Raw genomic sequence first — 57,671 nt, 5'->3', positions numbered from 1 at the left:
AGTCCGATCCGGTTCCAGAATTCCACGACATTCGTATGGAAGGTTGCGCTCTGGTAGCCGTTCTGATCCATAAGGCGAGGGAGGCTTGGCAGCTCTTTGTCGCTGTAGGCCATTGTTGCCGCGCCCCGCGGCGGAATATAGAACGACGTATTCACGACGAATTCAGCATCGGAAGTATTGCCTTGGCCGACCTGCTGATAGAAATTCGGGAAATACATATGTTCGCGAGCCAGCTTGTTCATATTCGGCGTAATTTCTTGTCCGTCGATTTTGAGCCCGATCAAGAAGTTCTGAAGGGATTCCATTTGCAAAATGATGAGGTTTTTACCTGCCGCAACGTTCGCGTACTTAGGAGCTTCGGGCTCGGTAATGCCTTTCGTTTCATCGATCAGCTCACGGGTAATCTCTTTTATCGGTGTTTTCGGCGTATTGTCATCTGCGAAAATCGTGTAGATTTCGTAATTGAGTATACCCATCTCTTCGGCTTTCACAATTTCATTCATGCTGGCGCGATTGGGCAGTATATTGAAGAGGCACAAGGCAAGCGAAATGATGAAGACAAGCGAGATCACGGACCGGCTAAGCGGGATCTGGCTGAATGTTTTCCAGCCTTGAAATTTCGAACGTCTGACTAGCAGAAAAGTAAACACGATAATATCAAGAAAAATAAATAAATAGTAAGGATCCAACAGTGAAAACACGCTGCTCTTCACGGCCGTTACTTGATTGACCTGCTCCAGCGCATGATAGGTCACGATGATCCCGAAATATTTGTAATACATGATGACGGCGAACAAGATCGCGGTAACAAGTAAATTGACCGTCACATAAAGCGCCAGTTTGCGTTTGGTGGCAAACCATTCAATTAAGCAGAACAGGATCCAGAAAAATGGCAGCTCCGTGACGAGCAGCGTCAAGGATGGACCTCCGTCAAAGATAACGAGCCACGCTAATGTTGATTTTATGACTAATATAAGGGTGAAAAAAATAAACGGCCTCATCTGAAACAGCCGTTTAAGGCGCCAAAGCGGCATGTTGAAATCCTCCTAACACAAGCTTGATCTGGTAGTCTCTTAACGATCTCTTAACGTTCATTATGCCCCCATGCAAGATGGTTTGTCAAAATGGAAAATTGACGCCAAAAGACGCAAGGAGTGTTATACTATACTCTGAAAAATGATCGAATATGAAGGGTAACGATAGAATATGAATGCCATAAAATCGCTAGTCTCGACGCTGCGGCTGCAGCTCGGCCCAAGAGCCTGGCATAATTTCTGCTTTGATGCCACGGCTTCGGTGTTGTTTAGTTTCTTTAACGTTGTGTTCAACCAGTTTTACATCCCGATGGCGATTCAGCAAGGAGCATCCAATATACAGGTCGGGCTGCTGTCGGCGGCTCCGGCAATTGGATTGCTGCTATCTCCAATATGGGCAAGCTGGATCGAACGCTCAGGAGACCCGAAGCCGTTTATCGTCATTCCGAACTTTATCGCCAGGGCTCTCATTATTCTGCCGGCATTTTTCGGCGTCCCTTTGATTTATGTCGTCGTTGCGCTTTTCTTCCATATGCTGATGGGGGTGCAAGCGCCGGCTTATGCTTCCATGGTGGTCCGAATGTATCCGCCAGAGCATCGCGGGAAGCTAATGGGCAACACAAGAGTAGCGATGGGGATCATCATGATTCCCACTGCATTCATGATCGGCAAGTGGACGGATGTTGCCGGGCCTTCCGGGCCGCTGTTGTTTGCTTCCATTACCGGCGTGATTTCTATTCTCGTTTTCTCGAAAGTGAAAGCGCGTAAGGAAGCGCCGTCCAAGCTGCAAACCGCGAAGCGAGCATCGCTTAAAGAGCAGCTGCAGCTCATCAAGCAGAATCGCGAGCTGGCGATCTTCTTCCTTGCTTGCACATTTACGGGCTTCGGTAACATTATTGCTCAGCCGCTATATCAAATTATTCAAGTAAACTGGCTGGAGCTCACGAATACGGAAATCGGCTATGCGCGCGCGACTTATTTTACCTGTCTGCTTGTTTCATACTTTGTAGTCGGCAGTGTGATCGATAAGTTATCGGCTAAACAAACGATCGCATACGGTTTGGCCGCGTTCGCGATCGTCCCCATATTGTATGCGATCTTCGGCAATTTGCCGGCTGTTCTGATTGGCAGCGGCATTCAGGGCTTAGGGGACGCGATTTGGGATATCGGCTTCCTGGCTTACGTGTTCCGGCTCGCTCCGGGGCGCGAAGCCGTTGTGTTCGGGCTCCATCTGATGCTGTTCGGCATCCGCGGCAGCATCGGGCCGCTGCTCAGCACATCCTTGTCGGAGACGATGCCGATTTCGTGGCTGCTCTATGCGGCAGGATTGTTCGGACTCATCGGCCTGACGGCGTTCGTTCTCTACCACCGAAGCACAGGCGGAAGAAAGCTGGAATTGGGCAATCTGTAATGCGTTATAATGGATAAGAGAGAAACCTCTGTGGCCACTTATGAAGTGGAAGCAGAGGTTTTTCGTTGCGGATGAACGGACTGCGGAATAACGGTTACGCGATACCGCTTTCGGCGCGCGATTGTTAATTTACAAGACCGATTTATCGCTGTATACTTTGAATTGACATAATTCCGCCTACAGTATACTTATCATCATAATGATGAATTGGAGTGAGCCAGGATGAGAATTACGAATATCGAAACGTTTACAGTTCGATTAGCCCCGCCGCCGACTACACCGGATGATCTTCGCGTAACAAGCGTGGGCCTAACCCGGATTCAAACCGATCAAGGCATCACCGGCTACGGGTTTCGGCTAACGGATGCGAGCAAGCTGGAACAGCAGGTGAAACCGCGCCTGCTCGGCAAGAGCCCGCTCGACATCGAAGCACATCTGCAAAGCGGCGCGCTTGCAGGCTGCCCGTCCGTTGAGCATGCCTTATGGGATATTGCCGGCAAAGCGGCAGGGCTTCCGGTTCGTTCCCTGCTCGGCAGCGCCAGAGAATCCATGCCTTATTATTTGACCTGCGTTTGGCCGGGCGAGTCGGATCAATCGCACGTTGCCATCGAGGACCAGGCGGAGCAGCTCATCCGTTATTATGAAATGGGGCATAAGCGGTTCAAAATCCGCGCATGGCGGCCGGATCCCATGGATGATGTGCGCGTACTGGAGCATGTGCGCAAACGGATCGGGGGCCGGGATAAGGTGGAGCTGATGCTGGATCGCACGGCTCATTTGCCGGGCTGGATCTGGACCTACGAGCAAGCGCTGCAGGTTGCGCGCGGCTTGGAAGCGGTCGACGCGAATTGGCTGGAGGAGCCATTCGCGCGCGATGATTTGGCATCGTACCGGCGGCTTGCAGAAGAAGTTGATCTTCCGATTACGGGCGGGGAATTCGCGCAAGAGCTGCCGATATTCAGAGACTATTTGGTCCATCAAGCCGTCGATATCCTGCAGCCGGATGCGGCAATCAGCGGCGGAGTCTGGCCTTGCCGCAAGGCCGGCATACTCGCCGAAGCGTTCGGCGTGCCATGTATACTCCATGGAACGAGCGGTCTGGACTGGACGACGACCATGCAGGTCGGAGCCTCCATCGCTTCTTGCACGATGCTGGAATATGCGCTCATTTTCCCGCCGCTGACTCCGGAAGAGACGGTTGCGAATATAGATCGCATCCTTAAGACACCGGGCTTATTCACGTTCAAAGACGGCGAAGTGCTGCTGCCGAAAGCGCCCGGACTTGGCATAGAGTTCGATGAAGAAGCCATCGAGGCAATGCGCGAACGATAAGGTATCTTTATTCCTATTTACGCAACTGAAAGAGCCGTACTTAATCATCCATTGATGATAGGTATGGCTCTTTTTTTATACATTAAAAATATAATGTATACGTATTGATAATATAACAATCTCATAATATACTTAACTTATCTTAGGTTGTCAGTTAAAGCAAATTGGACATAGAGGAGATCGGCTATGAAATGGGATGCGAACTGGATATGGCTGGAGCAGCGCGGAGATTGCAAAAACCAATACGTTGATTTCCGAAAAGTATTTCATCTTGAACCATCGGAGCTTGCGCAGCTGCCGGTGCTTCATCTGTCGGCAAGGCAGGAGTACAACCTCTGGATCAACGGACAATGGGTCGGACGCGGACCCTCGCCTTGTACACCGGAGTATCAGTACTATGATTCGTATGAAGTCAGCCGTTATTTGCAAGCAGGCGATAATGTCATTTCGGTGCTTTGCTACCAATTCGGCGAGTCCAACATTATTACGAACCAAATGCAAGGCGAAGCGGGCTTTATCGCCCAGCTTATGATCGAGGATACAACCGCAGCAACCGTTATCTCGGCGACTGACCATTCATGGAAATCCCGTCTGTCTCCCCGCTTTCGCACAACGAATGAACGAATTAGTTTATGGGGCGGCTTCAAAGAAATCTATCTGGCGCATCAAGAGGACGGATGGCAGCAGACTCCCTATGAAGATGCCGCATGGGCGGATTCGCAGGAGCTTGCACAAGCCGCCGATCCGAACAGTCCATGGCCGCGCTTAATCAAACGGGAAATCCCATTCCTTGCAACCGAGGCTTGCCAAGCCTCCGCTATTATACGTACTGAATTGAACCTAGGCAGCGTAACGGAGCCGGAATCACTTCTTGCAGCTGCTTCGGAAGACACGCCGGATGCAACCGAACCGGGCTCAGCCGCCGCCTTCCGAGCAGATGCTTCCAGACCGGGCTCCATGCCTGCAGTCGTATACGATTTCGGCCGCATTGTTGTCGGCAGACCGGTTCTTGAGGTCAACGCTCCGGAAGGCGGGGTCCTCCGAATCGCATACGGAGAATCGCTGGAGCTGCAGGAAGTGGATACCTTCGTGCTCAAACGGGGCTTCCAGCGTCTTCGCCCTTTTGGCAGACGCGTGTTTCATTATTTGAAGCTCACCTTCATGGCGACTCCGGCTCAAGTCACCGTCGCGTCGCTAATCTGCGAGAAAGTCGGTTATCCATTCGCCAGGCAAACGCAGTTCGGCAGCTCGGATGACCTGCTGAACCGGATCCATGAAGTGAGCTTATATACGACGCGAATGAACTCGCACGACCATACGGAAGATTGCCCTTGGCGCGAGAAGGCGCTGTGGGTGGTGGACTCCATGGTTATGGGCAAAATCATCTACGCCAACTTCGCGGACACGGTATTGCTGCGCAAATGTCTGCTGCAAGGCGCTCGCATTCAGCTGGCGGACGGTTCGATTCCCGGCACGGGTCCGGAGCATAACGGGATGCTGCTGCCTGATTTCTGCGCTTATTGGCTGATCGGCTTACATGATTATTGGCGGTATTCCGGCGATTCGTCGCTGCTTGCGGAGCTGCAGCCGGTTGCCGATCGCTTGATCGATTGGTTCAGACAGCAAAGCGACGCTACAGGACTGTTCGCGCGGGCCGATCGGCCCGGCTACTGGTGCTTTATCGATTGGACGGACGATATCGACCGCCGCGACAAGGTTGCCGCAATCTCCTTCCTGCGTTACAAGGCGCTGAAGGTTTACTCCGATATGATGCGCGAGCTTGATCCGACGAATGGCAAGGCAGAGCAGGCCGAAGCCGAAGCACTGAGCCTGGCGGAAGCCATTCGTACGCAGCTGTGGGTAGAGGAGAAAGGGTTGTTCGCGGATTGCTTGGACGGAGAGTCGCTGTCCGGCAACTATTCGCTGCAAACAAACTTCATGGCAGCTTGGTGCGGCATCATGGCGGAAGAGAATACGAACCGTTTCTTGGACGATTATTATTTTACCAAGCAGCTTCCGCCTGTCAGAGGTCCGTTCTTCCAGCATATCGTGCTTGAAGTGCTGCGCAATGTCGGACGCCGAGAACAAGCGCTGTCGCTCATCCGCAGCTATTGGGGCGAGATGCTGAGCCGCGGAGCGACGACCTGGTGGGAAACCTTCGATGCGGAGATGCCTGCCTGCACCATTCCGAGCACCTATCAAGGACATACGCCGACTTATCTGCAAGAAGGCATTCCGGTCAGCGCTTGTCATGGCTGGGGAGCGTCGCCGGCGTACTTGCTCAATGAGCTCGTGATTGGCGTGGATTTAGCTGATTTGGGGAGCGGGGTCATTTACTTGAATTCCCCTTACGAGGGAGTGGATGCCGCAGAAGCGGTTATGCCTCTGCCCGGCGGCCAATCGATCACGATTAAGTGGGAAACCGGCCCGGATGGCGTCACAGGTACCGCCGAAGTGCCTTCGAACTATCGGATCGATGCTGCTGCCAATTATCCGCTTCGCATTATCCCGCAGGAGGAAACCGAACACTCCATGGCATGAATGTGGGTGAGGTAGGGAGGAATGTTTTTGCGCGGGAAAAGAAAACATGTCTATCAGCACATCATCGAGGATCTAAAGCGACAGATTGCAGAAGGCAAAATTCGCCATGATGAGCCGCTGCCGACCCAGATCGAGCTTGCGCGCATGTACAACACCTCCGAGATTACATCGCGCAGAGCGTTGGCAGAACTGGCGAACGAAGGGATTATTAGCCGAACCCGCGGGAAAGGCAGCTTTCTGAAGCAGGAAACGGAACGCACGGCCTTCAACGGCTTGCAGCAGCGGGCGGAGCTTAGTCAAATTTATTTTGTCTATAACAATGAAATTGCCTCCGCCTATCACCACCGATTCTTCTCGGATTTATTGACCGGGATTAAGGAAGAGTGCGAGCTGCACGGCATTCCTTTCTACATTTGGGGGATGGATGATGAATTTCAAATGCCTGAGGGCGACGATATCGGCATCATCCTGCATCCCCACTTGAAGAATGGGAACGAAATGCCGCTTGATCTTCTTCGGCAGTGGAAGGAAGAGGGCAAACGGCTTGTTACCGTTCATTTCTATTACCCTCATTTGCAAATTCCGTATGTGATCGTGGACAACTTCGTAGGCGGATATTTGGCTACGGAGCATCTGCTGTCACTGGGCCATGAGCGCATCGGCATTATTTTGACGGGGAAATCGCCGGTTGAGATGAATCAGGAGTTTGCGCTTCGTCTTCAGGGCTACAAATTGGCGCTAACGCAGCACCGCGTTGCCTTTGACTTGGAATTGGTTTGCGTGCTCGACGGGGAGCGCGAGTCGGAGCAGATGGGGGCGGAAGGGCTGAACAGGCTGATGTCGCTGGAGCAGCGGCCAACGGCTATATTTGCGACAAGCGACAGCAAGGCGATCGGGGCGATTAAGGCAGCTGGCAAAAGAGGGCTGCTCGTGCCGGACGATGTCAGCATTATCGGCTACGATGATATTTTGGTCAGTCAATTCACGATCCCAAGCCTGACGACGATCAATCAGAACACGCTGCTGCTTGGCAAGCGTGCGGCACAAATTCTGCTGTTTGAACGGAAGAGCGAGCAGATGCGGGATGAAATCGTGCCGCAATTGATTATTCGGAGCAGTACGGGAGAAGCGAAGACAGCTTCGCCTGAATATTCGACATAAAAGTATACTTTAATTGTTGAGATAACATATTGTATAATGGAAAAGTATGTTGTAGTATTGGGTATAAGGTGAATGAACTTAAGTATACTTTTGCAAGAGGTGATGCAGTAATAAGCTGACGTAAGCACGTGAAAAGTGAATAGCGCGGCTTCTCGAAAGATGAATGGCAGGGTAAGGTCATGATTTTATTTCGATCAAGGGGGAATTCCTTTGTTTAAACGAAGCGCATTGAAGCCAATTTCTTTTGTAATCGCTTTCACCTTAGTCATGCTTGTCGCAGCCTGTTCTTCCGGCAATAATAACAATAACAACGCTAAGAACGCCGCTGCCAATACGAAAGAGAACACCACGAACACGGCAGCAACCTCGAACGACACCGCAGCAGCCAACAATGAAGCGGACAACGCAGCCGCTGAGCCCGTCCAAGAAGTAGATAAAACGCCTGTTGAGATTACGATCTCCACATGGGTACCGGCAGACAGCCCGGAATGGCATAAAATCTCCGACGCTTTCACGAAGAAATATCCATGGATTACGGTCAAGTGGCTCTTTAACGATCCGGGCCCGAACACGATCAAAGCCGTAACGCAAAGTATCGCAGCCGGCGAACCGATCGATATTTTCTGGAACCCGACGTTCGTCGATGTGGTACAGCAAGGCTTGGCCGAAGATCTGACCCCTTACTTAGAAGATCCGGAGTACAAGGAGTATCAGTTCAGCAAGGGAATCTTGGAGCCGTTCCAATACCAAGGCAAGCAATACGGTCTATCCCGCGGCAACGACACCTTCATCTTCTTCTACAATAAAGACATCCTCGATAAATACGGCATTGACGCTCCTAAGAATGACTGGTCCTGGACGGATCTGGTCGACATGGCGAAGAAAGCTACTCACCCCGAAGACAAAGTATGGGGCATTGCGAACGATGTCATCCTCACTATCTTTGCAGGCGCTAACATTGCAGCCTCAAACGGACATTCCGATCACATCATGGATTTGAACGGTGATCTCCAGAACACGATTACTTATGTCGGCAGCGATCAGAACGTCATGGACGATCATCAATTCATGATGGACTGGGTTTCCAAGGACGGCATCATGCTCAATGACAAACGCGTGAAGGATGCGGGTCTTGAAGGGGATATCTTCGCAACGGGCCATGCAGCGTTCTACTACCACGTATCGCCGACGATTCCGGGCTTTAAATCGCAATGGAAATTCAAATGGGATATTGCGCCGACGCCAAAAGGAACGGCGAAGCAAGTTGGTACTTCCTTCAATAACCCAATGTTCCTGACTAAAGCGGGCAAACACAAGGAGCAAGCGTTCCAATTCATGAAATTCTGGGCCGCGACGGTAGAAGGCCAGAAGATTCTGATGGATATCGGCGGCTCGCTCCCGAACTCCACGGTGCCCGAAATCACCGACCACTTTAAGCAAATGGAAACGTACAAAGGGCTGAACGTGGATGCGCTTCTGTATGCGGCCTCAATCGGTGAAGTCGATCCGACCATCTTTATTCCGGGCGGAGCTGAAGTATCGGCAACGAACAGCGCTTGGGGCACGGATGCCTTCCAGAAAGAAACGTCCGCTTACGACTACTTCCCGACCGTAGCCGATAAAGCCAACAAAGCGATTGCAGATGCGATGGCCAAAATGAAATAGGCAAACGAGTACAAGTCGAAATCGATCGTCTAAGCCGAGGGCAATCGCCTGAGGCTTAGGCGATTATGGTTTGCAGGCTAACTGTTGTGATCAGAGGGGGCTAGTGCGCATGGCACAGGTGTTATTCAACCATATCTCCAAACGGTATCCGGGCGAGGGACGCAAATCGGTGGATGATTTCCATCTGGAGGTTGCCGATGGCGAGTTTTTGGTGCTCGTAGGGCCTTCCGGCTGCGGGAAGTCGACGCTGCTGCGCATGCTTGCGGGTCTTGAAGAAATTACCGAAGGCGAAATGTACATCGGCGACCGGATGATCAATTATGTGTCATCCAAGGATCGCGATATCGCAATGGTATTCCAGAACTACGCGCTATATCCCCATATGACGGTATTCGAGAACATCGCCTTCGGGCTGCGTTTGCGCAAGCTTCCGCATCATGTTATTGAGGAGCGGGTAGCAAGAGCGGCCAAGGTATTGGAAATTGAAGCTCATCTCCATAAACAGCCCAGACAAATGTCGGGCGGTCAGAGACAACGCGTGGCGCTCGGCCGTGCCATGGTTCGCGAACCGGAAGTGTTCTTAATGGATGAACCGCTGTCGAATTTGGATGCGAAGCTTCGTGTTCAGATGCGGGAGGAATTGACGAAGCTGCACCGGCAGCTGAAGAAAACGACGATTTATGTGACGCATGACCAGATAGAAGCGATGACGATGGGAACCCGGATCGTTGTCATGAAGCAAGGCCTCATTCAACAGGTTGCTACCCCCGAAGACATCTACAGCCATCCCGCCAATATGTTCGTAGCCAGCTTTATCGGGACGCCTCCTATGAATTTCATTCACGGTCATATCCGCAAGTGGGATTCCAAAACGTATTTTGATACGAAACGGTATTCGCTCGAAATTCCGGCAGAGAAGGCGGCGCAAATCCGCTCGGAGCATTATGTGGACAAAAAAATCGTCATGGGCGTAAGAGCCGAAACGATGACCGTCCTGCGCGATGGAGCGGATATGGAGTCTTATAAAGGCAGATCCTTGAGCGCTGCCATTGAAATTCGAGAATTACTGGGCTCCGACGCCTATTTACATCTGAATAATGAAGATCACAAGCTCGTCGTTCGCGTGGAACCGCGCAGACGTTTCTCGGAAGGAGACACTTTGACGGTCGCATTCGATATGGAGCAGATTCACTTCTTCGATCCGCAGACGGAGGAAGCGTTATGTTGATCCCAAGCCCGAGTCCGAGTCCGAGCCCAAACCCAAACCAGAGCGCGCAGATTGTCTCTCGCAGTTTACTGTGGAAACGAATGGCCTGTCTGATGATCCTATCCTCATTGCTGCTTTTTGGCGGCGTTCCGCCTTATACCATGGCAGATGGTCCTGCCGGTCCCGCGCCGGTGCTGACAGAGAAGGATTACATTAATGGCAAGCTGCCTACTTATTTGGAGTGGCAGGCGACCAAAGGGAAGTCGTTCGGCGATGCCGCCGCGCTGCAGGCGCGCATTTCAGTGGATGCGACGGCTTATACGGCGGTATCCGACGAGACCCATTTTACGAAGACCGATAACGGATTGCTGTGGAAAGACGGCGAGAGCTGGATTGATTATCAGCTAACGATTCCGGAGGACGGGCTATACAATCTTGGCGTTGTGTACGAGTCGGCCGATGATGCGGTGACGGACATTATACGCGGCGTGTACATCGACGGCGAGCTGCCATTCCTGGAAGCGGACAATATCCGCTTGAAGCATAAGTTCGTGTATCAAGGCTATCCGCTCAAACGAGATGAGTTTGGGAATGATATTTTGCCGCAATCGACGATTGTGAAGGAACAGCAGGATGTTCGGCTGGCGGATTATACAGCCGATATAACACCGCTTAAATGGTATTTCTCGAAAGGCGTGCACACGGTGCGCCTTGTGAATCAACAGAGTGCGATGCTGCTGAAGTCGCTCTACGCGGATTCGCCTCTGCAAATTCCCGCGTACGCCGAGGTGGCAAGGGACTATGGGGCAACGGCACAGAACGGGGATTTCGTGCAGCTGGTCGAGGCAGAGCAGATGAGTGCCAAGTCCAATACGTCGATCCAGCTGCAATCGGTCAGCGATGCGCTCATCTCACCGGACCCGGAAGGGTTAATTCATTACAATGCAATGGGCGGCGAGCAGTTCCGCATCTCCGGCCAATGGGCAGAGTGGGAAATTGAAGTGCCGGAAACGGGCTTGTATGAGCTCGGCTTCAAATTCAAACAGGCGTTTCTGAACAATTCCTACACGAATGAGTCGATCATGATTGACGGTCAAACACCGTTCAAGGAATTGCTGGATGTGCAGTTTGCCTACAGCAAATCATGGGGCTGGGCAGGGAAATCGCTGGCCGATAAACAAGGCAAGCCGTTCCTGATACGACTAACTAAAGGCAAGCACACGGTGCGCATCAGTCCTACAGCGGCGCCGATGAAACCCATCTATGAGGGACTTCTTCGCAACCTGAATCGCATTTCAGCGCTGGAGCAGCGGATCCGTAAGGTGACGGGCAATTACGAGCGATCTTATACGAGCGGCGGCAATGTCGATCTAAACCGCGACTGGCAGCTGGAGAAATATATCCCGGATATCGAGGAACGATTGACGGAGATTGAAACCGATTTGACCGGACTGGCCGATCGGTTGTCGGGGCTGACGATCGGGGAATCGGATGTGGAATCCTCGTTCCGCGCTGCCGCCTACGAATTCAACAATATGAAGAGCCGCATCCGGCAAATTCCGAGCGAGTTGCAGCTGTTTGCGACGACGCAGCAGAAGCTGAGCAGCTGGGCGTTTCGGATGCTGGATCAGCCGCTTATGCTGGATTACTTATGGGTGTCGCAGCCGGGGGCGGATCTGCCTCGGATGGCGCCGAATATGTGGCAGAAGCTGGGGAATACGGCCGTCAATTTCTACCGTTCCTTCTTGATCGACTACAACTTTACGCGAGATGATCCGAAGGCCATCGATGTGTGGGTGAACAGAGGCCGGAACTATGTGCGGCTCATTCAACAGCTCGCCGATGAAACCTTCACGCCGGAGACCGGCATTCATGTCAACGTGAATATCGTGCCTGACCCGAATATGCTCATTCTCGGCAATCTCGCCGGCGATCAGCCCGATGCCGCGCTTGGCGTGGATGGCGGAGTGGTCGGTGATTTCGCCATGCGGGGTGCGCTGGCTGACTTGACGAAGATGCCGGGCTACAACGATGCCATCCAAGCGTTTAACCCGGGCGCGATGCGCGTGTTCCACTACGATGGGGGCAATTACGCGCTGCCGGAAACGCAAAACTTCAAAATCATGATGTACCGCACCGACATCCTGGATCAGCTGGGGCTGAAGCCGCCTCAAACCTGGGAGGATGTGTACACGATGCTGCCTACTTTGCAGCAGAGCGGACATGAATTTTTCTATACGCCGGCGGACTACTTATCCTTCCTCTATCAGAATGGAGCGGAGCTCTATAGTAAGGACGGCTTGGTATCGGGGCTCGATACGGATGAGGCATTTAAAGGGTTCAAGCAGTGGACGCAGCTGTTCACCTTATTCCAGCTGCCGAAGGAAGTGCCGAGCTTCTTCAACCATTTCCGTCTTGGCGATATGCCGATCGGGATTACCGACTTCAACACGTATTTGCTTACGCAGGTGGCTGCGCCGGAAATCGCGGGCAAATGGCAGATTGCGCCTATCCCGGGCAACATGGACGAGAAGAGCGGGACCATTCTTCGCTGGGCCGGTGGTCCGCTGCAGGCGGGCATTATCTATGAGAAGTCGGAGAAACAGGAGCTGGCATGGAAATTCCTCCGGTGGTGGACGTCGGAGAAGACGCAGGTGCGATTCGGCAATGACATCGAAGCCGTCTATGGTCCGGAATATCGCTGGAATTCAGCGAACATGGACGCTTTTTCGAAGCTGCCTTGGCCGCGCTCGCAGCTATCGGCCATTCTGGAACAATGGAAATGGTACAAGGAAGCGCCGAACGTGCCGGGCGGTTATTTTACGGCAAGGCAGCTCGTATTTGCTTGGCAGAATGTAGTGGCGGCGAACGCGGTACCGAGGGAAGAGCTCGATAAAGCGATCATTGCCATCAACCAGGAAATGGCGCGTAAGCAGGTGGAATTCAACATGCGGGATTCTGTAGGGAAGGTTCTTCATCCGATCGATATTCCGGATGTGCCGAGCCCGGGTAAAGGGGAGGAGCCATGAGTTACGAGGTGGAGTTAGCCAGCAAAACAACGCCGCTTGTGGTCCCGGAGAAGAAAACGAGGCGATGGCTGCGCAGGGAGACGGTTGCCGGCTATATCTTCGTTGCACCGTTCATGATTACGTTCATTATCTTCATCGTCGTGCCGATCTTGGCTGCAATCGCGCTTTCCTTCTATACCTTTGATGCCTTCTCCAGGCCGGAGTTTGTAGGCTGGCATAATTTCTTGGCCATTCTGACGCAGGATCGAATCTTCTTCCAATATGCCATTCCGAATACGATTCAATTTGCGCTCATCGTGGGTCCCGGCGGTTATCTCCTCTGTTTCCTGCTGGCTTGGCTCATTAATCAGCTGCCGAAGACGGCTCGCGACCTGCTCGCGCTTGCGATCTATACGCCTTCCATCTTCCAAGGCGTTGCCATGACTGTCGTCTGGACCGTTGTGTTCAGCGGTGACCGGGTTGGTTACTTGAACCAGTTGATGCTCAACTGGGGCTTGTCCGATGTTCCGATTCTATGGCTGCAGAAGCCGGCTTATTTCATGCCGATTATGATTGCCATATCGTTATGGGCCAGTATGGGCGTTGGTTTCTTGGCGATGCTGGCGGGTCTGCAGACCGTCAATCAAGAGATGTACGAAGCGGGCAAAATCGACGGGATCTCCAACCGGCTGCAGGAGATCATCTACATTACGATTCCGGCGATTCGCCCGCAAATGCTCTTCGGCGCCGTTATGGCTGTCGTCGGCACGTTGAAGGCCGGAGCCATCGGAACGCTGCTCGCTACGGCAACCGGTCAATTGATTACGCCAAGCTATTCGGGACATCTCATGACGAACCATATCGACGATTTTGCTTTTGTCCGGTACGAGTTCGGCTACGCTTCGGCGCTGTCCGTCATTTTGCTGCTGCTGATTTACGGCTCTTCGAAGTTTTCGTTCCTGCTCTTCGGCACGAAGGAGGATGAACGATGAACACGCATGCGATTCGCCGCTTCATTCGCCGTACGTTTAAATGGGATCTGTTCCAGACGATTACGACGATATTCCTGACACTGCTTGGCTTGTTCATGCTGCTGCCCGTAGTGTTCGTTTTCAGCCAAGCGTTCAAACCGATCGGGGAGCTGTTCGCGTACCCGCCGAAATTCTATGTCGTCAATCCGACTTTATTCAACTATCAGCAGTTGTTCCAGCAGTCTGTCACGGCTGTCGTCCCGTTCACGCGATACTTGTTCAACAGCATCCTGACAACCGGTGCAACGGTGGCGGGGATCGTCCTTATTAGTACGATGGCTGCCTATGCCTTCTCCAAAATCTCTTTCCCGGGCAGCAAGGCGCTTAATGCGCTCATCATCGTATCGCTCATGTTTGCGCCTGAATCCGTCGGGATTCCGCGCTACTTGGTCATTACGCATATCGGCATTATGAACACTTATTTGGCTCATATTTTGCCCCTGGTCGCGATGCCTGTCGGGGTATTCCTGCTCAAACAGTTCGTCGACCAGGTACCCAACGAGCTGATCGAAGCAACCAAAATTGACGGCGGCCGGGAATATACGATCTTCGTCCGCATCATTATGCCGATGTGTCTGCCTGCTACCGCTACGGTTGCGATTCTGGCGTTTCAAGCTTCCTGGGCACAGACGGAAACGTCGAATTTGTTCGTGACGATCGAGTCGATGAAGACGCTCCCTTATTATGTCACGACGCTGACGAACGGCGCGGCGAATAACGTGGTCGGGCAGGGGATCGCGGCCGCGGCAAGCTTAATTATTTTCGTACCGAACATTATCTTCTTCATGCTCTCGCAGCGCCGCGTGATGGCGACGATGGCACATTCGGGCATCAAATAGAAAAGGGGGACTAGAGTGTGAAAGCCAGGAAACGTTCCATGTACGCCTTACTTCTTGGGTTCTGTCTCTTCCTTCTTGTGCTTCCCGGGGTGGCAAATGCCGCGCTTCCTTACTGGACACTGTCGAGCGATGCGAACGGACGGTGGATTTGGACGCCCGACGCGTTTGTTCCCGTTCAAGCTTGGACCGGCTTTAAAGACCCCGAGGATCTGTTTGTTGCCGAGGATGATGCGATCTTCGTAGCAGATACCGGCAATGACCGGATCGTGGAGTTGTCGCCGACAGGTGAGATGGTACGGACATTCCCCGATGTCTCGAAGTCGGAGGATGGGAAGATAACGAATCCTAAGGAGCAGCTTCGCAAGCCTGAAGGCGTGTTTATCAGCAAGGAGGGCGAAGTATATATTGCCGATACGGGAAGCCGGCGAATTGCGGTATTCGATCGCAATGCGAAGTTTCTGCGTGAGTATGTCGAACCTAAAGACCCTGCGATGTCCAAGTCGTACTCCTTCATACCGGCAAAGCTCGTACTGGATCGGCGGGGGTATATATACGTGGCCAATAAAGGCGGCTATCAAGGGCTGCTGCAATTGACGCCGACCGGTCAGTTTGCGGGCTTCTTCGGCTCGAACAAAGTGCCGATGGACTGGATTCAGACGTTGAAACGCAAGTTCTATACCGATGAGCAGCTGAAGAGCGAACAGCTGCTGCTGCCCGGCGCGATAACCGATATGACGGTGGACGCGAATGGATTTATTTATACGGTCAACCGCGATATGCGAGATGGACAGCTGCGGCAGCTCAATTCCGGCGGCGTCGATTTGCTGGGCAACTTGAACTTTGCGCCGTGGCTGGTGCCGCCGAACAAGTTGTCTTTTACAAGTGTTGCCGTGGATAAGAACGGCATTATTACCGTGCTTGAGGCGGCTCGCGGACGCATCTTCCAATATGATTCCAAGGGCAGGCTGATCTTCCGGTTCGGCAATGCTTCAACCGGCGAAGCCAGGCTTGGTTTGTTCAAGCGAGCAACTGCCGTCGGGCTTCAGTCCAATGGCAATATTCTCGTCGCGGACGGGGAGCTTGGCGATATTCAGGTGTTCAAACGCACCGAATTCGGCTCGAAGGTGCATGAAGCGGTTACGTTATTCGCGGATGGGCAGTATCAGAAAGGCGAGCCGCTCTGGCGGGAAATCCTGCTGCGCAACGCCAATTACGAGCGGTCTTACCAGGGCATCGCGAAGGCCGACTTCTATGACAATGACTATGAAGGCGCGATGAACTATTTCTCCAAGGCATTTGATCAGAAGGGCTATTCGGAAGCGTTCTGGCAAGTGCGGATGAACTGGCTGATGAAATACTTTGCGCTCTGCATGAGTATTTTGGTCGGGCTGCTCATCGTCGTATTTGGCGGAAAGCGGCTGGCGGTGAAGCTCGGTTGGTATACGCCAAAGCGGAAGCAAGCGACCCGTGTGGACCGAACGACTTTGCACGGTTGGCGGGAGTCCGCCCGGCAAGCGTTCCGCATCCTGCGTCATCCCGTGAACGGTATGACGGAGATCGGCGAAGGGATGCGAATTAAGCTGACAGTGGCGTTTATCATCGTCATCTTAAGTTTCGGCTTCACGCTGATCGGGAAAGCGATCGCCAATTTTATTTTCGTCGAAACGCGGTTTCAGGAGCTGAATCTGTGGTCGGAAGCTCAAAATTTCATCCTTCCGTGGTTTATCTGGGTAATCGGGAGTTATCTGACCGGCTCTGTCTTGAAAGGACAGGGGACGTTCCGAAACGTGTTTATCGTCAACAGTTTTGCCTTGATGCCGATCGTGGTCATCAATCTGCCGGCTCAGCTCATCTCCCGTGTGCTGACGCTTCAGGAATCGGTTATTTACAACTTAATCGTGAACGGCATGTATGCGTGGATGTTCATTCTGCTCTTTATCGGCACCATGTGCGTGCATAACTACAACCTGAAGGAAGCGATAAAGATGGCGACGGTTTCGCTCTTCACGATGGCCTGTTTATGGATATTCGGCTTCGTGCTGTTCGGTCTCGTGTACCAGTCGGTCGACTTCTTCCTGACATTGGGAGAGGAGCTGATGGAACGTGTGGCTTAAGAAACCTTGGGTTCGCAAACTAAGAAATCGTCTTATCGTGCTGGCTGTCATCGCGCTCGCGCTGCTCTGGATGTATCGCCATGAGGCACCTGCGGTCACGTCCATCTCTAACTATTCCGGGGCAGATGCGGCGGCGTTTATGTCAAAGCTGTCGATGTCCGGTGATGCGCCAACCACGGAGCAGATGAGCTATGGCGGAGCGACATGGTACAAAATGAGCGAGCAGCGTGCGGGCAGTCTGTGGCTCGATCCGGCTGCAGGTCAAATTGCGGTGAAGACGGCGGTAGGCGAAATGTGGCTGAGCAATCCTTCCAAGGAAGATCAGGAGCAAGATCCGACAAAAGGGCAATGGAAGAAGAATGCGGCTTCGCCGATTCTGGTCAATTACTACAATCTGGACACAAAAGCAGAGGAAACTGCCAATACGATTGACTCCGAGGCTGTCATTACGTGGAAGCCGATTGAGAACGGCGTCGGCGTTCGTTATGAGATGAAGCAGCTTGGAATCTCGGTCTATCTTGAATATGTCATGGCGCAGGATGGATTCGTCGTTCATTTGCCGCAGGAGGGAGTCACCGAAGGCGCGCAGTTCCAGGTGGTCAGCTTGTCCGTTCTTCCGTTCTTCGGTGCGGCGCTTGATGACGGGCAGGGCTACTTATTCGTGCCGGATGGACCGGGAGGCCTCATTACGTTCGGCAAGAAGCGGGCGGCACTGACCTTGCCTTATGACTACCCGGTCTATGGCCGCGATTGGTCGATTCCAGCGGTGGACAATTCCTATTTCAGGGAGAGCATCAACTATCCGGTGTTCGGGATGAAACGCGGCGATCAAGGGTTTATCTCCGTCATCGAGCAAGGGGAAGCAACCGCCAACATTGTCGCCATGCCGTCCCAGCTCAAAACCAGCTTCAACAACGTCTATGCGAAGTTCAAGTACCGCAACCATTATTTTCTGCAAAAAGGGCTCGATCCGAACAATGTAAACAGCGTGTATGAGAAAGCGCTCAATGTGTCCTCGTTCACGATGCGTTATCTGTTCTTGGAGAAGGATGCATCCGATTACGTGGGGATGGCGAAGCGATACCGCACTTACTTGGCGGATACCCGTAAATTGACGGCAGGCAACGCTGCAGGCGCTCCGCCGCTGACGCTGGATTTCATCATGGCGGCAAGCGAGCAGCCGACGCCGCTTGGGGCCAGCGTCGTTGTCGTGAGCACGTTCGACGAAGTCAAGAAGATCGTCGATGACCTGTATGCGGAAGGCATTCACAGCATGCGGGTGAACTTGAGGGGATGGCAGAAGGGCGGCTTTGCCGGCTCCATTCCGGACCGCTTCCCGATTGACGGGAAGCTGGGGGGCCGCTCAGGCTTCCTCGCTTTGCAGAAACATTTGAAGGAGAAGGGCATCCCTCTTGTGCTCAATGACGATCTGAAGATCGGCATCGATTCCTTCGGCAGCGGCTTCTCGCCGAAGAAGGACGGCGTGCGGCAAATCACGGGCAAAGTCGTGAAATTTTATCAGAACGGCGATTTTTATAATCAAGCCCTTTATTATTACACGATTAATCCTTGGAAGGTGTTCGAGGACTATTTGCCCGGTATGATCAAGGATTGGCAGGGGCTATCGGTTGGCGGGGTTGCGTTAATGGATGAATACGGCGACGGCTTATTCAGCGACTATATGCCCGGACGCACCTCAAATCGCTCGGAGACGGCGGCGCTGACGAATCAGACGCTGGATCTGCTGCGAAGCAAGCTGGGATGGGCAGGCACATCGAACCCGTTTGCGTTCTCGATCGGCCACGCGGATATGTTCTATAACTTGCCGCTCGATTATAACTACGATCTGGCGATCGATGAGCGTGTACCCTTCTATCCGATGGCGCTGCACGGTCTCGTTGCCTATACGTCCGGCTCGGGAACGCTGCGAACGGATCCCGGCACGGAGTTTCTGCGTGAGCTGGAATACGGCGCGCTGCCATATTACGTCGTCACAGCAGGCGACATTCGCGATCTTAGCCGCACGACTTATTCCGGTTATGTGAGCGGGCAATATCAGCTGGTGAAGTCACAAATGGTCTCGGAGTATAAAGCTTTTGCCGCAACCGGCGGGGACGTATGGAACTCTTATATGGACGGCCATCGCAAGCTGGCGGATGGGGTGTACGAGACGTCGTATGAGAATGGGACGCGGATCATCGTGAACTACAATGAGCAAGCGTACGCGTCAGTGGATGGGGTAAAAGTCAAAGCGAACAATTATGCGGTTATAAGAGGGGAGGTGGGCAAGTGAACGGTGACGTTTCAAGAGAAGCCGTATTGCCGGTCGAGTCGCTCCATCGCAAGGAGCATGCCCGCCATAACCGTATTCGGAAGCTGAAGCTGGCCATCGAAGGGTACTTGTTTCTGCTGCCGTGGCTGATCGGCACGGCAGTGTTCATGCTTTATCCGCTGGGGAACTCCCTGTATATGAGCTTTACGAAGGTGAGCGTGGCGACGGACGGAAGCGGGCTGCAGTATGATTTTATCGGCTGGGATAATTTCAAGTATGCCTTTATTTATGATAATGAGTTTCCGGTCGATATGTTTCTGTTCGTGCGGGAAATGGTGCTGACCGTTCCCATTACGGTTATCTTCGCCCTTCTGATCGCGATCATGCTCAATCAGCAATTTCGAGGCCGGATGTTCTTTCGGACATTGTTCTTCTTGCCGGTCATCTTCGCAACGGGGCAGGTGCTCACGGCGCTGTTCGATCAAGGGCAGGCAAAGCTTCCCTTCGCCGATCAATATCACATCGCGGATATGCTGTATGAAGTTCTTCCGGTTAATATTGCGGAGGTGTTGGTGGAGCTGATCGGCAAATTCGTTATCATCCTATGGTTTTCGGGCATTCAAATCATATTGTTTCTGGCGGCGTTTCAGACGATTCCGGCTTCGGTCTATGAAGCGGCCCGGATTGACGGTGTAACACCATGGGAATCGTTCTGGAAAATCACCTTCCCCTCCACGGTGCCGTTCGTGTTTCTCAATCTGGTCTACACGCTGGTGGATCAGACGGCAAGTCCATTCAATCCGATTCTGAAGTTTATCTCCACGAATATGGCGGATCCGGAAACCGGCTTCGGGTATGCGAGTGCACTGGGCTGGCTGTACAGCGTCATCATCTTGATCCCGATTATCTTGGTGCTGCTCGCTGCGAAACTTCAGAATAAAGGAAGAAGGTGACGACGAAGATGCCGAATCCGAATAGCGCACCGAACCCCGAAGGTTCTGCGAATGCGAAAAATAGTACGGCCGGACTGGAGAAGCTGCAAGGCCAGCTCTCGGACCTGATCACGCCATGGACCGGACGAGGGATGCGTTACTTGAAGCGCGAGCACAAGCTGGAGAGGCTTCGCGTCTTTATCCTTGGCAGACAATTGACCGACGGGGTTATATTCAAGAGCCTGCTGTACATCATCTTAACGAGCGTCGCGGTCATTTATTTGCAGCCTGTTTTCTACATGATATCGACCTCGCTCAAGACACAGTCGGATCTGCTGGATCCGACAGTGAACTTCTTCCCGCGAGTACTCGATTGGGATAATTATGAGGTCGCTATACGGGGACTCAAATATGTGCAGGCGCTGTGGCAAACCGCGTTAATTGCCATTCTGGCGGCGCTCTTTCAGACCGTATCCTGCGCGCTGACCGGCTATGCGTTTGCCAGACTGTACATTCCGTTTAAGAACTTCTGGTTTGCGATCGTGCTGCTCACTTTCCTCATCCCGATCCAGACGATGTTTATCCCGATCTATGTTCTTTACGCAAAGCTCGGCTGGCTGAACACGCCGCTGCCTTTCTTGATCCCGGCTTTGTTCGGCCAAGGGCTGAAAGGCGCGCTGTTCGTCATGATCTTCCGGCAGTTCTTCGCGACGTTTCCGAAGGAGCTGGAAGAGAGTGCGCGGATGGATGGTTCAGGTGCTTTCCGAACCTTCTACCGCATTATGCTGCCGCTCTCGCGTCCCGCTATGCTCGTTGTCGGTTTGTTCTCCTTCGTGTGGCATTGGAACGATACTTTTGAGCCGTCGATGTACTTGAAGGATGTCAGCTTGATCATGATGGGCAATCAGATGGCGCAAATGCCGACGAACCTGCAGACGATCGCGGGGAATGCGCTGGTGCCGTTCGATCTCATTGAGACGCAGATGATGGCTGCGGCGTTTCTCGTCATCTTACCGCCGCTGCTGCTATATGCCTTTGCACAGCGCTATTATGTCGAAGGTATCGAGCGGACGGGGATTGTAGAGTAAATCGGATGTTGAGGGAGCTGACCTTGCGGGGTCAGCTTTTTTTGTTTGCGAATAATGCTAACACATCGTAGAGGGCGAGCCGAATGCCGGATGGAAGCGTAGCATGCAGAAATCGTTATTCAGGGAATCGCGCAACTTTTCAACATTGAACTCGTCATAGGAGGATAGAAATCATTGTACGTTAGGAAGCGGGAGGCCGAATATGAAACAGTTCGAGCAAATCATACGAAATAAGACGCAGCAGAGGAGAACGGGGAGGCTGTTTGCCGGCTGGCGTGCCGCTATGCTTGGCGCTGCGCTGTTTGGGTTGTTGGCGCTTCCTACGCTTGTGGCTGGAGACGGCGTAGTTCATGCCGAAGCCAGCGCGCAAGCGGAGAAGCCGGGCAGCAACAGCTTGGCAGCGAAGGCCGCTGACTGCAAGCCGCAAACGATAAAGCAAATTTATCCGAGTTTAGGAGATAACAGCTATATCCCTTTGTACGGGGCACGCGATGAGGATCAGAAATCCTTATCCGCAGTCTGCAGCATTTTGCAGCAACTAGCGACTAAGGGGAAAGCCGAAGCGATGCCGGCACCGGAAGGCGGACGTAATTTCCGGAATCAGATGGATATCTATTTTACGGACGGCGCCTATTTAACTGTTTATGAAGCTGGGAGTGGAAAATTGGCCGTCGATCAAGGGAAAGAGCGGCTAGTACTGAATGATGCCAAGGCGTTTGCTGATTTTATCCGTTTGGAAGTGTTACCGGATAATTCCGGAGGTGTACCTCAATCGGTGCATTTCGGGGAACCGCTGCATGTCACCGGCAACAACGTTGCTTTTGAATCGTTCGAGATCCAAATTTTCTGGACGACCACACTGAACAACCGCAGCTCGGTCCTATCAGCCAAAGGCATTCACTTTCCGGCGAAATCGTCCTTGCTGCTCTATTCGGGAGCGCACAAGTTTGGCCGTTACGACTTCACGTTTACGATGCCGGCTTACGGAGAAGCATTCGATGGTTCACTACAGCCGCTTCTTCCGGGGGATGGCGTTATATCGATCGCAGCATCGGTGGGGAGTGGATCGATAAGCGGAGGGGCAACGTCCGGGATCAAATTGCTTCCGGCTAGGAATATTTTTCTTTCAATCAACGGCGTGCCTTCAGCCGATCCGTCGCTTACGCCGCTGCTCGCCGGCGGTCATGCACTCGTGCCCGTACGCGCCATTGCGACGTTATCTAAGGAGAACGTCGAGTGGGACGCGGCAACTAAGAGCGTTCTCATTCGCACGAAGCAGGCGGCGGTCAGCGAATCCTCCGGCGCGCAACTGTGGATCGATGGAATAAAGGCTGCAGCAGACCTGCAGCCGATTATCCATAATGGCAGAGCGTATGTGCCGATTCGCGCGGTAACAGCCGCATTCGGCTTGCCGGTCGTATGGGATGCCGGTACGCGGAGTATCCACGTATCCGTGGCAGCTGCACAGAAGAGCTCAAGTTAAACTAGACTTTTAAAAGTCGCTCATTTCATGTAATTGTTACTTTGACGTTTATTCTGCGGAGAGCATGAAGAAGGTGCCATTAGACAAAAAAAGAAACCCAACGTTATCAACGTTGGGTTTCTTTGCAATCCGGGAAAGCTGCCGAGCTGTCGAGACCGTACTACATTCCATTGTTCGTCATGATCCAGATGGATCCGATGACGATCGTAATGACGACAACTAAGCCGAGTAGGAGCGTCATCAGATTATAACGAGGACCATGTTCTTCACGCAGATGCATGAAGAATACCAGCTGGAGGACAAATTGCAATACGGCTGTGCCAAGAAGCACCGCGACTGCAGCTTTACCTTCCATCCAGTGGTTTAACACAATAAGCAGCGGGATGATCGTCAGAATAATGGACAGAACGAAACCCGTGACATATTCCTTCAATGAGCCATGGCCGCCTGTTTGGGCGCCGTGTTCACCATGCAATTCTTTGCCGTGCTGCGCCATCTCACATCACCCCCATCAAGTAGACGATCGTGAATACGAAGATCCATACCACATCGAGAAAATGCCAGTACAGGCTCGTAATCGTGACTTTACGCTTCGTGACCGGTGTAATTCCGTGGCGCGTAAGCTGAATGATGATGCCCGTTATCCAGAAAATACCTACGGTAACATGCAATCCGTGCGTGCCGACGAGCGTGAAGAAAGCGGACAAAAACGCGCTGGTGCTGATGGTATGACCTTCATGAACAAGCTTCACGAATTCGCTCACTTCAAGCCCGATAAAGCAGGCGCCGAGCAGAACGGTAACAATCAGCCAGCCAATCAAGCCCTTACGGTTGCCTACATTCATAGCGAGAACCGCCAGACCGCTTGTGAAGCTGCTCGTTAACAGAATAAAGGTTTCGACGATAACGCCGGGCATTTCAAAAATCTCTTTCGCATCCGGTCCGCCCGCCGTGCTATGGTGCAGGACCAGATAAGTAGCGAATAACACAGAGAACAGAATACAGTCGGTAATAAGGAAAATCCAGAAACCGAATTTTCGAAGCTCCTCCAGATCATGATGCCCATCATGACCTGCCTCGTGGGCAAGAGCCTGCGAATGCGGATGGTTAGCATGATTCGACATTACACAGTCCCCCTTGCCGCAGCTTCCGTGCGTTTGATTTCATCCACTTCGATATAATAATCCGTCTTGTAATTGAACGAGTGCGCGAACATTGTTGCAGCAACGCCGACGAAGCCTGGGATAGCGATCCAGAGCCAATGGAAGACCAGACCGAAACCGATCATAAACCAGAAGATCGATTGAATGAATGGGATTGCCGAGTTGCGCGGCATATGAATCGGCTCGAGCGGCGGTGTTGCCTTCGGTGCTTGACCGGCAGCGATGCGCTCTTTTTCCTCCCACCATTCGTCTCTATCCGAAACCGTAGGTGTAATCGCAAAGTTATACAACGGCGCCGGTGAAGGAATCGACCACTCCAGCGTACGAGCATGCCATGGATCGCCGGTTGTATCCTTTTCCATAAACTTGATGCTGTGCGCGATTTGCCACACTTGGAAGAGGAAGCCCAGACCCATCAAGAAACCGCCGATGGTCGACGTGAAGTTGAGCGGCCACCAGCCGCTGTCCCACGTGTAGCTGTTGACTCGGCGAGTCATACCGTCAAGTCCCAGGAAGTACTGCGGCATAAAGCAGACATAGAAGCCGATATTCCAAATCCAGAACGCCCATTTTCCGATTTTCTCATTCAGCTTGAAGCCGAACATCTTCGGCCACCAGTAGTAAAGACCGGCGAAGTATCCAAAGGCAACCCCGCCAATAAAGACTTGGTGGAAGTGGGCAATCAGGAAGTAGCTGTTATGGAACTGAAAATCTGCCGGGGCTACCGAAAGCATGACCCCGGTCATTCCGCCTGCAACGAAGCAGGGGATAAACGCGATGGTCCACAGCATAGGAGTGCTGAATCGGATTCGGCCGCGGAACATCGTAAACAGCCAGTTGAAGATTTTCACGCCTGTTGGGATTGCGATAATCATCGTAGTTATGGCAAAGAAGATATTTACGTTCGCCCCCGAGCCCATCGTGAAGAAGTGATGGAGCCAGGTGAAGAACGACATCAGGCTAATGCTCATCATAGCAAAGACCATGGAGGCGTAACCGAATAACCGTTTCTTCGAGAACGTCGCAACGATTTCGGAGAATATCCCGAACGCAGGCAGGATAACGATATAAACCTCCGGATGTCCCCACATCCAGATTAAGTTAATGTACATCATGGCGTTGCCGCCGCCGTCCATCGTGAAGAAATGTGCGCCTAAGTAGCGGTCCAAGAATAAGAGCGCAAGCGTTACCGTCAATACAGGGAAGGCAAGAATGATCGTGATACAGCTTGAAAGCACGGACCAGGTGAAGATCGGTACTTTCGACCAGGTCATGCCCGGAGCGCGCATTTTGACAATCGTTACGATGAAGTTGATCCCCGTCATCAGTGAGCCGATACCGGAAATCTGAATGCCCCAGATGTAGAAGTCTTGCCCGACTCCGGGACTGCCGGTCATCTCCGAGAGAGGAGGATAGGACAGCCATCCCGCATTCGGAGAACCGCCGATAACAAATGACATATTGAACAGCATCGCGCCCATAAAGAACAACCAGAAGCTAAGGGAATTCAAGAATGGAAACGCGACGTCGCGAGCCCCCAATTGCAACGGGACTGCGATGTTGAATAAACCGAACATGAGCGGCATCGCCATGAAGAGCACCATAATAACGCCGTGTGTTGTGAACACCTCGTTATAATGTTCCGGCGTCAGAAACTTCATTTCCGGAAAAGCAAGCTGGGTCCGCATCATTAAGGCATCGACGCCGCCGCGGAACAGCATGAGCAGTGAGGCAATGATATACATAATACCGACTTTTTTATGATCGACCGTAGTCAGCCATTCGCGCCAGAGCCAGGTCCACTTCTTGAAATACGTTAAGACGAAAATAATCGAAAGCGCAGTTAGCGTGATTGCGATGTCCGCTCCATAAATCAGCGGGTCGCCGGTAACGAAGAACCACGAAAAGAAAGATTTGATTTTTTCAAACATGGTACTGCCTCCTTTCATTATTCGTTCATGTCCATCCCGGACATGTCGTGGTCGGAATGGTTATTTTGCGGATTCTCATCGGTTGGAGATTTCGAATCGGTTGACGGCTTTTCCTCGGTGGACGGTTCCCCGTCGGTACCCAGTGCATGCTCATCACTTAACGTTCTTGCTTTCTGCCCCATACCTGCCGGTGCGCCGCGATTCATGGAATAATCGTGCACGATCCGGTGGAAAAGACCTTCGGGAATCGAGGCGTATGTGACCTGACCGGATGTACCGGGCTTCGCGAGCTTCTGGTAGCCATCCTCGGTCAGTGCGTTGCCGCTTGCTGCCGCTTGCTTTTCCCATTGATCGAAATCATCCTGCGATACGGATTTAACCGTAAAGGACATCTTGGCAAATTCGCGTCCCGAGAAGTTAGCGCCGCTTCCCATGAATTCTCCCGGTTCGTCAGCCTGCAGGTGCAGCGTCGTCGACATACCGGACATGGTGTAGATCATCCCGCCGAGCTGAGGGACCCAGAAGGAGTTCATCGGTCCGTCAGAGGTTAACTCGAATTTGATTGGCGTGTCTTCGGGTATGACCAGATAATTAACAGTCGCAATGCCTTGCTCCGGATATTGGAACAGCCATTTCCAGTCGAGCGATGTTACTTGTATGGTAATCGGCTTTACCTCGGATTCAAGCGGCTTAGCCGGATCCAAATTATAGGTGTAGCGTGCCGTTACGATTGCCAGCACCGCAATAACTACAATCGGAATGCCCCACCAAATGGTTTCCAGCTTCGTGCTGTGTTCCCACTTTGGTTGATAAGAGGCCTTGTTATCCTTCTTGTCGCGGTAGCGCCATACGATCCATGCCGCCAGCAGCAGCACAGGCACCATCACGACAAGGCAAAGCAGCATGGTGAAATAAATCAAGTCCCGCTGCTGGGCTCCGATCGGGCCCTTAGGGTCGAAAACAGCGATCGATTGACAGCCCGAGGTCATCACGGCAATGCCCGCCATGGTAGCGAGTCCCGCAAACCTTCGTATGATCTTTGCAATTTTCATTCTCTCATCTCCTAACTTACCTTTAAGCTCACCGAGATTCTCATTACCGAATAAGTTTGTGATTTCATTCACTACCTTTTCAAAAAAATAGTATCACGTTCTGCGCGCCGTGTGTGTGCTGTTAACAAAGGCGTCAAGATAACGACTTATTTCTGTAATAATCTGTTCAATGGTTTGACTTAATTGGACAAATAAGAAGAGGACTGCTCCCAGTTAGCTGGAAACAGTCCTCTTATTTGGGGTTGCTGAACGATACTTCCATCCGGCAACCAGATGTTATTCTTCTTTGTGTTACTCCGATAGAGATTCCGAGCTGCGCTTGTGCACCAGGCTCATCGCCGTACCGATCATGTAGATAAACACGCTGCCTACCATGAAGCCAACACCGGACATCAATGTAGCATTGCTGTCGCTAAAATCATTAATATTGAACAAACACAGAACCAGCCCAACACAAAGCGCTGTCCATGCAGCGATCTTCATTACGAAAAACAATGATTTCCCGTCCCGCTCTGTCTGCTGTTTAACTGCCACATTAGCCATCGTAATAGTCACTTCCTCGGTGAGAATGATCTGATCGAATTAATTATGTCTAATTATAACACAATCTTCACCTTTTGTTCATACTTTGTTCAATTATTTTTCAAGAATCGGACACTTTTATTGAAAGCAGGCTGACAAGGGATTTAAGCATACATTTGATACTGAGGAGTTGATGGAATGCTGGAGATGATCGAACTTGTTTTTAAAGGAATCGGTGCTAATATTGCTACTCGTAGTGGATTATTACAATGACCATACAATTGAGGTATTAAATATCGCAAAAGGCTTAGGAATAATTTTTATCGGAATTTTAATTTATCAGTTAGCAGCTCAAATTCACAAAACGCTTTGCGTTCTGCTTCGAAAATAGAGAACTCATCTGAATGAAGGATTATTCCGTTAAAATGATGAATAGGTAAGAACAGCCAATGAACGGATATGGCGCTGTCAGCAAGCATGATACTCAATAATGAGAGGATAGGATAAACCGTATGAAAATGAGCGGGAACACAATTCTGATTACAGGAGGTACATCAGGTATTGGATTCGAATTTGCAGCTCAGCTGCTCAAGTTAGGGAATACCGTTATTATTACGGGGCGGGATCAGGCTAGACTGGATGAAGCGAAGAAGAGGCTGCCGAACGTACATACGATGCAAAGCGATGCAGGGGATCCTCAAGCCATTGCAGCTCTGTTTGAAAAAGTAGTGAAGCAATTTCCCGAACTAAATGTTCTGATTAATAATGCAGGACTCATGCGCAGAATTAATCTGCATGACCCGGAAGTCGATTTGGACGATCTCAACCGCGAGATCGCAACGAATTTAAGCGGGCCAATCCGGATGGTGAAGCAATTCCTGTCTCATCTGAAATCGCAAGAGTCGGCTGCGATTATGAATGTCTCCTCGGGCTTGGCATTCGTGCCGCTGCCGATCTCGCCTGTGTATTGCGCGGCAAAAGCAGGGCTCCATTCGTATACCCAATCGTTAAGGGCACAGCTCAAGAATACGAAAGTAAAAGTGTTCGAACTGGCGCCTCCGCTCACAGAAACGCCGCTGTTAGACGCGTTCGATTCGGTAGACATGGCGGGATCGAAAGCCATGAGCGTATCCCAATTGGTTGGGGCGGCAATTCGAGGGATGGAGCAAGAGAAATTCGAAATTCGGCCCGGCCAAAGCAACGCTTTGAAGCTCATGAGCCGGATCGCGCCGAAGTTTATTTTCGGCCAACTCAGTAAGTCAGTAGACAACATGCTGAGAACATCAAAGTAAACCAATCGTCAGATTGTAGTGAAACCCGCCGTTTTTCAAATACGGCGGGTTTATCTTTTGGTTTCGGTTGACTGAGGGATATCTTCTTCATCGGCGGTTCGATCGTAAATTCCGTTATTCTCTAGTCTTTAACGGTTGCCAGCGCGGCTATTTCTTAAATGAACGGCTTTAAAAAATCTAACGGTTGTGAGCATCGTTATTTACTGCATATTGGTTGATTTCTACCGTTAAAATGTCCAAATAAGCTCTGTGGCAACCGTAAGAAAACAAAATCAGGCTTTTTCGGCCAAATAACCGCTGTCACAACCGTTACAGGATGAAAGAGCCATGCGTTTAGCGATCCAGGGAACGGTCATTCTTGTATTCGTAACCGCCCCAACAGAAAAGGCTGCCACCGGAAGCGCCAAACACGCGCTGGGTGGCAGCCTTTCCTTTATACGACCAATTCCCGCTTGCGGAAGAACGACTTCAGTGCGTTATACACTTCGCCTTTCTCGCGGATAACATAGTGCATGAAGTTCGGCAAATTGATGTGCTTATACGCAGACATGAGCGTACTGGACCGATTATACTGGTTAACCTCACCGTAGCCGAATAAGTTCGCCCGCTTGAGCAGTTCGCCGATCAATTTCACGCAGCGCTCGTTATCGCTGGTTAGGTTGTCGCCGTCTGAGAAGTGGAACGGATAAATGTTGTAGAGCGTCGGAGGGAAGCGGCTGTCGATAATATCGATTGCTTTAATGTAAGCGGAAGAACAGATCGTACCGCCGCTCTCGCCGCGGGTGAAGAATTCTTCTTCCGTGACTTCCTTAGCTTCCGTGTGATGCGCGATAAACACGATCTCCACATTCTCATATTGATGCCGCAGGAAGCGGGTCATCCAGAAGAAGAAGCTGCGGGCGACGTATTTCTCGAACGAACCCATCGATCCGCTCGTGTCCATCATGGCCAGGATCACGGCATTGGACTGCGGCTTAATGATTTCTTCCCATGTCTTATAGCGCAGGTCATCCGGCGAGATGCCGTGAATACCGGGCATGCCGCTCGTCGCATTCCGTTTCAGGTTCTCAAGGATCGTCCGTTTCTTGTCGATGTTGGACATGATCCCTTTCTTACGTATATCGTTGAAGCGGATTTCTTTGGTCTCCAGCTGATCGCGGTCCTTCTGCTTCAGGAACGGCAGCTCCAGCTCTTCGAAGAGCATCGTTTCAAGCTCGGCGAGGCTGATTTCCGCCTCTACGATGTCATCTCCGGGTTGATCGCCGGCATTCTCGCCTTTGCCGCCTTTCTGGGCGGAAGCAGGGTCAACGCCGAGCACGTCGCCGACTTGGCTGTCGCCGTCGCCTTGGCCGACATGCTTGTTTTTGTTGAAATTATAGACGAAGCGATATTCATCAAGGCTGCGGATCGGAACTTTGATGACATGCTTCCCATCGGACATGACAATGTTTTCTTCCGAGACGAGGTCGGGTAAATTTTGCTTGATGGCTTCGCGCACTTTCTGCTGGTGCCGTGCTTGATCCTGATGTCCTTTGCGATGCAGTGACCAGTCTTCACGCGACACAGTGTAAAGCGTACCTTCATTTTCTGCCATGCCTGGGCACCTCCCCATACCGATTGAGCTTGTTGTTATTCATTCTATTCAAGTCTCGAACGGTTATGTGAAGCAATATTGGCCCAATTCTAGCAATCTGGCAGTCTAAGGCTGAATTCTTTCAATTATCGCGCTGCCCCAAGGGGCTACTTTTACTTCTACGATAAGCTTGCCGGCGCGCTGCTCCAGCTCTTTGCCCGTGTTCTCTTCCACATAGTATTGCTCCAGTCCATAGGTGATTCTGAGCGTGTCATCGGTGGTATACTGCACGCGCCCTTTCAGCACGACCTCACCTGTTCCTCGATCCGGCTTATTGTCGTATACACCTTTAATTTCGTAAGTTGACGTGACGTTATCAAGAGCAAGCAGCACATATACCGTATCGCCATGCTTAGCCTTGTCTCCGGTTTCCTTCCAATCCGTCCATGAGGCGTTGTTAATCGCGTAATTGAGCTGCACATAATCGCCATACAGCTGGTCGCGAGGGTCAACCGGAACGGTGCGAAGCGTGATTTCCTTGCCGACCCACAGCGCGGAGTAATGAAAGCAGGCGATGCCGCCAAGGAAGAGCAGTTGTACCGCAATGAGAATAATCAGCCAAACATTGCGGCCGCGTTTTATCATGGTTTGATCATTCATGCGGCTTCTCCTCCTCTTCATGGAGCTCGACCAGAAATTGTTTCTTGCGGCGATTCAAGAACCAGCTGAGCGCAAGCAGGATAATACCGCCAAGGATGAAGAAGATGGATTTGTCCATAAAATCCCATGCGAGTTTGCCGTAAGCCGCCATCGTACTCGTAAGAAACAGCAGCGTGCCAAGATTGATCTTGACGGCCCATTCTTCCGCATAGCCTCTCCACAGCAAGTATAGGGAGAACGCGAACAATACGATCAAATAAGCAGCATCCGCCCCATGAGCCAAGTAGAAGAACGGGAGGGCCAGCAGCCAATCCGGGCTCGACATGAGGCGGTGATTCCGATATTTTGCCGCAACCGAAAGTGCAAACAGAACTGCGAGCGCAAGCCCGAACCATAGCGGCTGTGCCGAAAGATCCTTCAAGAAGGATGAATCGTTGCTGTCGTTCCAGAACAGGACGATAAACAGATTGTGTATAAACGCCGCCACGAGCGGGATCGCTTGAAACGGATAGACGGATTTACGTTCTTTGGCCCAATCCATTAAGCTGTACAGCAGCCAAATCGGGATGAAGAACCAGGAGAAAGCCCAGTCGTTCACGGTTACAAGCAGGATGCTCTGAATCGTAAAGCTGGCAGCGAGACACCAAGCCAGCAGCGTATTGGGGCGTTTCAGCCAGTAATAGCCAAGACCAAGCATCATAATTGCAAGCGCGACATAGCTGAAATGACTGAATTCTGTCGAATTGTACCATTGTAATCCGGTGAAGATCAGTAAGGTCAGCAGGAAGAGGTAGCGGCTCTTAATGAGATAAGTGAGCAGCACGCCGATCGTTCCCCAAACAATAAATGAAGTGACATCATAAGCTTGCAAATGAAACATTTGACCCGTGAGCACGATACCGGCTCCGAAGGTAAGGAGTCCAAGTCCAATGAGAGCTGCGCCTAGCTTGTCATGGTCTCTTCGGCGGAACATCTCTCCGGTTCCATAAAATCCAATCATAATGACCGCGATAATAATGAGCCGCATCAACTGCGGAATTTGTCCCCAGTTCGCCGCCACGAAGCTGAGGATACCAAGGCCAACCAAGATACTTCCCAGTATAGGGATAATCCCTATGGCGCGCTTCTTCTCGGGATAACAGGCGAGAATGCGTTGTAATTGTTCGGGGGTGATGATACCTTGCCGAGTCCAGGACGGACCCTCTTGCTGCAGCCATTTTCTGCTCATCTGCCGCACCTCTTTCTCTCTTCTTACTTTCAGTATAGTCAACAATATTTCAAAACATAGTACTAACTTTACCTGGTACCGGCCAGAAGCCTTGGTTAGGATAGAAAGCAAAGTCATGGATTGAAACCCTATTGCATAATATGTCATATTGGTTATAATACAACTATACAAGTTTCTGGGTTGGTTTATCCGATCAGATTGGAGGTTTTCACATGCAAGACGGAAGGATTCCGATCTATCAAGTCATACAAGACTTTATCAAGAACCAGATTCAGACAGGCATTTGGAGTCCCGGCGATAAAATCTTTACGGAGAAAGAGCTCATGGAGAAGTTTGAGGTGAGCCGAATTACGGTATCCAATGCGCTGACGGGACTAACCAAAGAAGGCTGGCTGAACCGGATTCAAGGCAAAGGCAGCTATGTCCACGATATGGCGTTGACCCTGCGCAACCCTGCGCAACCTGCTGCCGGCAGCGGTATGTCCACACCGGCAGAACAAGGGGACAGCCGTAACGTGATTGGACTTATTTTGCCAAATATAAGCGATTTCTTCTCCATGAGAATGAATAAAGGCATTTCCAAGGCGTTGAAACAATCCGGCTATAATTTCGTGCTCATGCTCTCGGAAAATTCCAAAGACCGCGAAGCCGCAGCCATCCGCGAACTGTTGTATATGGGCGCTTCCGGGTTGATTATTTTCCCGGTCGATGCAGAAACCTATAACGAAGAGATCTTAAGGCTGAAGCTCGAGCGGTTTCCGCTAGTCATCATTGACCGGTATTTGACCGGGATCGAGACGCATTTCATCGGCTCTGACGGGGTCGAAGCATCCAGGCTGGCAGTCAATCATCTCTATGAGCTCGGCCACCGAGATATCGCGATATGTTCGGATGTTCCGCTATCTACGACCACGATCGAACAGCGGCTGTCCGGATATATGAAGGCGCTCAAAGAACTCGGAGAAATGATCAATCCGGCTATGATGCTGACCGATTTCTATGTCGATTACGAGCGGGAGGAGCTCGATGAACAGCATCCGCTCTTCCGGTACGTCAAGAATGGTCTGGCGACGGCCTATATTACGCTGAACGGTACAATGGCCTTGCATTTGTATCGCATCGTCCGCCATCTCGGGCTCCAAGTGCCGCGGGATATTTCCATAGTGACCTTCGATAATTTATCGCCGAGCCGTGAATTTAACTTCTTTACCTACATCGATCAGCACGAGGAGACAGTAGGAAGATTGGCGGCAGAGCAGCTGCTTGAGCTGCTGGAAGACAAGAGTAAAATAAATCAGCAAGAGAACAAATATCGGAAGCTGCTCATTGAACCGCATCTCGTTTCGAGCGTTTCAACGGCAGCCTGTCCGGTTCGCAGCAAACCATAAATCGCCCTCAGAACTCTTCGTCCGGAAGGGTTCTTTTTTGCGGATATTTTCGACAAAAGAAGTCGTTGACAATAAAGTTTCTTTGGGAGTAATATATCGACATATCATATAATACATATACAGGGAGGTGCAGCTAAAGTCCGCTGGCATCATGATTTGAAATTGGTTTGGCTCACAAGCAATTTAGAGGCGAGAGGAGTTTGGGTCAATGAAGGGGAGCAAATGGGTTTCTTCGATCTTGTCCATCTTCGTGGTGTTGACACTCGTTTTATCAGCTTGTTCCGGCAATTCAAGCAACAAAAATGAAAGCGGTAACAAAAATGACGCAGCAGCCACAACGAATAATGCGACCACTTCCAATACGGCTTCGACGTCGACGGAGTCGGAGGATGACGGCAGTAACGAGACTGCAGCTGCTCCGGCAGCCGAACCGTTTGAATTAACGGTTTGGAGCCATAACGTGGCCAATGCCATGCCGGAAGCCAATGATCCGACAGCGACGAAGATTTATGATTTTATTCAGAAGAAGATGGAAGAGAAATTCCCGGGCATTACGATTAAATACATCGACAAAGGTTGGGCAGATACGCTCCGTCAAGCCATCATGGTTGCCGTCATGGGTGGTAATCCGCCGGATGTAGCAGACGGAGAAGACTTCATTCCGGAGTTTGCTCGCATCGGCGCCCTTCTGGAGGTGCCGCAGGATGTTGCCGCGCAGCTTGCTCCGGGTCCGATGAAAGCGGCTATGCATGACGGCAAGCCGTATGCGGTTGCGCAGATGACCGGCGTATTCAGCCTTGTCTATAACAAGGACGTCATGGCGAAGGTCGGACTTGATCCGAATACACCGCCGAAAACATGGGATGAATGGCTCGATATGTCCAAGAAAGCGACGGCCGCCGGTAAAGGTGAATACTACGGCTCGATCGTGCAGAACATGGGCCTTGGCGGAGCGTTCCGTCTTGCGCCGTTCATGCGCCAGGCAGGCGGAGACTTTACGAATGCGGATTGGTCGCAGGTGACCTTCAATTCGCCGGAGAACGTCAAAGCGCTCACATTCCTTCGTGAGCTTTCCAAAACAGCACCTCCGGGCTCTACATCCATGACAGACGAAGGCCAATTCTTCAACCTGCTCAACAGCGGGAAAGTCGCATTCGCCGTTAACGGGCCTTGGCATATTGCATGGGGCAAGCAAATGGGCTGCACAAACTGCGGCTTTGCGCCGCTGCCGGTGCCTGAAGCAGGTCATACGGGCAACGTCATCGTAGGGAACACGCTCTTCTATGCCCTTAAGCAATCCAAGCATCCGGAGGCGGCGATTGAGTTCTTGACGATTCTGGCGAGCAAAGAATATCAAGAGCTGGAAGCAAATGCAACGGGCCGACTTCCGGCCAACATGGAAGCAGGCAAAAACACGGATTTGCTCAAAGCTTATCCGGAGCTTCAAGTGTTTAACGATATCGTAGCGAACGAACAAAGCGCTCCGCTTCCGGTCTATCCGAAGAACGGTCCGCAAATCTGGGAAGCGTGGTATAAAGCGCAGGATATTACGCTGACAACGGATAAACCGATCGAGGACGCATTAAAGGATGCACAGAAAACAGCCGAGGAACAGCTGAAGTGAGAACGGTCCAGATGAAGAATGAAGCTCCCCGGGCGGTGCCCGGGGAGAATTCCTCGTCCTTCCTGCAGCGGCTGAGACCCTTCTATAATCGACACCGCGACGGTGTGATCGGTTATTCCTTACTTGCGCCCATGTTCGTTTTTTTCGCGGTTTTTTCTTTATTTCCGGTACTGTTCGTTATTTATTTGGCTTTTACGGAATGGAATGGCGTACTCGGACTGCCGAAGTGGGTAGCCCTTGATAATTTTCACCGTTTCTTCACGACCGGCGATTATTTAGTCACCTTGCTGCATGCAGGCCTGTATGGATTGTTAATCCTGGTTGGCTGCATGTCGATCGGCTTCTTTATCGCGCTGCTGCTGAATCAGAAGGTGAAGGCAGTCGGCTTATACCGGACGCTCTGGTATTTGCCTGTCCTCGTATCCTTCGCTGTCGTCGCTCAGATCGCGAATGCGGTGCTTGATCCGGTTACCGGCTTAGCGCGCAAGGTGATGGAACGCTTCGATATGGAGCCGATCATTTTTCAGCAAAGCGTCTTCTGGATGACGTTCTGGCTCATCCTCATTTCCATTTGGAAGGGTATTGGCGGTACAGTCATTATCTATTTGGCCGGCTTACAAGGGATTGATACGACGTTATATGAAGCGGCGAAGGTTGACGGGGCTTCGAGGTTCAAAATCATGCTCTACGTTACGCTGCCATCGCTCCGTCCAATTACGATGTACATTGCCATAATGGGCATTATCGCCAGCTTTCAGATCTTCGAGCCGGTGCAGCTCCTGACTCGCGGAGGCCCTCAGGGCCATACCAATATTATTTTGCATCGCATTTATCAAGATGCCTTCCAGTCCTTCAATATGGGGATGGCCAGTGCCTCCTCCGTCATGGTGCTGCTGTTCACGTTCACGTTAACAATGATCCAATACCGGATTTCGCAGCGAAACCAAACCTAAGGGGAGGAACGCTAAGACATGGTTAATGAACGAAGCAAGCTTGAAAGTTTCGCCATCTACCTGCTGCTCATTGCGGGAAGTGCCGTCATGTTCTACCCGTTCCTCTTTCAGGTGATGGCTTCCATCGGCTCGAACAAGGATTATTACGACTCGATCCTGCTCCCCATTCCGTCCGAAATCAATTTGGATCGTTACGTCAATCTGTTCCAGAACGAACTTATATTCCGCTATTTCATCAACACGGCGCTTAGAAGCATTTACTACATTGCGGTTACTTGTTTCGTGTCGCTCATCGCCTCGTATGTGTTTACCAAGCTTCGGTTCAAAGGCCGCGACACGGTGTTTGTCATCTTCCTCACTTCGATGATGATTCCGGGTCAAGTGACGCTTATCCCGACGTATCTGCTGTTCGCTCGTTTTCCGTTTCTGGGCGGCAATGACTGGCTGGGGCAAGGCGGTCACGGCATGATCGATACATGGGGAGCGCTGCTGCTTGGGAGCGGGATTGTGAACATTGCGGCGATCTTTCTGGTGAAGCAAACGATGGAGTCGATTCCGTTCGAATATGAGGAAGCAGCCCGAATAGACGGCGCAGGCGTGTTCTGGACGATATTCGGCATCTATTTTCCGATGGTTCGCGCTGTCCTTGCGGTTATTGTCATTACGACGTTTATTACGATTTGGAACGATTATTTGTGGCCGCTTGTAGCGATCAACAATCCGGATATTCAGGTCATCAATACAGGCGTGACCAGCTTGCTTACGACGATGATGCAAAGCGGCCAAGTGCCGGAATATCCCGATTTCTTTGCTCTGACTGCCATCGTTGTGCTGCCTCCGATTCTGGTGTATTTGCTGCTTCAACGTAATTTCATTCAAGGCTATGCGATGGCAGGGATAAAAGGGTAGGAGCTCTCTGCGGAATAACGCCTATTTGGTCTGTTTAGGAGGAACTCATGACGAAGCGATCTTCCGTTAAAACGGTTTATGTTGTATCCCATACGCACTGGGACCGGGAATGGTATCAGGATTATCAAGGGTTTCGCACAAGACTTGTTTACATGATTGACGAGCTGCTGGATACGATGGAAGCCAATCCGGATTATCGCTATTTTCTGATGGATGGCCAGACGATTGTCATTGACGATTATTTGGAAATCCGTCCGGAGCGCCGGGAGCAGCTGACTCGCTATATACGGGAGTCGCGAATTGGAGTAGGGCCTTGGTACGTCATGCCGGATGAATTTCTGGTCAGCGGAGAATCGCTCATTCGTAATTTGCAGACAGGCTTTCGCGAATCGCGCAAGCTTGGCACTGAACCGGTTAAATCGGGGTACGTCACGGATATTTTCGGCCATAACAGCCAGTTTCCGCAGCTGCTGCGCGGATTCGGCATCGATAATGCCGTGCTCTTCCGCGGCTTCCGCGGCGATAGCGACCCGGCAGAGATGGAATGGGAAGGCGCAGACGGGAGCCGCGTGCTTGGACTGAAGCTGGATGAAGACCGTGCCTATGGCGATTTCTACTTCTTCCTCCGCTGGCCATTCGTGGACCGCGATTTCCGCTACGAGGAACCGGAGCTTATCGAACGGGCCAAATCGATGCTTGCTTATAAGAATAAACGGGCAACGACAGATATCATGATGGGCATGGACGGTGTCGATCATATCGAAATCGAGCCTCGTCTGCCCTGGATGCTGCAAACGCTGAATGAGGCGGAGTCGCTTGAAGGCGTCAAATTTATGCATGCCACGCTGGAGCAATACTTGGAAGCGCTGCGAGGCAAAGTCAGCAACTTGAAGCTGTATCGAGGCGAGCAGCGAACGAATGGTTATAACGGCATCAACAACTGGGTGCTGGTGAATGTGCTGTCCTCCCGGATCCACTTGAAGCAGCGGAATCAACAGTGTGAGCTTCTGCTGGAGAAATGGGCCGAGCCTTGGGCTGTTTTTGCGATGCTGGAGGGCAGAGCCTATCCGCGCGTCTTTCTGGAGAAGGCGTGGCAGTTTCTGCTGCAAAACCATCCGCATGACTCCATCTGCGGGTGTTCCATCGATCAGGTTCATCAGGACATGATTTATCGTTTCGATCAAAGCCGCCTTATCGCGCAGCAGATGAACCATGAGCAGCTGCATTATTTTGCCAATCATATCGATCCGAGCGGGCTTGTCGGTTCAGATATTCTCGTCGTGTACAATCCGCTTCAGGATGCCGATGATGGCATCATTATTGTAGAGGCGGAGCTTCTGCATGACAGCAACGGAGGGCTGAAATCGATCGTGCTTGGCGGCAGCTTCCTTCAACTGCGAGATGCGAGCGGTCAATTGCTGGATTGCCAGGTCGTGGAGATCGCCCGCAATAAAGTAAGACGTGTCCGCAAATATCGCGATATTCCAAGCGGAGAGACGGTAGATCGCCTCAAGCTGGCTTTCAAAGGGAACATTCCATCCTGCGGGTATGCGGCATTTACCATTGAAAAAGTGGTTATTCCGGTGCCGGCTTTCGGAGAGTACGGCATGACATCGCTCGTGCAGCCCCGTCGTCTTCTGGGGACGATGAAGGTCAACGAGACGACATGGAATAACGGCCGAATCGAAATGCGCGTGAATGAGAACGGGACGATTCGAGTGACGGATGTGCACAGCGGCAAGGTTCACGATGGTCTGCTGTTGTTTGAAGACGCGGCTGATATTGGCGAGGGCTGGAATTATGTGGCGCCGGCCAATAATGCGATCTTTCATTCGGCAGGGTGCCGCGCGGTGATTTCAACGGTCACAGACGGGCCGCTGGTCAGCATCGCATGCGTGGAAATCACCTTCACGGTGCCGGCCGGCATCACGCATGACGATACAAGCCGCCGCGAGGATAAGGTTGGCTTGGCGATTCGCACCTATTTGGAGCTGCGCAAGGATGACCCCGTCCTTCGCTGCAAAACGATCGTGAACAATACGGCGCGCAATCACCGGTTGAAGCTGCTGTTCCCATCCGGGCTTCTAACGGATCATTATTATGCGAGCACGCCATTTGATCTTGTGAAGCGCTCGATTAAGCAGATCGATGCTGCGGCTCACTTGGAGACAGCCCGAGGGGATGCTCCGTATAACGGCCTGATTGTTTTGCGAGATGATACCGCAGGCTTGGCATTGTACTCGAAAGGGCTCTATGAGATGGCGATGAAAGAAGACGAGGCGCGCACCGCAGCGCTTACGTTATATCGCAGCACGGATAAGGAAGTGCTGAGCGACGGCGGGGATGGCGGGCAGCTCCTGCGCGAGATGACCTTCGAATATGCCATCAGGCCGTTCGAGGTGCATGCGGTGGCGCTGCCAGCGCTATGGTCCGAACGTGAACGGTTTGCAGCCGGCTTGCAGTCTTTAACGGTAAGAAGGGATGACATTCGCTATGAATCGCTGCAGCGGCGGGAGCGCAGCTTGCCCGCAGTCCGCTCCTACGTCCAAGTGGACAACGGCTCTGTCCGGATAAGTGCGCTTCAGCAAGCGGAGCGTCAGGAGAATGGCGTAAATATTCGATTGTTCAATGCGTCGGAGAACGCGGAAACGGCCGTTGTCCGATTCGATCGTCCGATCGAGTCCGCCGAAGCAGTCTCGCTCGATGAGCAGCCGCTCGCAGACTTCACGGACCTGCATGTGAAGAACGGGGCTGTCACGATTGCGCTTGGCGCGAAACGCATTCAGACGATCCGGCTGACATTCGGTTCCTAGGACTGGCATATAGTTGTGATAGTACTCCATTTCATTTCTAAATATATAGAAGGAGCGATAGCTCAATGTTGAATCCGGTAGTTTCAGCAGGCGAACTAACAGAAACCGATCGTTTTATTTTTGAATCTTGGGGCTATTTTGTCATTCCGGATGTGTTGAGCGCTGAAGAGGTGAAGCAATGTCTCGAAGCTTCGGAGCGCGTGCATAGGGCGGCAGGCACGGAAGGTTTCGGTCAAGTAGGGCGGGGTTATGAGACAGAGCCGGCGCTCGAGCAATTGATGGATCACCCTGCGGTGCTTCCGAAGATCAGAGGGCTGTATGGCGATCGATTCATCATGCAATCCGGCTGGAATACGAAACAGCCTGCCTTCGGCGGTATGGGCGGCTGGCATCAAGACGGGTCAGGCGCTTATGATTTCAAGAAGCTGAGCTTCCCGCAAATCCCATTGGTGCAGCTGCGGGCATCGTTTCTGCTCACCGATCAAACGCAGCCGCGGATGGGGAATATGGAGCTGATTCCGGGCAGTCATCGGAGCCAGGTTACGATGCCGGAAGCGCTGCGCAAGGAGAAGGGCGATGTATCGATCGGCCATGTGATTTGCGCTCCGGCAGGTTCCGTCCTGGTATTCCATAATGCGGTATGGCATCGCACCTATGCGCATGACGGTGACTATGATCGGTATACGATGCACTATATCTATAGTCCTCCTTGGGTGAGAGCCTCCGATAGGCTGCAAAACTCAAAGGCGTTCCTAGAGCAAACCACGCCGCTGCGCCGTGCGCTGATGGGCGAATTCCATCGCCCGGATGCGCCGTTTGGAAGCGGGTACGAGGTTCCGCCGTTCGAGGGGTAATAGGAGAAAGCAAAGAGGAAGAGCCGCTTTTGAACGCGCTCTTCCTCTTTGCTTTCCCGGTTGCTGTGTTCAACCATTTAGCCGCCCATTGCAAGACCGATCAGGAATAGACCGATAAACCCGACCGGGAGCAATCCGTTAATGATGATTCCAATAATGGAGAATGCTTTGCGTTTATTCTTCGCGCAGGCTCCGACGATACCCAGAATCAGCCCTACAATGCTGGCACCCATCGAACCGATGATCAGCAAGCCTGCTCCGATAATCGGCGCGTAGGTTTCGAGATCTGCCATATTCGCCTCAATTTCCTGTTGAAGAGTGTTGCTGTCTGCAAAGTTGTGGTTCATAATAAATGATGTTGCAAGAATAATGGCGATGATAAAGCCGATAATGCTGATGAGACCAATGATAAATGAAGCTATGCCAAGCTTGGATTGCGTTTTCGGCGGCTGCTCCTCATAGGCTGCCGGTATTGGAGTAAAACCGTCTCGCGGGAACTGATTCTCGCTGCCGTTATCATTCATGGACTGAATCTCCTTTATCAATCATTTGCTATCGTACAGTTTAACGTATTTTACAGCCATTGGAAAGGATGGAGAATGAGATGTTTAACAAATATGGCGCTTACGGAGCGATCCACGCGTTGATAGCCGTGGTGCTTGGCGCATTCGGAGCTCATGCCTTGAAAGACCGTCTTACCGATGACATGCTGAATGTATTTGAGACCGGCGTCCGTTATCATATGTACCACGCCATTGGGCTATTCCTGCTCGCGCTGGCTGCGGAAAGAATCGGACAGGGAAAGGGCATACGATGGGCGGCTCGCTTGATGCATATCGGTATTTTCCTGTTCTCCGGAAGCTTATATGCGCTCAGTCTGTCGGATATCAAGCCGCTGGGTATTATTACGCCTTTCGGCGGACTTGCTTTTATCGTAGCTTGGGCTGTTGCGGCGTACTCCATCTGGAAGGCAAAAAGCAGCTAGAATAGGTTGATAGGATCCAAATCGAGGCGATTTCGCGCAGGGTGCCGTAAAGGCATCCCGCGCAAGAGGTCGCCTCTTTTATTTGGCGAAATTCGCTGCTTTTGCTCAAACGAAGCTCGCTAGGTGAGTTTCATTTGCCTATTTTCGCCAAGTTTCGACAAATATCAGGCCGCCGGACCTGCCAAGTTCACGCTAATAGGCCGCAATGATGGGAAAAACAGTATCCAGGTTTGACCAAAATCGTTTATAATAAACAAATGTGACGGATCATGCCGAATGGAAGGAAGATGAAGTGTGCTCGTAAAGGCGGAGACATCTCCGATTCGGCCCAAGCCATCAAGGCGTCTTGAAAGCGTTCGCAGCCCGTTGTGGCTGGCATGCCTATGCACGTTCGTCGGTATTCTGATCGGCGGCGTGTGGCGCGATGATTGGGCGATTTGGCTGCAAATTGCAGCAGCAGCGGGCGTGCTTATTATCGCATTCCGCTTTGTGCAAGTAAGCTTCACGCATAAACGTGTTGTCCAAGCTGAATCGATCCATACACCAATTGTAGAATCATTGCTTGCGTATAGTCCGATCCCCTTAGCTGTTATCGACTTGCAGGGGAATTTTGTGGAAATGAATGCAGCATCAAGCAGGCTGATAGGCTATGAAGCGCATGAGCTGCTGGGCAAATCTTTTTTCCCGCTGATTGACTCGACGAACGAGGAAGGCAGCTTAGCTGCTTTTGGGCAGATGCTCGAAAGCGATCTTACGGATATGACGATCGATATTAAGCATGCTTACGGCTACTCGTTTAAATTAAATATTAGTACAGCGCCTGTTATTCGCAATGGCAGCTGCATCGGCGTGTTAATTATCAGTCAAGATGTAAGCGACCGCAACCGCGTCCAGGAACGGATTCGCTATATGGCGAACTACGATGATATGACAGGGTTGCCGAACCGGCATTCCTTCATGAAACTGTTGGATGACCGCCTGACGGATGCGAGGGTCCGGGGGGATGTAGGACAGCTTGCGATTTTCCAGCTGGATGTTGATCGCTTCAAGCTGATCAATGCCTCTTTCGGCCGCGAGTTTGGCGATATGCTGCTGCTTCAGGTAGCCGAGCGGCTGACCCGCGGACTGACCGAGATGGATGCGGCGGCACGGATGGAAGGCGATGAATTCGCAATTCTATACGCCCATGCCGGCGACGAGCAGGAGTTGGATCGCAAAGCGAAGGAGCTTAAGCTGCTGCTGGATGAGCCGTTTGAGCTGCAAGGTTTCCCGCTGCATATCACGGCGAGCATCGGGATTGCCGTGAATCATGCCATAGGGGACGATGCCAGCCTCCTGGTGAAGAAGGCCGATCTGGCATTGGCTAAGGTGAAGGATAGCGGCAAGAACGATTACCTGTGTTATTCCGAGGAATGGGATGACAGCTCGCGAGAGCGTTTGGCGCTTGAACATGATTTGAAGATCGCGCTCCAGAAGGAGCAGTTTGTGCTCCATTATCAGCCGCAGTACCATCTCGGTACAGGCGAAATGGTGGGGGTAGAAGCACTCGTGCGATGGGAGCATCCCGAGCGCGGACTTGTACCGCCGGGCCAATTTATTCCGCTTGCCGAGGAGAACGGCTTGATCGTACAAATCGGAGATTGGGTGCTGAGAGAGGCGTGCCGGCAAAATAAAGCGTGGCAGGATGCCGGACTGCGTCAAATTCCCGTATCGGTCAATTTATCGATTCGCCAATTCATGCAGCAAAATCTGCATCAGAAGGTTGCGGACATTTTGCACGAGACAGGACTCGATGCCAGCTATCTCGATCTGGAAATTACGGAAACGATGACAATGGATGTCACGCATGCCTCCGGCTGCTTGCTGGAGCTGACGAAGCTTGGCGTGACGATCAGCATCGATGATTTCGGAACGGGGTACAGTTCTTTCCATTACCTCAAAAACCTGCCGATCGGAAGGCTGAAGATAGATCGGTCGTTCGTCAGGGATATCCAGCAAGATCCGAGCGATGCCGCTATCGTGGCCGCTATTATCGCAATGGCGCATAACCTGAACTTGCAAGTCATTGCCGAAGGGGTAGAAACCGAGGAACAGAAGCAATTTCTGCAGGAGCATAGCTGCGATGAAATGCAGGGTTTCTTATGGAGTCCGCCGGTTCACGGCGCGGCGATCATGGATATTTTGAAACAAGCGGTTTAAAGTCAAAAGGAGCTCTCCGCGGAGGGCTCCTTTTTCTTATATAAACTCGTCAATTTCGTAAAGTTTAAACGAATAGACCTGCTTCTCGTCCACATGATAAACCGTCAGCATCTGGGACGATTCATCGAGGTTAATAATACGGCAGGGGATGTTCAGCTTTACGCCGAAGCCCTTATTCACCATTAATCGGATCAGGCGATTCTCCGCGATGCATGCTTTAATGCGATCCGTTACGAAAGTTAAGTCGAGTTCAGCCGGAGCGGCGGCTTGCTTCGGTGCTGCAATAGCTGCCGGATCTGCTTTGGCCGTGTTTCTTGACGCTTTCGTTTCCTTGTCCTTCTGCTTGCCGGCGGGACCGGCTTCCAATGCTTCGATGAGACGTCCCAATTCAATGCCGGATTTAATTCGGAAGTCAGCAAAACCGGATTGATTGAGTGCATGAAGCAGCCTCTCCATAGCAATCGCGTTGGTTTCGCCTTCTACGAGAATGTCGACATTAAACAGGTGGGAGGACTGTTTCGCTGTTAGTTTATCTGTTAGGTTCATTATGCCACTCCATGTCGTCATAAAGTACTATAACTATATCATTAAAGTATGAATAAATGTAGTGTTTGCCGGATCGTTTTTGACCGAAAAAGGAGAATGTCCATTAGGCATTCTCATAACACTTCACGCCGACTGAAAGCATATAGTGAAGAAGTAATTTGTGCTTGAGGTTGTCTGCGATCTGCGAGGGTGGAAGGAGGTGGTTCGGATGATGCGAATGGTTCCCATTACGCTCGAAGGAGGCGTGACGGCGCTCGGAGTTGAGGTGCTTCTGCCTAAGACGACGCTGCTTGCCGTGACGACGGATAAGGGTTATATCATGTGTGGCGCACTGGATGTTGCTCTTCTGAACGAACGGTTAAAAGACAGAGGCATCATTGCAGGCCGTGCGGTAGGTGTGAAGACTTTGGAGGAATTGATGGCTGCACCGCTGGAGTCCATAACTGAAGGTGCGGAGTCGCTCGGGATTACGGTTGGCATGAAGGGCGCTGACGCGCTTCTCTTGATGATATAGATGATTCGATGACATAAGGAAAGGTTGCCTCAGGCAGCGTGCTTACGCTAACGTTGAGGCAACCCTTTTTGTCGTTAAGTGAGGCTATTCGGCTTGAAACAGCTTCTTCAGGTTGACGTTATACGGAGGCTTAATGATGCCTTTCTCCGTAATAATCGCCGTTACATATTCATTCGGCGTAATATCGAATGCCGGATTGTAGACTTTCACGCCGACAGGAGCCGTACGTTTGCCGAATCCTTCGGTAATCTCATTCTCATGGCGTTCTTCGATTGGAATTTCAGTCCCGGATGGCGTATTCAAATCGATGGTGGACAGCGGGCAAGCCACATAGAACGGAATGCCATGTGCTTTGGCAAGGACAGCGACGCTGTAGGTGCCGATCTTGTTTGCGACGTCGCCGTTCGCCGCAACACGATCCGTACCGACGATGACGGCATCGATCCAGCCTTTGCTCATTACCATACCGGCCATGTTATCGCAGATAAGCGTAACATCCACGCCGGCTTGCTGAAGCTCAAATGCGGTAAGACGAGCGCCTTGCAGAACCGGGCGCGTCTCATCCGCAAATACCCGAAGCTTGATGCCTTGCTCCAGAGCGAGGTAGAACGGTGCCAGAGCAGTACCGTATTTGGCAGTGGCAAGTCCGCCGGCATTACAGTGCGTAAGTACGCCCATGCCATCTTGGAACAAGGTTAACGCGTGTTCGCCGATTAGGCGGTTCGTTTCTTCGTCCTCGCTTTGAATCGTGATTGCTTCTTGCAGCAGCGATTCTTTGCAGGAGGATAGGTCTGCGCCGCTTGAAGCAAGTGCTTCTGCGCGAGCCGTCATGCGATCGAGCGCCCAGAACAAGTTCACTGCCGTCGGACGAGATGTCGCAAGATGGGCAGCGGAGGATTTCACGGCTTGCAGCCACTCTGCGACGCCGTCCGCAACATCACGGCTTCCGAGGACTACACCGTATGCGGCTGCGATGCCGATTGCCGGCGCTCCGCGAACTTTTAGGTGACGAATAGCTTCCCAGACATCTTCCGTCGTAACCAGCGGGAGATAGACGATTTCTTCGGGCAACAGCCGTTGGTCGAGCAGGTCAAGCTGAGTTCCGGCCCAGATGACGGATTGCAAAGCTTGATTGGTTGTAGATTCCATAATGATGATCGTTTCCTTTCGTTATGCCTTGACAGCTGCGTTCGCTGTTTGAACGGCATCTATAAGCTGGTTAACAGAAGTAAAGCTGCGGTTCGAAGCGATAAGCGTTTTGCCGATGCGAAGCGCCAGGCGCTGTGCGCGTTCCCGAACTGCGGCATCTTGAATTTTGTCGATATCCGCTACATGGGCAAGACCCACGATGCGGCGAACCATCTTGCAGCCGGCGAATCCAATCGTATCTTGAAGCAAACGCTGCATGTAGTTTTCCTTGTAGCCCGGAGCAGAACCTGCCAGACGGTCAACACCTTGCTCGTTCCATAAGGCCAGGAATTTCGCTTCGAATTTCTCCAGGACATCCTTCACGGTTTGAAGCAGGTAGGCTTCGTATTCCTCGCGCTCTGCAGCAGTCTTATCCCAGCCTTCGCGCGAAGCGAAGTTCAGGAGCAGGTTCGCAATGACAGCGCCGATATCGAAGCCCATAGGTCCGTAATAAGCGAATTCCGGGTCGATGACTTTCGTCGATTCCGGCGTGATGAAGATGCTGCCCGTATGCAAGTCGCCATGCAGCAGCGCTTGCGAATGCGTGAGGAACTTCTCGCGAAGGAGCGCTACTTCAAGATGCAGCGCGCCATCGTTCCACAGTGCCTCAGCTTCATCGCGGATCGCCGGGTCGAAGCTATTCGTATCCGCATCCGTATAAGGATGATCGAAAATAAGATCTTCCGTTATTTTGCACAGTTCCGGATTAATAAAGCCGCTGGTACGCAGCTTCTTCTCTTGTTGATTGTGCCCAAGATCGGAAGTGAAGAATAACGTCTGTGCAAGGAACGTGGAGATATGCTCGGCGAACAACGGATAACGGCCGCTGTTCATGAGCCCTTGACGCATAATGACATGATCACTCAGATCCTCCATAATGGTAAGCGCGAGGTCTTTGTCATACAGATAAACATTCGGTACCAGCCCGGGAGCAAGCTGACCTTCAAGAATGAGCGCTTCGCTCTCGATGCGTGCGCGATCAAGCGTAAGCGGCCACGATTCGCCTACAACCTTAGCGTAAGGCAGTGCTTGCTTCAAAATGATGCTGCGACCTGCAGCCGGATCCGAAATATGAAAAACTAAGTTCAAATTGCCATCGCCGATTTCACGGCTGACCAGTTTCGCGCCCGGTTCAAAAACACCTTCGATTGTACGCGCTATTTCAATAGCTTCTGCTTCACTCAATGGATGATATGTAGACATCAATAGCCCACCTCCGGAATGTAGTTGATGTTTCCCATGGGCCTCTCGTTCGTACGTTTGACCCCAAATAAATATAGTATAGCGAAATTTTTTTCGCGTTGGAATACCTTGCTTTGCTATAATACATGTAATTGTTAAGGAACGAGGGTGATACAAATGGTGATTAAGACCGATCAATTGCAGCCGATCGCGCTCAAAGAATGGGCGGTTGCGGTAAAAGCGTTGACCGAAGGCAAACAAATTATGGTGCTTCGCAAAGGCGGAATTGCAGAGGAGACGCGAGATTTTCAGCTGAAGGCGCCTCGTTTTTACTTCATGCCTGCATTTGAGCATCAAAGACCGGAGCTTCTGAAAGAGCCTTTCCGGGAAGGCGTTCGCCAAATTATGGGAGAATGGAAACCCGGTGCGACCACGATCGAGATCCATGCAGTGGCCGAGGCAGTCGAGGATATCGAGATCTTCGATCAGGAAACGTTGAACAAATTAGAGGATTTCCATATTTGGACCGAAACATTTGCCGAAGATAGGTTGAAGTGGAAACGAAGCAAGCCGCTTCATCTATTGCTGCTTCGTGTAAGTAAGCTTGAGAATCCGCTTACACTGCCTATGCAGGATCAATACTCAGGTTGCAAATCTTGGGTGAATCTTCCGGATGATCTTGCAGTCATTTGCGCACAGCCGGTGTTATCGGATGACGAATTTAACCAGAGAATAAGTCAAATTCATGACGCACTCGGTCTAACCGGTACAAGCTAGGCTAGGTTGTAGGCGCAGTAACATTGATTTACGATGAAAACTATACTAAAATATAATTGAGAATCATTGAGAATCAATTTAGAATAATTCTAAAAGAGGAATTGTTTCAATAAGCATAAACGGTTTCGCCGTCCTAGAGGAGGCAAACTCGTTTTGTGCAGAAACGTCCGAACCATCTGGAGGGAGCAGTTTACCATGGCAACACAATTCAAAATCGATGGTCTTAAAGCAGCCATTGAAGGCAAAGAAATTTTAAAAGGCATCAACCTTGAAATAAAAGGTGGAGAAGTTCATGCCATCATGGGTCCGAACGGTACAGGTAAAAGTACGCTGGCATCGGCTCTCATGGGTCATCCAAAATATGAAGTTACAGAAGGCGCAGTTGAATTGAACGGTGAAGACCTTCTGGAGATGGGCGTAGATGAGCGCGCACGCGCAGGTCTGTTCCTTGCCATGCAATACCCAAGCGAGATCAGCGGCGTAACGAACTCCGACTTCCTGCGCAGCGCGATTAACGCACGCCGTGAAGAGGGGAAAGAAATTTCACTGATCAAATTCATCCGCCAAATGGAAGGCAAGATGAAAGAGCTTGAAATGAATCCGGAATTTATGCACCGTTACCTGAACGAAGGGTTCTCCGGCGGCGAGAAGAAACGGAACGAAATTCTCCAAATGATGATGCTGGATCCGAAAATCGTCGTGCTTGACGAAATCGACTCCGGTCTCGATATCGATGCTCTCAAAATCGTAGCTAACGGCGTGAACACCATGCGTTCCGAAGAGCGCGGATTCTTGATCATCACGCACTACCAACGTCTTCTCAACTACATTACGCCTGACTTCGTTCACGTTATGATGCAAGGCCGTATCGTTAAATCCGGTGGTCCTGAGCTTGCGGAGCGTCTGGAAAACGAAGGCTATGACTGGGTTAAAGAAGAACTTGGCATCGTAGACGAAACCGTCGGACAGGTTTAATCGGAGGAGGAGCAAGTGAAATGAGTACACAATTATCAACTCCGGTTAACCGCCAGACAGTTTCTGCTTTATCGAAAAGCAAAGGCGAGCCGGCATGGCTTGAGGAATCAAGAATTAAAGGCGCTGAATTGGCGGAAACGCTGGAATGGCCCACTCCGGAAAAAGTCCGCATCAGCCGTTGGAATCTGGCGGCGATCGGTAACCATAAATCGCAATCTGCCATCACTTCCGTAAGCGAGCTTCCGGGCTCCATCGGAGAATTGGTCGCGGGTGCACAAGCGGGTCTTGTTGTTCAGCGCAACAGCACAAGCGTGCTTCAACAGCTCTCGGCAGAGCTTGCAGCAAAAGGCGTTATATTCACCGACCTGGAAACAGCGGCGCGTGAACATGGCAGCTTGGTGCAGCAGTATTTGTACAGCGTTGTACCGCAGGATGAGAATAAGCTGACAGCTCTTCAATCGGCGATTTGGAACGGCGGCGTTTTCCTATACGTTCCGAAGAACGTTGAAGTTGAACTTCCTTTGCAGGCACTGTTCTTCAGTGAAGATGCAGGCGCTACTTTTGCTCCGCGTGTTCTTGTAGTAGCCGACAGCCATAGCCGTGTAACTTATGTAGATAACGTAGTTAGTGCATACGGTGAAAGTGCAGAATCCATTGCAAAACAATCCATTATTGAAGTTATCGTGAAGCCCGGCGCGCATGTTCGTTACGCTACGGTTCATCATATGTCCGCGAATGTAATCGACTTGACGATTCGCCGCGCCGTTGTTGAGAATGACGGCAATATCGAATGGGTCATCGGTGATCTGCATGACGGCCACACGCTTTCGGACACGCAATCGCTGCTTAAAGGCAACGGTTCGAACTCCGACGCTAAAGTGATCAGCATTGGAACAAACTCGCAACAGATGAGCCTGACAACCGGAGCGGTTCATTTCGGACGCAATACGGAGAGTAACATGGTTACTCGTGCCGTGATGAAGGATTCAGCGACAGCCATCATCAACGGCATTACGAAGATCGAGAAGGGTGCAACAAAGTCTAACGGCGTGCAGCAAGAGAAAGTACTGATGCTAAGCCCGAAAGCTCGCGGCGATGCGAACCCGATTCTGCTGATTGACGAAGACGACGTTAAAGCCGGACATGCGGCGAGCGTCGGACAAGTGAATCCGGAGCAGGTGTACTACTTGATGTCCCGCGGTATTTCGAAGAAAGATGCGGAGCGTTTGATCATTCATGGTTTCTTGGCCCCTGTCGTTTCGGAGATTCCGATTGATGCGGTCAGAGAACAGCTCCAGCGTCTGCTGGAAAGGAAGCTGGAAGGATGAATGTAAATGCGATCAGAGAGCAATTTCCGATCCTTCATCAGCAAATAAACGGCCATCCGCTCGTTTACTTGGACAGCGCGGCGACTTCACAGAAGCCGCGTTCTGTCATTGATGCTGTTAGCCGGTATTATGAGATGGACAACGCCAACGTCCACCGCGGCGTTCACACACTCGGTTCCCGCGCTACGGACGCATACGAAGGCGCGCGCGAGAAGGTTGCGGCGTTTCTGAATGCGGCAAGTACACAGGAAATTATTTTCACCCGCGGTACGACTACGGCCCTTAATTTAGTAGCTTCGAGCTATGCCAGAGCCGTTTGCGGCGAAGGCGATGAAATTGTCATCACGCAAATGGAACATCATTCCAACCTGATTCCTTGGCAGCAGGTAGCGAAAGCAACCGGTGCGACGCTTAAATATATTCCGCTTGAGAAAGACGGATCCATCACGCTCGCAAATGCGGAAGCAACCATTACGGATCGGACGAAAATCGTCTCGATCATGTATGTGTCGAACGTACTTGGCGTTATTAATCCAATCAAAGAAATCACAGCTATTGCTCATCGCCATGGCGCTAAGATGGTCGTCGACGGCGCGCAAAGCACGCCTCATATGAAGGTGGATGTACAAGATCTGGATTGCGACTTCTACGCGTTCTCCGGCCATAAGATGTGTGCGCCGACAGGTATTGGTGCACTCTATGGCAAGAAGGCGCTGCTTGAAGAGATGGAGCCGATCGAATTCGGCGGCGAAATGATCGATCATGTGGATCTGCATGATTCCACGTGGAAGGAGCTGCCTTGGAAATTTGAAGGCGGCACACCGATTATTGCCGGCGCAGTCGGACTTGGCGCAGCGATTGATTTCCTAACCGAAATCGGTCTGGATGAAATCGAGAAGCACGAGCATAAGCTTGCTGCTTACGCGTACGAGCGTCTTAGCACCATCGATGGCATATCGATATTCGGACCTGTCGATAATCGTGCGGGTCTGGTCACATTTAATTTGAATGATGTGCATCCTCATGACGTAGCAACCGTGCTTGATACGAAGGGGATTGCGGTTCGCGCAGGCCACCATTGCTGCCAGCCGCTGATGCGTTATTTGAATGTTTCTTCTACAGCCAGAGCAAGCTTTTATCTATACAATACCGAAGAGGACGTTGACAGGCTTGTTGACGGCCTCCAGCAGACAAAGGAGTTCTTCGGTTATGGAATTGGATGATTTATACCGCCGTGTCATTATGGATCATTACAAAAACCCGCGTAACCGCGGCACCTTGGACGAAGATTCGCTTACGATTAACTTGAACAATCCAACGTGCGGCGACCGCATAACATTACAGCTTCAAGTGGAAGACGGCATTGTGAAGCAAGCGAAGTTTACCGGAGAAGGCTGCTCGATCAGCATGTCCTCGGCATCGATGATGACCGAAGCTGTGACAGGCAGAACAACGGAAGAAGCGCTTGAGCTTGCGGAACGATTCTCGACCTTTATCAAAGGCGGGGAGGCTGAGTTTGAAGAGCTGGAAGATATCGAAGCTTTGTCAGGCGTCAGCAAATTCCCTGCTCGCATCAAATGCGCGACACTCTCTTGGAATGCCCTGCGCAAGGGAATTGAACATCAGAAACAATAAAGCGCGGTTACCGCGTATGGTAGGAGGCTATTACGATGGCTAAAGAAATGCCTGATTTAGAAGATTATAAATATGGCTTTCGCGATGAACATAAAGCGATTTTTCAATCCGGTAAAGGACTGACTCCTGAGATCGTTCGCACGATTTCGGAGATCAAGAACGAGCCGGAATGGATGCTTGAATTCCGTTTGAAGGCGCTGGAGCAGTTTTACAAAATGCCTATGCCTAAGTGGGGCGGCAACATGGACGATCTGGATTTCGACGATATCCAGTACTATGTTCGTCCTTCCGAGAAGCAAGGCAAAACGTGGGAAGAGGTTCCTACAGAAATTAAAGAAACCTTCGACAAGCTGGGTATTCCTGAAGCGGAGCAGAAGTTCCTTGCAGGTGTATCCGCTCAGTACGAGTCCGAGGTTGTTTACCACAGCATGCAAGAAGACCTGGAGAAGCAAGGTGTTATCTTCACAGATACCGATACCGCTCTTCGCGAATATCCGGAAATCTTCAAACAATATTTCGGTACGATCATTCCTCCGGCCGATAACAAATTCGCGGCACTGAACAGTGCGGTATGGTCCGGTGGCAGCTTTATCTATGTGCCAAAAGGCGTGAAATGCGAAATTCCGCTTCAAGCGTACTTCCGTATCAATTCCGAGAACATGGGTCAATTCGAGCGTACACTGATCGTAGCGGACGAAGACAGCTTCGTACACTACGTTGAAGGCTGTACAGCACCGATCTACAGCACGAACTCGCTGCATAGCGCAGTAGTAGAAATTCTTGTTCTCAAGAATGCGCGCTGCCGTTATACAACGATTCAGAACTGGGCTCCGAATATCTACAACCTTGTTACTAAACGCGCCGTTGCCGAAGAAAACGCGACAATGGAATGGGTTGACGGTAATATCGGCTCCAAGCTGACAATGAAATATCCTGCAGTCGTCCTGAAAGGCCGTGGCGCTAAAGGCATGGTGCTTTCGATCGCAGTAGCAGGTAAAGGCCAGCATCAAGATGCAGGCGCAAAAATGACTCACCTGGCGCCGGATACGACTTCGACGATCGTCTCCAAGTCGATCAGTAAACACGGCGGCAAAGTAACATACCGCGGCTTGGCTTCCTTTGGCCGTAACTCCGAAGGCTCCAAGGCTAACATTAAATGCGATACGCTAATCTTGGATAATGAGTCGACGTCGGATACGATTCCGTACAACGAAATCATGAACGACAACATTACGCTGGAGCATGAAGCGACGGTTTCCAAAGTTTCCGAGGATCAGCTGTTCTACCTGATGAGCCGCGGTCTTACCGAAGCAGAAGCTACCCAAATGATCGTAATGGGCTTCATCGAGCCGTTCACGAAAGAGCTGCCGATGGAATACGCGGTTGAGATGAACCGTCTCATCAAGTTTGAGATGGAAGGCTCGATCGGTTAATCCGATACGATACGATTAAACACCTAATTAAAAACTCCGAATCCTCTATAAGAGGTTCGGAGTTTTTTTTTGATGCTGTTTATGTGAATTACATGAAGACTTGTTTAACTTCAAGATTACGTAGGACGGTAAGATCTACGAAGCGATCCTCAATGCGAACCAATGGACGGAAAAATTCGGAGGGATGGGTCATAATGATGGTTCCCGTTTCACCGGATACGAGCTCTACCTGCTTGCCGATAAAATTAGGAATCATATGTTTTATGAAGGTATGAGTGGTAAAGGCGTCCAGCTCGGTGAAGCTCATCCGATACAGTTCCTTTAGAACGAAGAGCAGATCGCGCTTCTTCTGATACACACGGGAGGAGATCATCGCGCTATACACATCGGCAACCGCGACGATTTTGGAGACGGGATGAAGATCATCGCCCTTCAAACGGTTGGGATATCCAGTGCCGTCAATACGTTCGTGATGCTGTAGGGCAACCGTTGCGGCGAGGGACTCGCCGAACGAATCTCTAATAATTTGATGGCCGTAGATCGTGTGCTTCTTGATCATTTCAAACTCATCATCAGAGAGTTTGCCGGGCTTATTAAGAATCCCGTCCGTGATCTGGCATTTGCCGATATCATGGAGGAAACCGGCTTGTCCGATCTTAACCGCTTCCTTCTCGGAGTAGCCAAGCCAAGAGGATAAGTAGTAAGAAAGCATACCCACCTGAACGGAATGCTGATAGGTGTAATCATCCTTGGTATTAAGCAGAAGCAGCATGGAAACAACATCGCGTTCCATTCTGAAATTGTCTACCAGCGGCTGAAACGTATGTACGACGTCATCCTCGATAATTTTGCCGTTCTGCATCGCTTCAAGAAACAACTGTTCGTAGCCGTTCACCGCATCTTGGTAGATGGGCTGTACGGTAGGTATCCATTTGGGGTTGATTCCCGATTCTATTGTTCGAGCCGATTCCTCTTGTTTCCTTGAGATAATATCGACATATTCGATCTGATGCTGAAACAGCTTTGAAATTTCTCTGGCATATAGTTCAGTACCTTTAGAAAGTACATGTAATCCGTAGCCGTTGAATGTATCGTTACTTAATTTATCTCCGTCTCTAAGCTCCGTCACATGAATCCGCATAATTCACCTCGAATGACTTATCAATTAGGCTAAGCAGTGATAAGACCATGGTAGCAATAAAATGCAGAGTTGACAATGACAGCGTTATAAAAACAGTACTATTTACCCTATTTAATATCCTAAAATATGGAACAAGTGCAACAGATAACCTTTTATAGTGGAGTAACGGGGTTCCACGGACCTAACTGATGTCCTTTCCACTCGGAACCGTCTTCCCATATCTCTCTTTTCCATATCGGTACGATTTGTTTCAATCGTTCAATGGCGTATCGGCTTGCCTCATAACAATCGCCGCGATGAGGGGCAGAGACGGCAATGACGACGCTGATTTCAGCAATTTCGACGACGCCGATCCGGTGTGCGATAGCAACCTTGGCTCCGGGCCAGCGAGCTTCGATTTCGTCGCCGATTTGCTGCAGCGTCTTGACGGCCATCGGGACGTAGGCTTCATACTCCAGACGTACGGTCCGCGCGCCATGCGTCCATTCCCGGGTCGTGCCGGTGAATGTAAGGGCAGCACCGTTGTCAGGCTCAATGACCATAGCCGTGATCGCTTCTACCGACAGCGGCTGTTCAGTCACGACATAGCGGCTGGCAGGAGCTGCTGAGGGCTCGATTACGTCTTGTTCTGCTTCTTCCCCGCCTGATACAGGAGGGAGCAGGGCGAGCTCGTCACTTGCCAGTAGAAGCTGCTCGTCTGAGGCGTAAGCTTGATTGCAGGCCATGAACGAAATCGTAATCAATGAGGAATCCGCAGGATAACGAGTGATCAGCTCCTGCTTCAATTGGTGCACGGTGAGCTCGGCTTGATCCAGCTCAAGCGTGATGACAGCCCCTCCAAAACGCTCGGACAGACCGGCAAAAAGGTGGATATTCCATTTTACAGACATGTGTTTAACCTCTCGCTATCGTAATGTTAATGGTCTCCATAGCATACCATAATGTGTCCAAAAATGTTATGCTAGAGGCAGAGACTGGGGAACCGAGGAGGTGAGCGGAGAATGACCGCATTAACAGATCGATTTGGACGCGTTCACGATTATTTGCGTATTTCCGTTACGGATCGTTGCAATTTACGCTGCCTGTACTGTATGCCTGAGGAAGGGGTGCAGTTTGAACCCGCGGAGAATCTGCTAAGTTATGATCAAATCACCGAGGTCGTGCGCGCAGGTGCAAGCCTGGGAATTTCCAAGCTTAGAATTACCGGTGGAGAGCCGCTCGTCCGCCCGGGTCTGGCGGGTTTGGTCCGGCAGCTCGCAGCCATTCCGGGCATCAAGGACATCTCAATGACGACGAATGGCGTTCTCCTCGCTGATCAAGCCAAGGCACTTCGCGAGGCCGGCGTGAACCGTGTAAATATTAGTTTGGACACGCTCGATCCTGCCCGTTTTCAATTTATTGCAAGACGCGGTGATTTGAAGCGTGTTTTGAAAGGCATAGAGGTCGCGGCTCAAGTCGGTTTTGCCCCGATTAAGCTCAATTGCGTGCTGCTTAAAGGCGTCAATGAGGATGAGATCGCCGCATTTCTGCGTATGGCCCGCGATCAACCGCTTCATGTGCGATTTATCGAATATATGCCTATCGGCCATGCCGATGACAATTGGCGCAATCATTATTTGCCTCTAACGAGAGTTCTTGAGATCGCTGAGGAGAATGGCTTGAATATTGAGCAGATTCATGACGTGCAGGGGAATGGTCCTTCCGACGATTACCGGATTGAAGGCGGCAAAGGCTCTTTCGGACTTATCCATCCCGTGAGTGATCAGTTTTGCGCAAGGTGCAATCGACTGCGCTTAACCGCCGACGGTCATATTCATCCTTGCTTGTATTGGGTAGATGAATTGAATGTGAAGCCTGCCCTAGGCGACGAGAAGAAGATGCTTGAGCTGTTTAGCAAGGCGATGGCGATTAAACCGCTTAATCATGAAATGGCCGCGAAGCTTTCGAATGAGGCGCAAAGCCATGAGCCTACCGGAAGACGGATGTCTCAGATAGGCGGATAATATTAGTATCGGGAAAAGAGAGGGATCAGCATGACCGTTCAATCGGGGAATACTTCGATTACAATTGCATATACAGGTCAAGAGCCTGTTAGCCTGACAGCTGACGAAATGGCGAAATTGGCAGGCGCCAGCTTTCCGTTATCAAGTCGAATCGCCGGTGCTGCCGGCGAAGCATTCGATTTCGGTGCATGGTTTGAAGCATGGCGCGGCAAACAAGGGGTCGCTCCCGATGCACCTCTTCCAACCCATCTGAAAGTAGAAGCCGTTGATACGTTCGAGGCCCTTATTCCTTGGGAGCAATTAAAGGATGCTGCCGTGCAGTATGCCGTCGACGGAGCGCCCCTGCCTAAGGGCGGGCCCATTCGACTGTATGTGCCCCATGGTTCAAGCGAATGCTTAAATGTAAAAAGCGTTGTCGTATGCAAGTTCATCCATGACGAAGAGAAACGCGGGGAAGTATCCTACGGCTTCAAGCAAACCTTCTCAGCAGAAGAGATGCGATTAAAGCGGTAGTCCTTGCAAGCGGGAGGCAAGCATGAAAGATAAGGCAACGGATGCGCCAGATGTCGTATTGTTACATAGCAATGACATTCACAGTCGTTTGGAGCAAGCGGCCAAGATGGCTGCATACATCGAGGAGACACGGCGTATATACGGGGCTGAGTATGTATTAACCCTGGATATC

At 51.3% G+C, this 57,671-nt stretch carries 48 protein-coding genes (2 of these 48 cut by a window edge); 33 read left to right on the top strand and 15 right to left on the bottom strand.

All coding sequences use genetic code 11. The annotated features are described in order from the left end of the window. Positions 1-1,034, bottom strand: partial view of an LTA synthase family protein gene (locus tag I8J30_RS05680; protein WP_210656264.1) — the 5' portion only. The gene continues 826 nt to the left of window position 1, outside the view; 1,034 of the gene's 1,860 nt are visible here — the first part of the coding sequence; its start codon is at positions 1,032-1,034; its stop codon lies beyond the left edge, outside the window. A 172-nt stretch (positions 1,035-1,206) separates the two neighbouring features. On the opposite strand from I8J30_RS05680, the gene I8J30_RS05675 reads away from it, so the two are divergent. The 14 genes from I8J30_RS05675 (at position 1,207) to I8J30_RS05610 (ending at position 23,118) form a co-directional block, all read left to right on the top strand. Beyond that, positions 1,207-2,445 (top strand): MFS transporter, encoded by a 1,239-nt coding sequence (locus tag I8J30_RS05675; RefSeq protein ID WP_210656262.1) that lies wholly within the window; start codon positions 1,207-1,209, stop codon positions 2,443-2,445. Between the two features lie 222 nt (positions 2,446-2,667). Continuing rightward, positions 2,668-3,777 (top strand): mandelate racemase/muconate lactonizing enzyme family protein, encoded by a 1,110-nt coding sequence (locus I8J30_RS05670; RefSeq protein WP_210656260.1) that lies wholly within the window; start codon positions 2,668-2,670, stop codon positions 3,775-3,777. Between the two features lie 186 nt (positions 3,778-3,963). After that, positions 3,964-6,318, top strand: coding sequence for a family 78 glycoside hydrolase catalytic domain (locus tag I8J30_RS05665; protein ID WP_210656258.1), 2,355 nt, complete (start codon positions 3,964-3,966; stop codon positions 6,316-6,318). Between the two features lie 27 nt (positions 6,319-6,345). Further along, the gene (locus tag I8J30_RS05660; protein ID WP_240547877.1) at positions 6,346-7,479 is read left to right on the top strand and encodes a substrate-binding domain-containing protein; all 1,134 of its coding nucleotides are present in this window, start codon (positions 6,346-6,348) and stop codon (positions 7,477-7,479) included. 210 nt (positions 7,480-7,689) lie between these two features. Continuing rightward, positions 7,690-9,144 (top strand): extracellular solute-binding protein, encoded by a 1,455-nt coding sequence (locus I8J30_RS05655; protein WP_210656254.1) that lies wholly within the window; start codon positions 7,690-7,692, stop codon positions 9,142-9,144. Between the two features lie 109 nt (positions 9,145-9,253). Beyond that, a complete protein-coding gene (locus tag I8J30_RS05650; protein WP_210656253.1) occupies positions 9,254-10,372 on the top strand; it encodes an ABC transporter ATP-binding protein in 1,119 nt (372 codons plus the stop codon). After that, positions 10,366-13,380, top strand: coding sequence for an extracellular solute-binding protein (locus I8J30_RS05645; protein WP_210656251.1), 3,015 nt, complete (start codon positions 10,366-10,368; stop codon positions 13,378-13,380). The genes I8J30_RS05650 and I8J30_RS05645 overlap by 7 nt, the downstream gene beginning before the upstream one ends. Beyond that, a complete protein-coding gene (locus I8J30_RS05640; protein ID WP_210656249.1) occupies positions 13,377-14,351 on the top strand; it encodes a carbohydrate ABC transporter permease in 975 nt (324 codons plus the stop codon). The genes I8J30_RS05645 and I8J30_RS05640 overlap by 4 nt, the downstream gene beginning before the upstream one ends. Next, positions 14,348-15,229 carry a carbohydrate ABC transporter permease gene (locus I8J30_RS05635; RefSeq protein ID WP_210656247.1) on the top strand — a complete coding sequence of 294 codons (882 nt, stop codon included), beginning with the start codon at positions 14,348-14,350 and terminating at the stop codon, positions 15,227-15,229. Before I8J30_RS05640 ends, I8J30_RS05635 begins: the two co-directional genes overlap by 4 nt. Positions 15,230-15,246: 17 nt before the next feature. After that, positions 15,247-17,343, top strand: coding sequence for a YIP1 family protein (locus tag I8J30_RS33900; protein ID WP_210656245.1), 2,097 nt, complete (start codon positions 15,247-15,249; stop codon positions 17,341-17,343). Further along, positions 17,333-19,636: a DUF5696 domain-containing protein gene (locus I8J30_RS05625; RefSeq protein WP_210656242.1), complete on the top strand. Its 2,304-nt coding sequence runs from the start codon at positions 17,333-17,335 to the stop codon at positions 19,634-19,636. Before I8J30_RS33900 ends, I8J30_RS05625 begins: the two co-directional genes overlap by 11 nt. Further along, positions 19,633-20,568 (top strand): carbohydrate ABC transporter permease, encoded by a 936-nt coding sequence (locus I8J30_RS05620; RefSeq protein WP_338044820.1) that lies wholly within the window; start codon positions 19,633-19,635, stop codon positions 20,566-20,568. Before I8J30_RS05625 ends, I8J30_RS05620 begins: the two co-directional genes overlap by 4 nt. 8 nt (positions 20,569-20,576) lie before the next feature. Then, positions 20,577-21,635 carry a carbohydrate ABC transporter permease gene (locus tag I8J30_RS05615; RefSeq protein ID WP_240547876.1) on the top strand — a complete coding sequence of 353 codons (1,059 nt, stop codon included), beginning with the start codon at positions 20,577-20,579 and terminating at the stop codon, positions 21,633-21,635. Positions 21,636-21,837: 202 nt separating this feature from the next. After that, a complete protein-coding gene (locus I8J30_RS05610) occupies positions 21,838-23,118 on the top strand; it encodes a copper amine oxidase N-terminal domain-containing protein (RefSeq protein WP_210656240.1) in 1,281 nt (426 codons plus the stop codon). Positions 23,119-23,278: 160 nt separating this feature from the next. Here the strand turns inward: I8J30_RS05610 and cyoD are convergent, their stop codons facing one another. The 5 genes from cyoD to I8J30_RS05585 all read right to left on the bottom strand — a co-directional run bounded on the left by cyoD (position 23,279) and on the right by I8J30_RS05585 (position 27,807). After that, positions 23,279-23,614: a cytochrome o ubiquinol oxidase subunit IV gene (cyoD, locus tag I8J30_RS05605; RefSeq protein ID WP_210656239.1), complete on the bottom strand. Its 336-nt coding sequence runs from the start codon at positions 23,612-23,614 to the stop codon at positions 23,279-23,281. A gap of 1 nt (position 23,615) precedes the next feature. After that, positions 23,616-24,242, bottom strand: coding sequence for a cytochrome o ubiquinol oxidase subunit III (gene cyoC / locus I8J30_RS05600; RefSeq protein ID WP_210656237.1), 627 nt, complete (start codon positions 24,240-24,242; stop codon positions 23,616-23,618). After that, positions 24,242-26,212, bottom strand: coding sequence for a cbb3-type cytochrome c oxidase subunit I (locus tag I8J30_RS05595; protein ID WP_210656235.1), 1,971 nt, complete (start codon positions 26,210-26,212; stop codon positions 24,242-24,244). Before I8J30_RS05595 ends, cyoC begins: the two co-directional genes overlap by 1 nt. Before the next feature lie 17 nt (positions 26,213-26,229). Then, complete coding sequence (gene cyoA / locus I8J30_RS05590) at positions 26,230-27,264, bottom strand: ubiquinol oxidase subunit II (RefSeq protein ID WP_210656233.1); 1,035 nt, start codon at positions 27,262-27,264, stop codon at positions 26,230-26,232. A gap of 291 nt (positions 27,265-27,555) precedes the next feature. Continuing rightward, positions 27,556-27,807, bottom strand: coding sequence for a hypothetical protein (locus tag I8J30_RS05585; RefSeq protein WP_090981875.1), 252 nt, complete (start codon positions 27,805-27,807; stop codon positions 27,556-27,558). 497 nt (positions 27,808-28,304) lie between these two features. Here I8J30_RS05585 and I8J30_RS05580 point away from each other — a divergent pair, with 497 nt between their 5' ends. Next, positions 28,305-29,078 carry an SDR family oxidoreductase gene (locus tag I8J30_RS05580; protein ID WP_240547875.1) on the top strand — a complete coding sequence of 258 codons (774 nt, stop codon included), beginning with the start codon at positions 28,305-28,307 and terminating at the stop codon, positions 29,076-29,078. 433 nt (positions 29,079-29,511) lie between these two features. On the opposite strand, the gene yhbH is transcribed toward I8J30_RS05580, so the two are convergent. The 3 genes from yhbH to I8J30_RS05565 all read right to left on the bottom strand — a co-directional run bounded on the left by yhbH (position 29,512) and on the right by I8J30_RS05565 (position 32,539). Beyond that, on the bottom strand, positions 29,512-30,672 hold the full coding sequence (gene yhbH / locus I8J30_RS05575; protein ID WP_210656228.1) for a sporulation protein YhbH: 1,161 nt from the start codon (positions 30,670-30,672) through the stop codon (positions 29,512-29,514). Between the two features lie 105 nt (positions 30,673-30,777). After that, entirely contained in the window at positions 30,778-31,311 is a 534-nt protein-coding gene (locus tag I8J30_RS05570) for a GDYXXLXY domain-containing protein (RefSeq protein ID WP_210656226.1), read from the bottom strand. Next, the gene (locus tag I8J30_RS05565) at positions 31,304-32,539 is read right to left on the bottom strand and encodes a DUF2157 domain-containing protein (RefSeq protein ID WP_210656224.1); all 1,236 of its coding nucleotides are present in this window, start codon (positions 32,537-32,539) and stop codon (positions 31,304-31,306) included. Before I8J30_RS05565 ends, I8J30_RS05570 begins: the two co-directional genes overlap by 8 nt. Before the next feature lie 212 nt (positions 32,540-32,751). Here I8J30_RS05565 and I8J30_RS05560 point away from each other — a divergent pair, with 212 nt between their 5' ends. The 6 genes from I8J30_RS05560 to I8J30_RS05535 all read left to right on the top strand — a co-directional run bounded on the left by I8J30_RS05560 (position 32,752) and on the right by I8J30_RS05535 (position 41,080). After that, entirely contained in the window at positions 32,752-33,927 is a 1,176-nt protein-coding gene (locus I8J30_RS05560) for a GntR family transcriptional regulator (protein ID WP_210656222.1), read from the top strand. A gap of 208 nt (positions 33,928-34,135) precedes the next feature. Next, the gene (locus I8J30_RS05555) at positions 34,136-35,551 is read left to right on the top strand and encodes an ABC transporter substrate-binding protein (RefSeq protein ID WP_210656220.1); all 1,416 of its coding nucleotides are present in this window, start codon (positions 34,136-34,138) and stop codon (positions 35,549-35,551) included. After that, entirely contained in the window at positions 35,548-36,504 is a 957-nt protein-coding gene (locus I8J30_RS05550; RefSeq protein WP_210656218.1) for a carbohydrate ABC transporter permease, read from the top strand. Before I8J30_RS05555 ends, I8J30_RS05550 begins: the two co-directional genes overlap by 4 nt. 18 nt (positions 36,505-36,522) lie before the next feature. Then, positions 36,523-37,413, top strand: a complete 891-nt coding sequence (locus tag I8J30_RS05545; protein WP_210656216.1) for a carbohydrate ABC transporter permease — start codon at positions 36,523-36,525, stop codon at positions 37,411-37,413. Positions 37,414-37,460: 47 nt separating this feature from the next. After that, complete coding sequence (locus I8J30_RS05540) at positions 37,461-40,226, top strand: glycoside hydrolase family 38 N-terminal domain-containing protein (RefSeq protein ID WP_210656214.1); 2,766 nt, start codon at positions 37,461-37,463, stop codon at positions 40,224-40,226. 65 nt (positions 40,227-40,291) lie between these two features. Continuing rightward, positions 40,292-41,080 carry a phytanoyl-CoA dioxygenase family protein gene (locus I8J30_RS05535; RefSeq protein ID WP_210656212.1) on the top strand — a complete coding sequence of 263 codons (789 nt, stop codon included), beginning with the start codon at positions 40,292-40,294 and terminating at the stop codon, positions 41,078-41,080. A 77-nt stretch (positions 41,081-41,157) separates the two neighbouring features. On the opposite strand, the gene I8J30_RS05530 is transcribed toward I8J30_RS05535, so the two are convergent. Further along, positions 41,158-41,604: a hypothetical protein gene (locus tag I8J30_RS05530; protein WP_210656210.1), complete on the bottom strand. Its 447-nt coding sequence runs from the start codon at positions 41,602-41,604 to the stop codon at positions 41,158-41,160. A gap of 80 nt (positions 41,605-41,684) precedes the next feature. On the opposite strand from I8J30_RS05530, the gene I8J30_RS05525 reads away from it, so the two are divergent. Further along, positions 41,685-42,065, top strand: coding sequence for a DUF423 domain-containing protein (locus I8J30_RS05525; protein ID WP_091220852.1), 381 nt, complete (start codon positions 41,685-41,687; stop codon positions 42,063-42,065). A gap of 294 nt (positions 42,066-42,359) precedes the next feature. Next, positions 42,360-44,264, top strand: a complete 1,905-nt coding sequence (locus I8J30_RS05520; protein ID WP_338044817.1) for a putative bifunctional diguanylate cyclase/phosphodiesterase — start codon at positions 42,360-42,362, stop codon at positions 44,262-44,264. Positions 44,265-44,300: 36 nt separating this feature from the next. On the opposite strand, the gene I8J30_RS05515 is transcribed toward I8J30_RS05520, so the two are convergent. Next, a complete protein-coding gene (locus I8J30_RS05515) occupies positions 44,301-44,810 on the bottom strand; it encodes a hypothetical protein (RefSeq protein ID WP_240547874.1) in 510 nt (169 codons plus the stop codon). Between the two features lie 208 nt (positions 44,811-45,018). Between I8J30_RS05515 and I8J30_RS05510 the strand changes: the two genes are divergently transcribed. Beyond that, positions 45,019-45,324, top strand: a complete 306-nt coding sequence (locus I8J30_RS05510; protein ID WP_210656208.1) for a YunC family protein — start codon at positions 45,019-45,021, stop codon at positions 45,322-45,324. Between the two features lie 84 nt (positions 45,325-45,408). Here the strand turns inward: I8J30_RS05510 and mtnA are convergent, their stop codons facing one another. Then, the gene (mtnA, locus tag I8J30_RS05505) at positions 45,409-46,473 is read right to left on the bottom strand and encodes an S-methyl-5-thioribose-1-phosphate isomerase (RefSeq protein WP_210656206.1); all 1,065 of its coding nucleotides are present in this window, start codon (positions 46,471-46,473) and stop codon (positions 45,409-45,411) included. Positions 46,474-46,494: 21 nt separating this feature from the next. Continuing rightward, positions 46,495-47,715, bottom strand: coding sequence for an S-methyl-5-thioribose kinase (gene mtnK / locus I8J30_RS05500; RefSeq protein ID WP_210656204.1), 1,221 nt, complete (start codon positions 47,713-47,715; stop codon positions 46,495-46,497). 156 nt (positions 47,716-47,871) lie between these two features. Between mtnK and I8J30_RS05495 the strand changes: the two genes are divergently transcribed. The 6 genes from I8J30_RS05495 to sufB all read left to right on the top strand — a co-directional run bounded on the left by I8J30_RS05495 (position 47,872) and on the right by sufB (position 53,842). Beyond that, positions 47,872-48,471, top strand: coding sequence for a DUF1802 family protein (locus I8J30_RS05495; protein WP_210656202.1), 600 nt, complete (start codon positions 47,872-47,874; stop codon positions 48,469-48,471). 195 nt (positions 48,472-48,666) lie between these two features. Further along, positions 48,667-49,446, top strand: a complete 780-nt coding sequence (sufC, locus tag I8J30_RS05490) for a Fe-S cluster assembly ATPase SufC (protein WP_091220835.1) — start codon at positions 48,667-48,669, stop codon at positions 49,444-49,446. 20 nt (positions 49,447-49,466) lie between these two features. Next, positions 49,467-50,774, top strand: a complete 1,308-nt coding sequence (gene sufD, locus I8J30_RS05485; protein ID WP_210656200.1) for a Fe-S cluster assembly protein SufD — start codon at positions 49,467-49,469, stop codon at positions 50,772-50,774. Then, positions 50,771-51,997: a cysteine desulfurase gene (locus tag I8J30_RS05480; protein WP_210656198.1), complete on the top strand. Its 1,227-nt coding sequence runs from the start codon at positions 50,771-50,773 to the stop codon at positions 51,995-51,997. Before sufD ends, I8J30_RS05480 begins: the two co-directional genes overlap by 4 nt. Further along, complete coding sequence (gene sufU, locus I8J30_RS05475) at positions 51,984-52,409, top strand: Fe-S cluster assembly sulfur transfer protein SufU (RefSeq protein ID WP_090981835.1); 426 nt, start codon at positions 51,984-51,986, stop codon at positions 52,407-52,409. Before I8J30_RS05480 ends, sufU begins: the two co-directional genes overlap by 14 nt. Before the next feature lie 35 nt (positions 52,410-52,444). After that, on the top strand, positions 52,445-53,842 hold the full coding sequence (gene sufB, locus I8J30_RS05470) for a Fe-S cluster assembly protein SufB (RefSeq protein ID WP_090981833.1): 1,398 nt from the start codon (positions 52,445-52,447) through the stop codon (positions 53,840-53,842). A gap of 88 nt (positions 53,843-53,930) precedes the next feature. On the opposite strand, the gene I8J30_RS05465 is transcribed toward sufB, so the two are convergent. Together I8J30_RS05465 and I8J30_RS33550 are read right to left on the bottom strand one after the other, a co-directional pair. Continuing rightward, on the bottom strand, positions 53,931-54,983 hold the full coding sequence (locus I8J30_RS05465) for an HD-GYP domain-containing protein (protein WP_210656196.1): 1,053 nt from the start codon (positions 54,981-54,983) through the stop codon (positions 53,931-53,933). A 152-nt stretch (positions 54,984-55,135) separates the two neighbouring features. Next, positions 55,136-55,873, bottom strand: coding sequence for a molybdenum cofactor biosynthesis protein (locus I8J30_RS33550; protein ID WP_210656194.1), 738 nt, complete (start codon positions 55,871-55,873; stop codon positions 55,136-55,138). A gap of 111 nt (positions 55,874-55,984) precedes the next feature. Between I8J30_RS33550 and moaA the strand changes: the two genes are divergently transcribed. The 3 genes in view from moaA to I8J30_RS05445 are tightly spaced (at most 30 nt apart) and all read left to right on the top strand, a layout consistent with a single transcriptional unit that may run on beyond the window. Further along, positions 55,985-56,986 (top strand): GTP 3',8-cyclase MoaA, encoded by a 1,002-nt coding sequence (gene moaA / locus I8J30_RS05455; RefSeq protein WP_210656192.1) that lies wholly within the window; start codon positions 55,985-55,987, stop codon positions 56,984-56,986. A 30-nt stretch (positions 56,987-57,016) separates the two neighbouring features. Continuing rightward, entirely contained in the window at positions 57,017-57,499 is a 483-nt protein-coding gene (locus I8J30_RS05450) for a molybdopterin-binding protein (RefSeq protein WP_240547873.1), read from the top strand. Between the two features lie 22 nt (positions 57,500-57,521). Next, positions 57,522-57,671: the 5' end (the start) of a bifunctional metallophosphatase/5'-nucleotidase gene (locus tag I8J30_RS05445; protein WP_210656190.1), read on the top strand. Its footprint extends 1,293 nt past the window's final position; only the first 150 of its 1,443 coding nucleotides appear in the window; its start codon is at positions 57,522-57,524; its stop codon lies off the right edge, out of view.

This window comes from Paenibacillus lignilyticus (assembly GCF_017942085.1).
GTDB lineage: Bacteria > Bacillota > Bacilli > Paenibacillales > Paenibacillaceae > Paenibacillus_Z > Paenibacillus_Z lignilyticus.
Note: the sequence above shows the minus strand (reverse complement) of the source record. Positions and strands in the feature narration are given on the sequence as shown.

Coding starts and splice junctions, on each gene's coding strand:
- moaA (WP_210656192.1), top strand. CDS start 55,985: ATGACCGCATTAACAGATCGATTTGGACGCGTTCACGATTATTTGCGT.
- I8J30_RS05450 (WP_240547873.1), top strand. CDS start 57,017: ATGACCGTTCAATCGGGGAATACTTCGATTACAATTGCATATACAGGT.
- I8J30_RS05465 (WP_210656196.1), bottom strand. CDS start 54,983: ATGCGGATTCATGTGACGGAGCTTAGAGACGGAGATAAATTAAGTAAC.
- I8J30_RS05555 (WP_210656220.1), top strand. CDS start 34,136: ATGAAGGGGAGCAAATGGGTTTCTTCGATCTTGTCCATCTTCGTGGTG.
- cyoA (WP_210656233.1), bottom strand. CDS start 27,264: ATGAAAATTGCAAAGATCATACGAAGGTTTGCGGGACTCGCTACCATG.
- mtnK (WP_210656204.1), bottom strand. CDS start 47,715: ATGTCTACATATCATCCATTGAGTGAAGCAGAAGCTATTGAAATAGCG.
- yhbH (WP_210656228.1), bottom strand. CDS start 30,672: ATGGCAGAAAATGAAGGTACGCTTTACACTGTGTCGCGTGAAGACTGG.
- I8J30_RS05650 (WP_210656253.1), top strand. CDS start 9,254: ATGGCACAGGTGTTATTCAACCATATCTCCAAACGGTATCCGGGCGAG.
- I8J30_RS05610 (WP_210656240.1), top strand. CDS start 21,838: ATGAAACAGTTCGAGCAAATCATACGAAATAAGACGCAGCAGAGGAGA.
- sufU (WP_090981835.1), top strand. CDS start 51,984: ATGGAATTGGATGATTTATACCGCCGTGTCATTATGGATCATTACAAA.
- I8J30_RS05615 (WP_240547876.1), top strand. CDS start 20,577: ATGCCGAATCCGAATAGCGCACCGAACCCCGAAGGTTCTGCGAATGCG.
- I8J30_RS05675 (WP_210656262.1), top strand. CDS start 1,207: ATGAATGCCATAAAATCGCTAGTCTCGACGCTGCGGCTGCAGCTCGGC.
- I8J30_RS05480 (WP_210656198.1), top strand. CDS start 50,771: ATGAATGTAAATGCGATCAGAGAGCAATTTCCGATCCTTCATCAGCAA.
- I8J30_RS05545 (WP_210656216.1), top strand. CDS start 36,523: ATGGTTAATGAACGAAGCAAGCTTGAAAGTTTCGCCATCTACCTGCTG.
- I8J30_RS05670 (WP_210656260.1), top strand. CDS start 2,668: ATGAGAATTACGAATATCGAAACGTTTACAGTTCGATTAGCCCCGCCG.
- I8J30_RS05595 (WP_210656235.1), bottom strand. CDS start 26,212: ATGTTTGAAAAAATCAAATCTTTCTTTTCGTGGTTCTTCGTTACCGGC.
- mtnA (WP_210656206.1), bottom strand. CDS start 46,473: ATGGAATCTACAACCAATCAAGCTTTGCAATCCGTCATCTGGGCCGGA.
- I8J30_RS05640 (WP_210656249.1), top strand. CDS start 13,377: ATGAGTTACGAGGTGGAGTTAGCCAGCAAAACAACGCCGCTTGTGGTC.
- I8J30_RS05585 (WP_090981875.1), bottom strand. CDS start 27,807: ATGGCTAATGTGGCAGTTAAACAGCAGACAGAGCGGGACGGGAAATCA.
- I8J30_RS05560 (WP_210656222.1), top strand. CDS start 32,752: ATGCAAGACGGAAGGATTCCGATCTATCAAGTCATACAAGACTTTATC.
- I8J30_RS05540 (WP_210656214.1), top strand. CDS start 37,461: ATGACGAAGCGATCTTCCGTTAAAACGGTTTATGTTGTATCCCATACG.
- cyoC (WP_210656237.1), bottom strand. CDS start 24,242: ATGTCGAATCATGCTAACCATCCGCATTCGCAGGCTCTTGCCCACGAG.
- I8J30_RS05635 (WP_210656247.1), top strand. CDS start 14,348: ATGAACACGCATGCGATTCGCCGCTTCATTCGCCGTACGTTTAAATGG.
- sufD (WP_210656200.1), top strand. CDS start 49,467: ATGAGTACACAATTATCAACTCCGGTTAACCGCCAGACAGTTTCTGCT.
- I8J30_RS05525 (WP_091220852.1), top strand. CDS start 41,685: ATGTTTAACAAATATGGCGCTTACGGAGCGATCCACGCGTTGATAGCC.
- I8J30_RS05565 (WP_210656224.1), bottom strand. CDS start 32,539: ATGAGCAGAAAATGGCTGCAGCAAGAGGGTCCGTCCTGGACTCGGCAA.
- I8J30_RS05510 (WP_210656208.1), top strand. CDS start 45,019: ATGATGCGAATGGTTCCCATTACGCTCGAAGGAGGCGTGACGGCGCTC.
- I8J30_RS05515 (WP_240547874.1), bottom strand. CDS start 44,810: ATGAACCTAACAGATAAACTAACAGCGAAACAGTCCTCCCACCTGTTT.
- I8J30_RS05535 (WP_210656212.1), top strand. CDS start 40,292: ATGTTGAATCCGGTAGTTTCAGCAGGCGAACTAACAGAAACCGATCGT.
- I8J30_RS05645 (WP_210656251.1), top strand. CDS start 10,366: ATGTTGATCCCAAGCCCGAGTCCGAGTCCGAGCCCAAACCCAAACCAG.
- I8J30_RS05495 (WP_210656202.1), top strand. CDS start 47,872: ATGGTGATTAAGACCGATCAATTGCAGCCGATCGCGCTCAAAGAATGG.
- sufB (WP_090981833.1), top strand. CDS start 52,445: ATGGCTAAAGAAATGCCTGATTTAGAAGATTATAAATATGGCTTTCGC.
- I8J30_RS05570 (WP_210656226.1), bottom strand. CDS start 31,311: ATGAATGATCAAACCATGATAAAACGCGGCCGCAATGTTTGGCTGATT.
- cyoD (WP_210656239.1), bottom strand. CDS start 23,614: ATGGCGCAGCACGGCAAAGAATTGCATGGTGAACACGGCGCCCAAACA.
- I8J30_RS33550 (WP_210656194.1), bottom strand. CDS start 55,873: ATGTCTGTAAAATGGAATATCCACCTTTTTGCCGGTCTGTCCGAGCGT.
- sufC (WP_091220835.1), top strand. CDS start 48,667: ATGGCAACACAATTCAAAATCGATGGTCTTAAAGCAGCCATTGAAGGC.
- I8J30_RS05580 (WP_240547875.1), top strand. CDS start 28,305: ATGAGCGGGAACACAATTCTGATTACAGGAGGTACATCAGGTATTGGA.
- I8J30_RS05665 (WP_210656258.1), top strand. CDS start 3,964: ATGAAATGGGATGCGAACTGGATATGGCTGGAGCAGCGCGGAGATTGC.
- I8J30_RS05530 (WP_210656210.1), bottom strand. CDS start 41,604: ATGAATGATAACGGCAGCGAGAATCAGTTCCCGCGAGACGGTTTTACT.